The organism is Bradyrhizobium sp. DN3, from assembly GCF_041357655.1.
Classification (GTDB): Bacteria; Pseudomonadota; Alphaproteobacteria; order Rhizobiales; family Xanthobacteraceae; genus Bradyrhizobium.
The window spans coordinates 171111-219896 of sequence record NZ_JAULLN010000014.1; the positions used below are offsets into that span (position 1 = coordinate 171111).

Genomic DNA, 48786 nt, shown 5'->3' on the forward strand with positions numbered 1-48786 from the left:
GCCAGCTCTGCCGCGCCATGGCGGCAAAGCATCCGGGCGTGCTCACCCATGTCGGCCTCAACACCTACATGGACCCGCGCCAGGACGGCGGGCGCATGAACAAGCGCACCACCGCGCCGCTGGTCGATTTGCTCGAGCTGCACGGCCAGTCCTGGCTGCTCTACCGTGTCCCCGCCCCGCCCGATGTCGCCATCATTCGCGGCACGTCGGCCGATGAGGACGGCTATATCAGCATGGAGCACGAGGGCACGACGCGCGAGGATCTCTCGATCGCGCAGGCCGTGCACAATGCGGGCGGCACCGTGATCTGCCAGGTCAAGCGCATCGTGAAGCGCGGCTCGATCCATCCGCAGATGGTGAAGATCCCCGGCTTCCTGATTGACCACGTCGTGCTCGAACCCGAGCAGATGCAAACCTACGGCACCGTCTACGATCCGGCGCGCTGCGGCGAGACGCGCGTGCCGGCGGCGATGATCACGCCCGATCCGCTGACCGAGCGTCGCATAATCGCTCGCCGCGCCGCCTTCGAATTGCGCCCGCGCGACGTCGTCAATCTCGGCGTCGGCATCTCCGCGATGATCCCCAATGTCGCGGCCGAGGAAGGCATCTCCGACCTGATCACGCTGACGGTGGAATCCGGCGTCGTCGGCGGCGTGCCGGGTCATGCGCGCGAATTCGGCACCGCCATCAATCCGCGCGTCATTCTCGACCAGGCCTATCAGTTCGACTTCTACGACGGCGGCGGCCTCTCCTGCGCCTTCCTCTCCTTCGCGGAGGTGGACGAAGCCGGCAACGTCAACGTCACCCGTTTCGGCGAACGCCGCGACGGCTCCGGCGGCTTCATCGACATCACCCAGAACGCCAAGCGGCTGATCTTCAGCGGCACCATGACCGGTGGCAAGTTCGACATCGGCGTCGAGAACGGCCGCCTCGCGATCCGGCGCGACGGAGCCTTCCGCAAATTCGTGCCGCAAGTGGGCCAGATTAGCTTCAGCGCCTCTCTCGCGGCGCAGCGCGGCCAGCATGTCAGCTATATCACCGAGCGCGCCGTGTTCGAGCTGGAGAACGGACACGTGACGTTGACAGAGATCGCGCCGGGCGTTCGCCTCGAGGAGGACATTCTCGCCCATATGGGCTTCAAGCCGCGTATCAGCCCACAGCTGAAAGACATGGATCCGCGCATCTTCCGGTCCGGGCCGATGGGAATTGCACAGAGCTTCAAGGCGCTGCCGGCGCGGCCACGGAAGGTTGCCTGAGGGATCAGCATGGACGCCAACGGCCCGATCAATCTCCGTTACGAGGACATCGCGCTCGGTGCGGAGTTCGAGACCGCCGTGCACACCGTGACGGAGGCCGATATCGCGGCCTTCGCCGACGTCACGCGTGACCACCACCCGCTTCATGTCGATGGCGCCTATGCGCGCTCCCGCGGTTTTCCCGCGGTGATCGGCCACGGCCTGTACGGTCTGTCACTGATGGAAGGGCTGAAGTCTGAGCTGAAGCTATACGAGGAGACCTCTGTCGCCTCGCTCGGCTGGGACGAGGTGAAGTTCAAGGCTCCCATCGTCGCCGGCGATACCTTGCGTGTGCGCTTCCGCTTCGTCGAGAAGCGCCCGACCAAAAATCCCGAGCGCGGCATCGTCATCGAGACGCTCGACCTCATCAACCAGCGCGACGAGGTGGTGACCGCGGCCCGCCACATCTCGCTGATCCTGACCCGGCAAGCCGACGGATCGGCGGCCATGTGACGAGACAATGAAGAAGACGTCGGACCGGAGAACGGCTCCTCTGCCACCCACGATTTGATCGGAGTATTCAGATGCGATTTCCCAAGACCTTCTCCGCCCTCGTCCTTCTGGTCGGCCTGACGCAGGCCGCCGGTGCCCAGACCTGCACGCCGAAAGTACCGGCGTCGAGCCTGATCGAGGCGCCGAAATGGCAGATGTCGATCAACCCGACGCTGCCGCCGCAGCAATTCGTCGACGACAAGGGCGAGTTGCAGGGCCTCAATGTCGAGCTCGCCCGCGAGATCGCCAAGCGCATCTGCGTCGAGGCAGTGTTCCTGCGCATGGATTTCCCGCCGATGATCCCGGCGCTGCGCTCGGGGCGTTTCGATGCCATCAACACCGGCCTGTTCTGGACCGAGGAGCGCTCCAAGATGCTCTACCTCGTGCCTTATGCGCAGCAGGCGATCAGCATCTACACCGATCCCTCCTCCAACTTGAAGCTCGAGAAATTCGAGGATCTCGCCGGCCGCGTGGTGGGCGTGGAATCGGCGACCTACACCGAGCGCAAAGCGCGCGAATTCAGCACTGAGATGGTCGCCAAGGGCCTCAAGCCAGTCGAGCTGCGCACATTTGCGACCGTCACCGCGACGTCGGCGGCGCTGCGCGCCGGCCAGCTCGAAGCAGCGCTCAACATCAACGAGACCGCGAACTCGCTCGAGCAGAAGGGCATCGCCAAGATCTGGGTCCGCGACATCGCTGGCACCGACATCACCTTCGCCTTCCGCGACAAGCTGCTTGCCCAGGCGGCCGCCGATGCCCTGACGGCAATCCGCGCTGACGGCACCTATGACAAGCTGTTCGACAAGTTCGGCATGACCAAGCTGAAGACCAGCACGTTCGCGATCCGCGGCGATGGTCCGACAAATTGACGGCAGGCACCGTTACGACAGGCCACTTGGCGGCGTGTCGAATCAGATCAGGCTCGACCTGCCCCGGCTCAGCACTTCGCCTGCGCCCTTGGCTCCGACGATCCGTCCCTGGTCACAGACCACCCGGCCGCGGGCGATTGTGGTCACCGGCCATCCCGTGACGTCGAACCCTTCCCATGGCGTGTAGTCTGAGCCGTGATGCAGATCGGCCTGCCGGATGGGCTTCTTCAAATTGGGGTCCCAGAGAACGATATCGGCATCAAAGCCGACGCCGATCGAGCCCTTGCGCGGATAGAGGCCGTAGATGCGGGCGTGGTTGGTCGCGGTCAGTTCGACGAACTTCTGCAGCGTGATGCGTCCCTTCGAGACGCCCTCGGAGAACAGTATCGGCAGCCGCGTCTCGACGCCGGGGATGCCGTTCGGCACCCAGCGGAACGAGGTGCGGGCGTTCGGCGTCAGCTTGCCCTTGGGATCGTCGTAGCGGAACGGGCAGTGGTCGGACGAGAAGGTCTGGAACACACCGGTGGTGATGCCCTCCCAGATCGCCTGCTGGCTCTCGACGTCGCGCGGCGGCGGCGAGCAGACGTATTTCGCGCCGGTGATGTCCATGTTGAGGCCCTTCATGTCGTCGGCCGTCAGCGTGATGTATTGCGGGCAGGTCTCCGCATGCACCGGCAGGCCGCGCTGCTGGGCCCAGCGCACCTGCTCCATCGCCTCGCGTCCGGAGACATGGACGATCATGATGGGAACGCCGATCACCTCGGCATGGCTGATGGCGCGATGCGTCGCCTCGCGCTCGACGGCCTGGGGCCGCGAGGTGCCATGGTAATAGGGCGCGATGTGGCCCTCGCGCTCGAGCTTGGTGGTGAGGAAGCGGATCGCGTCATAGCCCTCGCAGTGGACCATCACCAGCGCCTCCTCGCGGCGCGCGACGTCAAAGACCTCGAGCAACTGCTTGTCGCTGAGCACGAGGTCGTCATAGGTCATGAACACCTTGAACGAGGTGTAGCCGTCCTTGACCAGCGCCGGCAGTTCCTGCCCGAGCACGACGGCGGTCGGATCGGAAATGATCAGGTGAAAGGCGGCGTCGATATAGCACTCGCCCTCGGCGAGCTTGCGGTAGTTCTCGACGCAGGTGCGCAGCGACGTGCCCTTCTCCTGCAGCGCGAAAGGCAGCACCATGGTGTTGCCGCCGGCCGCCGCGGCGCGCGTCGCCGAGGCAAAGTCGTCGGCCATGACCACGTCCGGACCGGAGGGTTGAGAAATGTGGACGTGGCTGTCGATGCCGCCGGGCAGCGCAAGGAGGCCCGTCGCGTCGATCTCGCGCGCCGCCCCATTGATGCTGTCCGCGATGCTGACGATGCGGCCGTCGCGAATGCCGATATCGGCGCGAAACTCGTCGCTGGCCGTCACGATGGTGCCGCCGCGAATGGCGAGATCGAGCTGGGTCACAGGCATCTCCGTTACTTGATGACCGCTGATGTCTGGAATATCCGGCCCCACTCCGCAAGAGCCGCGATGTCGCCGCCGGCGAGCGCCAGCGTCCGCCACAGCGACACCGCCACCGAATCCAGCACAGCGATGTTCAATTCCTGTTCGAGTGAGGCCGCAAGCGCGGCTCCGGCGAGATTGGTGCAGAGAATCACGGCGGCATCCGCGCCCTCCGCCGCCACGTCACGGATCATGCCTGCGATCGTCGCAGGCGCGACCTCCCCGAAAGAAAAATTGTCGCGCAAGCCGAGGTGCCGCTCTGCGTGTGAAGCGACGCCCTCCTCGGCCCAGACGTCGCTAATCCGCCGCTGGACGTCGTGCGTATAGGGCGAAACGAGGCCGACGCGCTTGGCTCCGAGCGCACGGGCAGCGTCGATGCAGGCGAGCGTGGACGTCGTCGCCGGGATGCCCGTGCGCGCCGTGATGGCTTCGCACAGGCTCCTGTCGCGGCCAATCCCGAGCCAGCTCGCCGACGTGCCGTTCCAGGCGATCGCGTCGACCTTGGCATCCGCCAGCAGGTCCGCTGCCGGCAGCATTACCGAGGCGTCGAACTGGCTCAGCGCGGCAGCGTCGAGCGCAATCTCGGTGACGCGGAAGCGCGAGAAATGCGCCGTGACGCCGGGGGCTCCGGCTAGCATGGTGCAGGTGACGGGCTCAAGTACCGAATTGGAGGACGGCGTGATCATGCCGAGACGCTTGCGCATGGCCTTAACCTTACGACGCCTGCGCAAGGCGCGTCGACTCCTCCCGGATCAAGGCCAGGATGCGGCGCTTTGCGTCGTTGAATTCGGGGCTGGTGATGTCGCGCGGGCGCGGCAGGTCGAAATTGACGGCCTCGCGGATCCGGCCCGGCCGCTTCGTCATCACCACGATCTTGTTGCCGAGGACCAGGGCCTCGTCGACGCTATGGGTAACGAACACGATGGTACAGCGCCTCTTCTGCCAGATCGCGACCAGCTCCTCCTGCATTTCGAGCTTGGTCTGGGCGTCCAGCGCCGCGAACGGCTCGTCCATCAGGATCACGCTGGGGTTCATCAGCAGCGCGCGGGCGATGCCGACGCGCTGGTTCATGCCGCCGGACATCTCGGAGGGATGGTGGTGCTCGAAGCCGCGCAGGCCCACGAGATCGATGAACTCCATGGCGCGGCCGTGGCGTTCGGCCTTGGGGATACCCTTGAGCTTGAGGTGGAAGGCGATGTTGTCGATCGCCGTCAGCCACGGCATCAGGGTCGGCTGCTGGAACACCACGCCGCGGTCTGAGCCGGGCCGCTCGACTTGCTTGCCATCCACCAGCGTGCGGCCGGAGGTCGCCTGCTCGAAGCCGGCGATGATGTTCAGGAGTGTCGACTTGCCGCAGCCGGAGGGGCCGAGCAGGCAGACGAAGTCGTTGGCCTCGATGTCGAGATTGATGTTGTCCAGCGTCAGCAGGTCGCGGCCGCGCCTCTTGTCGGAGAACACCTTGACGATGTTGCGAAGCTCGATTGCCGCCATCAGCCCGCCCTGCCCTGCACGGTGGTCGTCTGCTGCCAGCGCAGCGTGTGCGCCATGATCGCCTTGAGGCCGAGGTCGGAGAGATAGCCGAGCAGCCCGATCGAGATCATCGCCGCCAGCACGATGTCGTAGCGCAGGAAGTAATAGGAATCCCACAAGACATAGCCGAGGCCGCTCTTCACCGCGACCATCTCGGCCGTGACCGTCAGCATCCAGGCCGAGCCGACCGCGATGCGCAGGCCTGCGAAGATCGATGGCAGCGCCGCCGGCAGGACGATGTCGGTCAGCATCTGCCGTCCGTTCGCCCCCATCATCGCGCCGGCGCGCACGAGATTGTGGTCCACCGTCTTGACGCCATGGATGCTGTTCATCAGCACTGGAAAGAAGGCACCGAGGAAGACGAGGAAGATCGCCGGCTTGTCGGCAATGCCGAACCAGATGATCGCCAGCGGAATCCACGACACCGGCGGAATCGGCCGCAGCATCTGCAGCGTCGGCTCCAGCGTCTTCTCGAACAGGCGCGACCAGCCGATGGCGACGCCGGCGAGGATGCCGAGAAGGCTAGCCAGCGCAAAGCCGCCGAAGACGCGAAGAGCACTCGCAAGCGCATCGCTCAGCCAGTGGCCGGAATAGGTCTGCGTGGTCTCGTCGAAGCCGAATACCCAGTCGCCGAGCGCATGCAGCACCGCGCTCGGCGCCGGCAGCAGCGCGGGCGGAAGCATGCCGCTGCGGGCAAAGGCCTCCCAGCCTGCGATCAGCAGCGCGGGCACGATGAGGCGCTCGAGCCCCTGGAACGCCCGCGTCAGTCGGAACGCCGACTTCGCCGGCGAGACGTCAGTAACCGAGGTCATTCTTGGCCTTTCCCGTGGCCTGCTCCAGGAACGAATAGTCCATGTTCTTCTCCGCCTCCGCGGAGACGTCCTTGGAGATGTAATTGAGGTCGCGCATCATCGCGGCGATCGCCAGCGTCTGCGAGCGATGGATCGCGGGATCGGGCGAGGCATTCTTCAGCGCCTCGGTCGCCACATTCTTGTCGAGGCCGGTCAGCTTGTTGATGACGTCGATCCACGGCGCCTTGTCGGCGATCAGCTTGTTGTCGAGCTCGACCACGGCGCTGATGACGCCCTGGACGCCGGCGCGCTGACTCGCGATCACGTCTGAACGGGTGACGATAATGTTGGTCAGATTGCCGGCGGCCTGGTCGTACGGCAGCACGAAGTGCTTGCCGGTGCCGGCGAGCCGGATCTGCGAGGCGAACGGCTCGACCGAGCAGATCATGTCGACTTCGCCGCGCTGCAGCGCCGCGAGATGGTCGGACGGATTGGGGATATTGATGAACTGGATGTCCTTGTTGGGATCGACGCCCTGCTTCAGGAACGCGCCGCGCATGTGGATGTCCTGCGCGTTGCCGCGCGACGCCGCGACCTTCAGCGGCTGACCGTCGCTCTTCGCCTTCAGAGCGGTCGTCTTGAAAGTGGCCCAGTCCTCGGGCGGCAGGTTCAGCTTCGTGGAGGAGAGACATTCCGAGCCGCCGTTGATCTGGCCGGATACGGCAACGACGTCAAAACCCTTGTCGAGCGCGGTGATGTAGTGGAGGTAGGTGACCTGCGCGACGTCGATGCTCTTCGAGACCAGCGCGGTGAGCACGTCATTGCCTGAGTTGAAGCCGGTGGCCTCGACCTCGACGCCCTTCGCCATGCCTGGAATCAGCGACATCGGCAGGCAGTGCGCGCATTTGGCGTAGCCGAGCTTGATCTTCGCTGTCTGCGCGGACGCGAGATCGCTTCCCCCAAGTATTGCCGCCATCGCCACGAGGCCCAGTCGCAATCTCGTCCGCATCGCTCACTCCGTTTCGAAGGCGCGAGATTTCGCGCGTCTTGCGCGATCATCGGTCGACCTTTGCGGCAGCGCAACGGGGATTCTGCATGCTGCATACAATTTGCGCGCTATGCCATTGTTTTCAGCTACATGCGTCAGTATTTTGGGCAAGCCAAGCAGTCGGAAACGGCTAGGATGAACTGAAGCAACGAGGCGCGCGTGCAGCAGAAGTCGGAAACCCCGAAGGGACGAAAGTCGCCCAAACTCAAGCGGATGGGCCTGCATGAGCGCGCCGCCGCGCGGATGCGGACGATGATCATTCGCGGCGAGTTGCCGCCGGGATCGCAGACCCAGGAGACCAAACTGTCGAAGGAGCTGGGCGTGTCGCGCACGCCGCTGCGCGAGGCAATGAAGGTGCTCGCGGCTGAAGGCTTGATCGAGCTCCGCCCCAACCGCAGCCCGCGCATCGCTGACATCGCGGTTGACGGCATATCGGAGTTGTTCGAGGCGCTCGCCGGCATCGAGCGGATTGCCGCCGAGTTGGCGGCGGAGCGCGCCACCGAGCGCGACCTCGCCCGCCTGCGCACGCTGCAGACCCGCATGGAGGGCCATCATCGCAACGGCAAGCTCGACGATTATTTTGCGATCAACGGCGAGATCCACAACACCATCGTCCGTATGGCCCGCAACACGCCGCTCCGCGAGGCGCACGAGACGTTGATCTCCCGTGCCGAACGCGCGCGCTATCTGGCGCTTGGCGCCGACAAGCGCTGGAGCAATTCGGTGGACGAGCACGCCGGCATCCTCGCCGCCCTTGAGGCGCGTGACAGTGAAGCGGCCGGCCGCCTGCTCGGCGCCCATGTCCGACAGACCGGCACCGCGCTGCTCGAGACTCTTGCTCCCAAGCCCAAGCTGACGGCGGCATGACCATGAAGCTGCTGCTGCTCAACCCCAACACCAGCACCGACGTCACGCACCTGATGATGGGTGTCGGGCAGCGCGCCGCCTCCCCCGGGACCGAGCTGATCCCCTGCACCGCGACCCGCGGCGTGCCCTATATCGCGACGCGCACCGAGGCCCAGATCGGCGGCGCCATCGCACTGGAGATGCTGGCCGAGCAGCATCGGAAGGTCGACGCCGCGATCATCGCGGCGTTCGGCGATCCCGGCCTGTTCGCCGCGCGCGAGACCTTCGACATTCCCGTGGTCGGCATGGCGGAGGCGGCGATGCTGACCGCCTGCATGGCCGGACGCCGTTTTGCCATCGTCACCTTCGCGCAAGCTTTGGGCCCCTGGTACGAGGAATGCGTCCGCGCCCATGGGCTGTGGGAGCGCTGCGCCGGCATCCGCATGCTCGACACGCCGTTCCAAGCGATCTCGGAGGTCGCCACCGAGAAGGAGGATTTGCTCGTCGAACTCGCGCAGCGCGCCATCGTCGAGGACGAGGCCGATGTCCTGATCTTTGCCGGCGCCCCGCTCTCGGGCCTCGCCGAGCGCGTCGCCGACCGGATTCCGGTCCCCGTGGTCGATCAGGTCATCGCCGCGGTAAAGCAAGCCGAGGTGCTTCATGCGCTGCGCCTGCGCAAGGCAACGGCGGGCACGTTCCGCCGCCCCGCCGCGAAGCCGACAATCGGTCTTGCCGAGACGCTCGCCGCCCGGCTCGAGCACCGCGACAGCTGATCAGAGAGGCGGCCGGCGATGCGAAAACCCCAATTCGTTTTCGATGGCACGGCCGAAGGCAAACAGGCGGGATTCGCAGCCCGGTGGCGCGATGATTTGGATGCCGAAGGGCAGCTCGTGCGCCTCCCGGCGCGCCGGCAAGGTCAGGACCGGGAAACCGACCAGCGACACGATGAAGGTGACCGCGAGATAGTCGATCGGCTAGATCGAACGCGGCCTGTCCTGTTCGGGCACCGAAGTCGCCGGCGCGCTTGGCGCAAGCGCCGCAATCGCCACCGCGTTTGCAGCCTTCTTCGGCGAGATCGATCTATTGCTGGCGCCAACCGTCCCATGCGTGGCGTGGCCACTGACGCGGCTCGGACCAGACATGATTGGCGGAAAGCCGGCCAGCCCGCGAGCGCACGCGGTGTTCACGCCCTTCGTCAATCACGCTCGTCTGCCGGCGATTTCGATTCCGTGCGGGACGGATCGGTGCGGGCTTCCATTCGGCCTTCAGATCATCGCCGCGCGCGGACAAGACCGCACGCTGCTTGAAGCAGCGCAAGAGGTTGAGGCCGTGTTGCGAACGTAAATCCTGCCGTTAGATGTCTCTTCCGAAGGCCTGCTCACGTTGGCTGTCATGAGCTTTTTCCTTGATCTCCCGGTGCACACGCCGCCTCTTAAATCATTGAGAAACTTGAAGTCTCGCTCCAAGCCATCATGGACGCCGCGGAAAAGCGCAATCAGTTCGAAGATGCCAGCCATCAAGGGAGAGCAATTCCGACTACAAGGGCCGCGCCATGCTCTCAGGGACAAACAGCGATGAGGCGGCGATGGCCATCACACTGCGCGTCAGCTCCTTGCTCGTCATCATGGCTCGGAACAGCGCGATCTGGTCGGCATTGAAGGCCATGCCGAGCGGTCGATATGGACGACAGCGCGGAGACGTCAGATATTGGGCCGATCAGAGAGGCCTGAACATTTCAAGGGAGGCGCGCCATGCTGAAGTCGATCGACCCTGTTCTGAATGCTGATGTGCTTTATGCGTTGCGGTCCATGGGTCATGGCGACGACCTCGTGCTCTGCGATACGAATTTCCCGGCCGATTCCGTCGCCCGCCAGACCGCCCTCGGAAAGCTACTCCGCATTGACAACGTCAGTGCGGGCCGCGCCGCGCGCGCGATCCTGTCGGTGCTACCGCTCGATTCCTTTGTCGACAAGCCGGCGTTGCGCATGGAGATCGTTGGGCAGCCGAACGAAATCCCGGACGTGCAAGCCGAGGTGCAGAAGGAGATCGACGCCGCCGAAGGCCGCTCGCTTCCGCTGGCGTCGATCGAGCGGTTTGCCTTCTACGAGCTTGCAAAAAAGTCCTACTGCGTGGTCCAGACCGGCGAACGGCGCTTCTATGGCTGCTTCATCTTCAAGAAGGGCGTGATCCCGCCTGATGCGACTTAAGTCGCGCCAAGGCATTGGCGGCGGCACGGGCTGCGCGACGCATTCGGCGCAAATGTGACGGCGACGCGACATCCCTCGCCGGAGCCAGCTCACACATGATGGGCTACTGCAGCGCGAGATCGACAGCATCGTTTGCATCGTATTCGGTCGACCGCGTCCGCTTTGCGCGGATTCGTTGACATTGATCGGTGCCGTTGCATACTCGACGCGGCTTCCCGCACCGCCGCCGCGACATGAACTTCCGCGAGCGTCACTTCTCCACGGTGCTTAGGCAGCCCAATCTGACCTGACCAAGACTTTGACATAAGCAACGTCAAAAAACGGGAGGATTTCGTGGTGAAGCAGCAAGAGCATGATCAGCATCCCGCAATGCACCCCAACAGGCGCACGGTGCTCAAGAGCGCGGCCGGAGCCGCCGCACTTGGCACGAGCGGTGCGCTTGGCACCTTCTCCGAGCTTGCATTCGCGCAAGCCAATCTGCGCGCCGAGATCACGAAAATTCCAGGCGTCGGCAAGGGTGCTCCGACCGACGCCGACTGGCAAAAGGTCGGTGAGCTCTGCCTTGGCCCGACCAAGGCCAGCATCAAGGAGGGCGAGTTCAAAGGTGTCGAACTCTCCTTCATGGGACTGAACAATCAGAATCTGCATAATCTGTTGTTCCGCGGCTTCCTGAAGCCGTGGGAGGCCTATACGGGCGCAAGGATATCCTGGATTGATCTGGCGCAGGCCGACTACAACCCACGCCTGCAACAGGCGATCGCGACCGGCACGGTCGACTTCGACATCCTCGAGATGGGAGCGCCGTTCGAGGGCGACGTCTGTGGCAAGGGACTGGCATCGGAGATGCCGGACTGGGTCAAGAAACAGATAGATGTTGACGATTATGTCGATTACCTGAAGCCGCCGGTTGGAACTTGGAACGGCAAGACTTATCGGGTCACCATCGACGGCGACTGCCACAACTTCAACTACCGCACCGACGTCTTCTCCGACCCAACCCTTGCCAAGGCCTGGAAGGACGCGGGAAATTCGACCGACTGGGGCGTGCCAAAAACCTGGCAGCAGGTGCAGGCGGTGACGAAATTCCTCAAGGGCAAGAAGATAAAGAACCAGAACGCGTTCGGCTATCTCGACGCGCCAAAGCCCTGGGGCGGGTTCGGCTTCTATTTCCTCGGCAGCCGCGCCTCGGCCTATGCCAAGCATCCCGACGACAAGGCCTGGCTGTTCGACATCGATACGATGAAGCCGCGCATCAACAATCCGGCCTGGGTCCGCGCCATCCAGGACGTGATTGACGCGCTGCCGTTCGAACCTGCCGACCAGCTCAATGCCGATCCGAACACGACCGGCTTCCAGCAGTTCCTGGCCGGCATCGGCTCGATGATCCCCTGGTGGGGCGACATCGGCCAGGTGGCGAAGGCGAGCGACACCTCGGTCATCGGCGACGTCGTCGCCTTCGACATCCTGCCGGGCTCGGACGATGTCTACAACTCCAAGACCGGAAAGTGGGACAAGCTCTCGAGCGGCCCGAACCATGCGCCGAACTGCGCCTATCTCGGCTGGGGCGTTTACGTCATGGCGCGGGTCAATGGCGACGAGAAGAAGCATAAGGCTGCGTGGAGCGCGGCCGCGCATCTCGGCGGCAAGGATCTGTCGCTTTGGATGGTGATGTATCCTTCGGGCTTCCAGGCACACCGCACCAGCCACTTCCAGTACGACGAATGGGTGGCGGCGGGCTATGACCGCAAATACATCACCTCCTACCTGAACTCGCAGCTCGCCTCCTACAACCATCCAAACCGCGCCGTGGAGCCGCGCATCCCCGGCATCTTCCAGTACTACAGCATCGCGGAAGACGAGCTCACCAAGATCTTCGCCGGCAAGGTTGATGCGCAAACCGGCGCGAACAACATCGCCGCCGCCTGGGAGAAGCTGACCGACCAGATCGGCCGCGAGCGGCAGATCGGGCTCTACAAGGCCTCGCTCGGCGTATAGCGGCGCTTGCGCGAAGCCATCCACCCTCGGCTGGTGCCTCCGGCGCCAGCCGAGGACTTGCCCGGCGACAGAGCCGGCACAGAATGCGGCTCATCTCGATGCAGAATTCCGTACCCGTGAGCGACGACCTGCACCACCAGCCCGCGGCGAAGCGCGCACGCGGCAGCAGGAAGATCGCCGGCCGCGCGCTCGTCCTGCTGGCGTCTCTCGGCTTCCTGTTTGTCCTCCTCATTCAGATCTTGCATACGACCGGCGCGATGACTGCCGGATTTTCCGATTGGCGGCCGATCCTCATCGCCTATCTCGTCTGGGCCGTTGCGTTTGGCATCGGACAAGTTCTGACCCGCGGCGAACGTGGCCAGCGCGCGCTGTTCCTGCTGCCGGCGGTGTTCTTCACCGTCGCCGTCGTGATCTTCCCGACGATCTTCGGGATCTATATCGCCTCTCTCGACTGGAATCTGAGCTCGATCGAAGGGCCGCGCTTCAGCGGCTTCGACAACGTCAGGGGCATGCTGAACGACACCTATTACTGGAATGCGCTCGGCAACATGGTCTTTTACACCGCCGCAGTGCTTGGCGAATACGCGATCGCGTTCGGACTGGCGCTCTTGCTCAGCGCCGAGATCCGTGCGCGAAAATTCTTCCGCGTGGTCTTCCTGCTGCCGATGATGCTCAGCCCCGTCGCCGTGAGCTGGATGATCGGCAAGTCGCTGATGGAATATCGCTTCGGACCGGCAGCGACGCTGGCGCGCTATCTCGGCTGGGACAACCCGGCCTTCTTCGCCTCGCCGTGGATGGCGCGCTTCAGCATCCAGGCGATGGACGCGTGGGTGTCGATCCCTTTCATCATGATCATCCTTCTCGCAGGTCTGCAGGCGATGCCAAAGGAGGTGCAGGAGGCGGCCAAAGTCGACGGCGCGAATGGCTGGCAGTCGTTCTGGCACGTCACGTTTCCGATCATGCTGCCGGTGAGCATCACCGTCCTCATTATCCGCATCATCTTCAAGCTGAAGCTCGCCGACCTCGTGATCAACGTCACCGCTGGCGGGCCGGGAGGCGCAACCGACACGGTCTCGAGCTTCATCTACCGAGTCTACCGCGACCGCTCGAACGTCGGATACGGCACGGCGCTCGCTATGGTTTACCTGCTTATGATCATCGTGCTCCTGACCGTGCTGTTGCGCCTGTCCAAGCGCTGGACGCAGAAGGTCGTCTAGCGCTTCAAACGGAGTTTCTCGATTGACTAGATCGACCTTGGCATTGAAGCCCGTGCAGAGGCGTCCGGCGGCCCCCCGCGCAAAGCGAACGCTAAGCCGCGCACTGATCTACGCAGCACTCCTGTTCTGGACGATTATCTGCCTGTTCCCGATCTATTGGACCGTCACGACGTCGTTCAAATCGGCGGTCGATGTGACGCAAGCCCACTTGGTTCCCTGGGTCGATTTTCAGCCGGACTGGAAGGGATGGCGCTCGCTCGGCCTGTCGCCAGATACACTGTTCGGAACCTCGACGGCACGCTCCGAATTCGCGAATCGCTTCGTCAACAGCATCATCACCTCGGTCGGCGCATCCTTGCTGGCACTGATCCTGGGATCTCTCGCGGCCTACGGCCTGAGCCGCTTCCGCTACAAGTTCGCCTGGATGCGCAACGATGACATCCTGTTCTTCTTCATGTCCCAGCTGATCCTGCCGCCGGTCGTGCTCGCGCTGCCGTTCCTCGTCCTCTACAAGGCATTGGCCCTGCTCGACACGCGACTTGGCCTTGTCTTGCTCTACACGCTGACCGTGCTTCCGATCGTCATCTGGATCATGCGCGATCAGTTCAATGCGATTCCGATCGAGCTCGACGAAGCCGCCTTCGTGGACGGCCTATCGACCTGGGGTGCCTTTCTGCGGATCATTTTGCCGCTCGCTGTCCCCGGAATGATGGCCGCATTCATTCTCTCGCTGGTGCTGTGCTGGAACGAATATTTCTTCGCGGCGCTGCTCACGAGCACCGATGCGAAGACGCTCCCCGTTATGGTGGCGAGCCAAACTGGCTCGCAAGGCATCAATTGGTGGTCGATGGCGGCGCTGTCGACGGCGGCGATCGCACCGCTCGTCCTGGTCGGCATTTTCCTTGAGCGCTACATCGTCAGCGGCTTGACTACAGGAGCCGGAAAGTAGCCGGAGGCCGAGCCGGGGACTAATCGTGTTGCGAACTCGGTCGGAGAGGCTGATCGAAGCGGGCGACCTCAGGGAACCGCGTACCGTCGATGCGTGTCCGGTCGGGTGAGCGCCAGCCCCATCAACGAAACACCGAGATCGCGAAATCAGGCGGGCAGAAGCGAAGCAGGCGAACCAATGTGTGGAATAGCTTCGATCAGCTCGCGCGTGTAATCAGTCTGCGGATTGGTAAACAGAGCGAGGCTCTCGCCCTGCTCGACGATGCCGCCGGCGCGCAGCACGATGGTACGGCTGCACATCATGCGCACCACGTTGAGGTCGTGACTAACGAACAGGAAGGCGAGATTGTCCTCGCGCCGAAGCCGGTCGAGCAGCTGCAGCACCACGGCCTGCACCGAGACGTCGAGCGCCGCAGTAGGCTCATCGAGCACCAGCAAACGCGGCCGGCACGCAATGGCGCGGGCAATGCCGATACGTGCCTTCTGGCCACCCGACAATTGATGCGGGAAGCGTGACAACAATTCTCGCGGCAGACCGACGCGGTCGGCGCACTCCTCGACCCGGGAACGCAGCGCGTCGCCAGGGCGCAGGCCGGTGAGCCGCAGCAGCGGATGGGCAATGCAGTCGAACGCGGTAAAGCGCGGATTGAGGCTCTCATGCGGATCCTGAAAGACGATCTGGATCTCCTTGCGTAGCGACGAGCGATGAAAATCGCGCGCTGGCAACTTTGCGATCGAATAGCCGTCGAACAGGATATCGCCCTCGCTCGGATCGATCAGCCGGCAGATCATGCGCGCGGTGGTGCTCTTGCCCGAGCCGGACTCACCGACCAGGCCGACGCTCTCGCCCGCCGCCATGGTCATCGAGAAATCCGCCACTGCGGCGGCGCCATCGTCAAAACGCTTGACGATGTGCTGGACGTCGAGCAGCGGCGGTGTGCCCGGCGCGGGCGTCGGCCGCTCCTTCACCTCGACAACCGACAGAGCTTCGTCAGCCGGCACGAGGTCGCCGACACGCGATGTCGCGGTCGGCGATGACGCAACCAGTCGCTTGGTATAGGCGTGCTGCGGCACTCGAAACAATGTCTGGGGCGCGCCCTCTTCCACGAGCCGCCCCTGCTCCATCACCACCACGCGTCGGCAATAGTGTGCCGCGAGACCAAGGTCGTGGGTAATGAGGATTGTCGTCATGCCGCGCTCGGCGACGACGCGCGCCAAGAGGTCCATTACCACCTTCTGTGTCGTAACATCGAGGCCGGTGGTCGGCTCGTCGGCAATCAGAAGCGATGGATTGCAGGAAATCGCGATCGCGATCATCACGCGCTGGCACATGCCGCCGGAGAGCTCGTGCGGATAGGCGTCCAGCCGTCGCTCCGGATCGCGGATCTGCACCGCGTGCAACAGCTTCAGCGCCTCGGCCCGCGCCTCCTGTTTCGAGAGCCGCCGATGCGAAAGGATGGCATCGGAGATCTGGGCACCGACGGGACGGATCGGATTGAGCGCGGCGCGCGGATTCTGGAAGATCATCGCCATGTTAGCGCCATGCAAGTTGCGGAGATCCGCCCCCGACGCGCGCGTGATGTCCTGGCCCTTGAACTTGACACGACCGGCCGTGATGCGGCCCGCCTTGTCGAGCAGGCCAGTGACCGCGAATCCGGTCACGGATTTACCGGACCCGCTCTCGCCGACGAGGCCGAGCATTTCACCCGACTGCAGCGACAGCGAGACGCCCCGCAGCGCCTCGACGAGCCCGCGTCGGGTCGCGAACGTCACGCCGAGATTATCGATTTCGAGCAGTGGCGACATCATGTGCGCATGCGCGGATCGAGGATATCGCGCAACCCATCGCCGAGCAGATTGAAGCAGAGCACGGCCAGCATCAGGGCCAGACCCGGAAACGACACCAGCCACCAGCGGCCGGTCGAGATGAAGCGTGCGCCCTCGGCGACCATGATGCCCCACTCCGGCGTCGGCGGCTTGACGCCCAGGCCGATGAAGGAGAGGCCCGCGGCATTGAGGATCGCCCAGCCGAGATTGAGCGACATCTGCACTGCCATCGCCGGCAGCACGTTGGGTAGCAAGAAGCGCAGCACGACGGAGACATGCCCGTCGCCGCAGGCACGCGCCGCCTCGACCCATCCGAGATTGCGGCGGATGTTCACCTCCGCGCGAGCGAAGCGGATGTAGAACGGCAAATTGATGATCGCGGTCGCGATGACGATATTCTCGACCCGGTTGCCGAGCGCGGCGACCATGGCCATGGCGAGCACGAACAGCGGAAAGGCCATCAGAACGTCGACGAACCGGCCGATCGCACGATCGAGCTTGCCGCCGACATAGCCGCAGAGCGAGCCGATCACCGCGCCGATCACGAAGGATACGCTGACGGCTGTCACGGCAATGGCGAGATCGAGCCGCGTGGCGACGATCAATCGGCTGAAGACATCGCGGCCGAGCTGGTCGGTGCCGGCCCAGTGTAGTGCGCTCGGCGGCTGCAGCGCGCGCGGCACGTCCGAAGCGACGGGATCATAGGGCACCAGCATGGGGCCGAAGATCGCGATCAGCGCCAGCAATATCGCCCCGGCGGCGGCGGTCGCGGTGACCAGATTGCCGCGCAGCACCCACACGGCGTGACGCAGCGCCGACGATGTTTCTGTCAGGCTCATGCGACCGTCGCCCTGGGATCGGCGATGCCGTAGAGCACATCGACCAGGAGATTGACCACGACGAAGATGCTGGCCATCAATAGCACAAAGCCCTGCACCGGCGCATAGTCGGAGACCAACAGCGCATCGAGCGCGTAGGACGCAACGCCCGGCCAGGAGAACACTTTCTCGACCAGCACATTGGCACCGAGCATGGTCGAGAACACGATGCCGGCGATGGTGATCACGGGCAGGATTGCATTCCGCAGCGCATAGGTCACCACGATCTGCCAGCGCGACAGGCCGATCGAGCGCGCGGTACGCACGAAATCGCTGCCGAGCGACACCAGCATCGAGGCGCGAGTGATGCGGGCGAGCGGCGCGATCACGAACAGCGCCATCGTGAAGGCCGGCAACATCAACTGACGTGCCGCGGCCCACCAGCCCTCGAAGTCACCCGCGAGCAGGAAATCCACCATCAGGAAGCCGGTGCGCGCCGGCGGCACCGAGGCGAAGACGTCGAGCCGTCCCGTCGGATCGGGGGCAAGGCCCAGCAGATAGTAGAACACATAGATCAGCAGCAGTCCGGAGACGAAGGTCGGCACGCAGACACCGAGCGAGCAGAACAGCCGTACACCGTGATCGATCAGCGAGTTCGGCCGCAGCGCGGCCAGCACGCCGAGCGGCACCGCCGCGATCAGCGCGATCACGAGCGCGGTCAGCGTGAGCTCGAGCGAGGCCGGCAGCCGCTGCCGCAGGTCCTTGGCGACCGGCTGCCCCGTCATCATGGACCGACCGAGATTGCCGCGGCCGACATCGTAGAGATAGATGCCAAGCTGCTCCGGCAACGACCGGTCCAGCCCGAGCTGCTTGCGGACGATCTCGATCTCCTCCTTGCCGGCACTGGGACCGGAGGCAAAGAACACGGCGGGATCGCCTGGCAACACCCGCATCAGGAGGAAGGTGAAGACCAGCACGCCGAACAGCGCCGGCAGCGACGAGAGAAACCGCCGCCCGGCCCGGATCAAAGTTGCACCGATCGTGCCCATGGTCTCCGCCGCGCTCCCAGCTCCGCTGCTATTTGCGGCTCAGGTTACGGTAATCCACCTGGCGGGTGAATTGGTAGACATAGCCGTCGAGATTGGCGGCCATCACCGCGTCCTGCGCCGGCTGCCAGAGCGGGACCTGGAACATTTGCTCGAAATGGATGGCGTTGAGCTCCTTGCCTTCCGTCTCGTACTTCGCCTTGTCCGGCTCGAAGCGCGCCGCCTGCGCAATCTTCTCCAACTCGGCATTGTCCGTGGAGGAATAGTTCCAGCGCTGATTGCCGGTGTAGAAGTTGCGGTAGAAATAATCGGTCGACGGCAGCCAGGCGACGATGCCTTCGGTGAAGAAGGGCAGCTTCTTCTCATTGATCGCGGTCGACATCTGCGCATCCGGCAGCTTCTGGATATCGACCTTGATACCGATCTTCTCCAGCGATTCCTTAACCAGGGCGGCCATCGGCTCGGCAGTCGAGGCCTGGCCGACGTTGAAGCTGAAGGTCGTGGCAAAACCTTCGGGCACGCCAGCCTCCTTCAGATAAGCCCGCGCCTTCTCCAGATCGAGCTTGACCGGTTGCGGAATCGGATAGCCGCCGCTCGGTGGCTTGCCGTCGGCCCAGCTGGCACCGAACAGCGGCGCACCACGGCCGAACAGCGCCGCCTTGAACATGTCATCGTAGGGTAGCGCCGCGGCGACTGCCCGGCGGACGTTGACGTTGTCGAACGGTGGGATCTTGTTGTTCATCGAGATGAAGGTCACCGCATTGTATTGCGGCGTCGAAATCACCTTCAGCTTGCCTTTGGCTTCCAGCGCCTGCACGTCGCTGGCCTGCAGGTCGATCACGAGGTCGGCGTCGCCGCGCTCGACCAGATTGGCGCGCGTCGCCGGCTCCGGTACCGACTGGATGATCAGCCGCTTGAAAGACGCCGGCTTGTCCGGCGAGCCGCGATTCCAGGCCTCGTTGCGCTTTGCGATCGCCTGCTCGCCCGGCTTGAAGGTTTCGACGATATAGGCGCCGCTGCCCGCCTCGTTCTCCTTCAGCCAGCTCAGCGCCCAGGGATCCTCAGGCGTCGCGTGCGACTTGACGAGCTTGGAATTGATGATGATGGGATAGACGGTCGCAAGGTTCGGCAGCGCCAGCTTGTCGGGCCGCGGCAAGGTCACTTCCAAGGTCAGGGGATCGATCACCTTGAACTGGTCGGCGCTGGTCATCGAGCCCGTCAGCAATTGCGCCTTGCCGAGCACCGGCGCGGTGACGCAGCGGTCGAGCGACCATTTCACGTCTTCTGCAGTGACCGGCGAGCCGTCATGGAACTTGGCCTCAGGACGGAGCTTGAAGGTGAGCTTCAAGCCATCGGGGCTGACGCTGAAGGACTCCGCGAGCTCGCCATTCATGGTATCGAGATCGAACACCCATTTGCCGTTGAGCTGCTTGCGGCCGAACGACACCAGCCGGTCATAGCTGCTCATACTGAGCGCGAAGGCTTCGCGGGTCGAGCCGGGAATGTTGGGATCGAGCGTGTTGACCGTTGCCGCCGTCACGTAGCGCAAGGTCTCAGCGCGGCTCTGCGCATGGGCCGCGGGCGCAATCAATGTCACCGAAAGAAGAACGGCGGACGCCGAAATCAGATGCCTGGAAATCACGGGGTACATCGCTTCTGTCCTTTGTTAGGCCGCGCACGCCCGAAATGGCAGCAAATCATGTGCCAGAAGCGGGCAGTTTGGCATGCTTCTTCGTCGCAGTGGGATGCATCGGCAGGATGCTCGTTTGCTTGCCGTCGTCACGCGTCCCCCGCCGCAGTCGCCGGCGTGCGCGCCGGATCACAGCCTGAGGTACATCATAGGCCTGGAATGCCGCCCAGTGCTTGTCGATATCGGCGCGGAACAGGCCGCGCGTGAGGCCATGGACCAGCTTCGGCACCGCCGTCGTCATCGCATTGATCGAGGAGCCGGACGGACCAAAGCTCATGGTCGAGGCGATGGCGAACAGGTGAATGTCGGAGATCCACGGCGTTCGCCCAGCCGCGCGCTCGCGGAAGGCATAATCGTCCGACAGATAAGGAAAGGCGCCAAGGCGCGGGCTCTGTTCCTGCGGCGGCGGCGTGTAGCAGTCGGCCCAGCGCGCGATGTTATCGGCGCACCGCTTCAGTTCGGGGCGACCGGCGAAATCCATCATGACACCGGTGGCGCAGATAACGAAATCGACCGCGATCTCGCCACGTGGCGTGCGCAGCAGCACGCCGTCAACGGTGTCCCGCGCTCCCTCGACAGGTGCGCCCTCGCGCAGATGGAATGTCGCATGTTGGGCGCAGCGATCATAGGTGGCTTGCGGAAATCCCTCGCGCAGCTCGAGGATCGCACGCATGAAGCGCCAGCGCCAGGAATCGTCGAGCTCGGAGAAGTGCCTGAGGAAGCCGCGGAAGGTCAGCCATCGATAGGGCTGCACCAGCTGGATCGCAGCGCGCCGGCATAGCAAATGCACGGCGCCCGCACCTGCCTCGAGTGCCATCGCCGCGTTATCGAAGGCCGAGGCGCCTGCGCCAATCACCGCGACTCGCCTGCCGCGTAGCGCGGTAAAATCTGTCGGCGCCGCGCAGGTGACGCATCGCGACGACGGCAGATGCTGCAACGGTTCGGGAATGCCCCAATCGCCCATGCCTTCCTGTCCTGTCGCGAGCACGATCTTGCGGGCGTAAAGCATCTCCTCGCCACGAGCAGTCCTCACTGTTGCCTGCAGCAGGCCGTTTACCCCGGGTGCGATATCGGTCACCTCGCAGCCATTGCGCACCGGCAAATCAAGCACCTTGCGGTACCACAACAAATAGGCCGCCCAATATTCGCGCGGGATCAGACCAAGATCGCGCCAGCTCTCCATTCCGAACTTGGCCTCATGCCAGGCCTGATAGGTCAGGCTTGGCAGGTCGAGATCAGGTCCGGTGTAATCCTTTGGACTGCGCAGGGTCGGCATCCGCGCATAGGTCAGCCAGGGGCCTTCGAAGTCCTTATCCGCCTTGTCGAGCACGAGGATGTTGGTGACCTGTGAGCGCTGCAGGCCGAAAGCCGTCGCAAGACCCGATTGACCGGCCCCAACAATGAGCACATCCAGAGCGCGGCCGCCATCGGGAGCAGTCATCGGCGTCAGCCAGGGCATGCTCGGATGCGCCGTCTTGGCAAGATCGGCGCGGACCTGAACCGCGAGTGCTGCAAGACCATCACTCATGCCGCGAGCCACCCGCCATCGACTGGAAGCACGGTACCGGTGACGAAGGAGGAATCGTCACCGGCGAGATAGAGCGCGGCCGCGGCCACTTCGTCGGCGCTGCCGAATCGCTTCATGGCGTGACGCTGCCGCGAGGCTTCGCGCACCGGCTCGGGATCGGCATGACGTGCAAAACTGCGGCGTAGCAGCGGCGTGTCGATCGCGCCGGGCGCCAACGCGTTGACGCGGATGCCATCGGTGGCGAAATCGACCGCCATGGTGCGGGTCAGGCTGACGATGGCCCCCTTGGCAGCAATATAGGCGCTGTTGCCCTTGCCGCCGGCGATCGCCAGCTGCGACGCCAACGTGACGATGGCGCCCTTGCCTTGCCGCTGCATGACCGGCACGGCCGCTCGCGCCCACAACCAGGTGCCGCCGACATTGGCGCGGAATACCGCGTCCCAATCCGTTGGTGAGGTCGTGATCACGGTGCCACCGCAGGAGAAGCCGGCAGAGGTCATCAGCACGTCGAGCCTGCCGCGGCTTGTTGCGACACTTTCGACGGTGGCGCTTGCAAAATCGGCGTCACCGACATCACCGACATGGACGCTGCCGCTGCCACCCTGTTGGCGAAGCATGGCCAGCGTTTCGGCCGCACCGTCGGCATCGCGATCGACCAGCGCAACGAAGGCGCCTTCGCGGGCGAACAGAACGGCGCTGGCCCGGCCGATCCCGGAGCCGCCGCCTGTGATGATGGCCACCCTGCCCGCCAGCTTCATCTCAGGCGCCTCCCCGATCGTGCTCATGCAACCAGCGCCGCATATGCTCGGCGGACTCCTCGCAGCCATATTTGGCGCGCCATCCGAATTCGTCGGCCATGCGCTGTACCGATAGCGGCGCCCGGGTCAGGCCGTGCACCGTCACGGTTGGTGTCTCACCGGAGACAGCCACGCGGCAAACGAAACCGCCGTCCGGGTCAGCAAAAGCCTTGCCCCAGGCTTCGGCGGTGAAGGTTACGCCGCTCGAGATATTGTAAAGCTTGTGGCGAGGCTGGGCGGCATCGAGCAGCACGCCGACGGCATCGGCGACGTCGGCTGCATAGACCCAGTCCCGCGCGCCGGGCTCGCTGAGCAACGCCGGCGCGCCCCGCCGCGCGCAATCCACGATCAGCGCCTGCGGCGACGGCGTGTCGCGGAAACCGCCGGCACGCTCGTGCGGGCCGAACACGCCCGAGAGCCGGACGCTGATCACATCAGCCTGCCACAGGTCGGAGAGCCGCGCCATCACACGCTCGGAGGCGAACTTCGTGATCGCATACAGCGATTGCGGATCGCAGGTCGTCGTCTCTTCGAGCAGCGGATAATGCCGGCCGCTCGCGCCATAGCTTGCAGCGGACGACAAGTTGATCACCCGCCGCACGTTTGCTTTGCTCGCAGCGGTCAGGATCGGCACCTGCGCCAGCAGATTGACGGCCAGGATACGCTCCGGCTCGGCGGCATCGCGCGCTGCGCCTGCCGTGATCGCGGCGCCCAGCACCACGGCATCGCATGCCGCCCCGACTGCAGCTTCAACCGCGCTGCGGTCGGTCACGTCCCCTCGCAGCACACGCAAGCGTTCACCGTAAGGTGCAAAGGCGCAGCGCGCCTCCGCCGGCAATTCGGCCTGATCGAACAGCGTGACCTCATAGCCGCGGGCAAGCAGCAGCTCCGCGATATTGAGCCCGACAAAACCTGCGCCGCCGAAGATCACCACGTTCATCGCGCTGACCACTCACAATAGCTTGGCGCCAAAATTCTGCTCGGGGCTCATGTCCGCGACCAATCGACCGGTCGGCTTCGCCGCCTCGCCACCGCTGCGGGCAAGGAAGCGGCCGGAGCCCGGCGACGCGTTCAGTTTGCCACTCTCGACGATGACGCGGCCGCGGGAGAGCACCGTCACCGGCCAGCCCTGCAGCGAACGGCCGGCGAACGGCGTGTAGCCGGCCAGATCATGCATCATCGCGTCGGTGACGGTAACGCGGCGATCGGGATCCCAGATCGCGATATCGGCGTCAGCGCCAACGGCGATCGAGCCCTTGCGCGGATGCAGATTGTAGATCTTGGCCGGCGCGGTCGCGGTCAGCTCGACGAATTTCTCCAGGCCGAGCCGCCCCTTGGAAACCATCGCGTCGAACAGCAGCGGCAACCGCATCTCGAGGCCCGGCAGGCCGTTGGCCACCTGCTTGAAGTTAGGGTTCGGCCCGGCGCGCAGCTTGCCGGTCTCGTCGAAGCGATACGGCGCATGGTCGGAGGAGATGGTTTGCAAGTCGCCGAGCGCCAACGCCTTCCACAGCGCCTCCTGATCGTCCTTGCGGCGCGGTGGCGGGCTGCACATCCATTTGGCACCCTCCGCGCCCGGCTTGTCGAGATCGTCGGCGGTGAGGAACAGATATTGCGGGCAGGTCTCGGCAAATACTTTCAACCCCTGCCCGCGGGCATCGCGGATCGTCTGCGCGCCCTCGGCGGTCGATACATGGAAGATCATGATCGGCTGGTCGACCAGCGCCGCCATGCCGATCAGGCGGTTGAACGCTTCGGCTTCCGAAAAGCGCGCATGGCTGATCGCGTGATATTTCGGATGAGAGTAGCCGCGCGCCAACAGCCGTTTCACCATCCAGGAGATGATGCCGTGGTTCTCGGCGTGGGCGCAGAGCATCGCGCCGCCCTCGCGCGCGGCAACGAGAATGTCGAGCAGCGGCTCGTCGTCGATCTTCAGTCGGTCATAGGTCATGAAGATTTTGATCGAGCCATGGCCCTGACGGATCAGCAGCGGAAGGTCGCACTCCAGCGTTTCCTTGGTCGGATCGGCGATGATCATGTGAAACGCGTAGTCGATCACCGCGCCTCTGCGCGCCAGCGCGTGATAGTCCTCCAGCACCTGCCCCAATTGCATCCCGACATGCTGCGCGGCAAAGGAGATGACCGAGGTCGTGCCGCCGAAGGCCGCCGACGTCGTGGCACTCTCGAAGGTATCGGCATTCATGATGCCGGCAGCAGACAACTGCTCGATATGACAATGGCTGTCGACGCCGCCGGGCAGCACGAGCTTGCCGCGCGCGTCGATCTCCCGTTTGGCCGGACCGAGCCCCCGTCCGACCGCGACGATGGCCTCGCCTGCGATCGCCACGTCTGCCTCGAACACGTCGGTGGTCGTGGCGACGCGTCCACCGCGGATGATCAGGTCATAGGCGGGTTCGGTCATGACGGTGTCTCCTTGCGTAACTTTCGAAATTCATCGGCGCCTGTTTTCGTCGCGGCGCGCCCTTGCGTCCTACGCATGACCGCTTCATGCTGCCCATGGCATAGTGATTGCCTCTGTTTCGCACCGTCAACACTGCCCAAACAGGAACCTCCCATGCCCCGACCGCGCATCATGGTCATCAATCCGAACTCCAACCGCGTGGTCACCGCCGGGCTTGCCGAGGCGTTGAAGCCGCTGTCCTTTGCCGACGGTCCAGAGATTGTGTGCGAGACTTTGGCCGAAGGACCCTACGGCATCGAAAGCCAGGCCGACGCCGAAAGCGTGGTGATGCCGCTGCGGCGCACCGTCGCCGGCGACAACGAGTCGGCAGCCTTCGTGATCGCCTGCTACAGCGATCCCGGCCTGCATGTTTGCCGCGAGGCGACCACGCGGCCGGTGCTGGGCATTGCCGAATGCGGCGTGCTGACTGCACTGACCCGCGCCGAGACTTTTGGCGTGATTGCGATCGCGCAGCGCTCGATCCGCCGGCACATGCGCTATCTGCGCCAGATGGGCCTGTTGGATCGGCTGGCCGGCGAGCGTCCGCTCGACATGAGCGTTGCGGAAACCGCATCGGGCGAAGGCACGCTCGCGAAGATGATCGCGGTCGGCCGCGCCCTGAAAGAAGAAGATGGTGCCGGCGCCATCGTGATGGGCTGCGCGGGCATGGCGCGCCATCGCAAGCCGCTCGAGGACGCACTCGGCATTCCCGTGATCGATCCGACCCAGGCCGCCGTCACCATGGCGCTGGGCGCCGTGCAATTCGGCGCGTCGTGACGCGGTGATTGGCGGGCTAGCGTGCTTCACGCGCCCGCCTCTCTTGCCAATCGTCGTAGCTCTCGCGGTCCATCGCGAACATGTCGCGCTGGGTCGAATAGAGATTGCCGAACAGCCGTCCGATGGGCTGATAGGTCGCCATGTCGACGTACATCCGCGCCGGATCGAGCAGACCTTCGCGGGCATGCAGATGCAAGACCTCGCCGACCAGCAACTCGCGGCCTGGACCAAATGCGAGCGAGACCTGCCGCCGGCACTCCAGCGCAAAGGGTGCCGCAGCCAGCCGCGGCACCTTGACCTCGGCACTGGCCTGCGTCGTCAGACCCACGGCCGCCACCTCGCTCTCGCCGGAGGGAAAGTCCACCGCGCAGTCGTTCATTGCTTTCGCCAGCGCCTCGTCCACCATATGCAGGACGAATTCGCCGGTGCGGTGAATGTTGCGCGTGGTGTCCTTGAACCGGCCGTCGGGATGATGCTGCAGGCCGAGCACGATCAACGGCGGGTCCTCGGAGAACACGTTGAAGAAGCTGAACGGCGCCGCGTTCAGGGCGCTGTTCTCGTCCATCGTCGTGACGAAGGCGATCGGTCGCGGCACCACCACGCCGCACAGCAGCTTGTAGCGGTCCCGAGGCGCAAGGTCGCGAAAGGAAAGGCTCGTCATCGCTACACGACCTTCAGCTCACGGCGGCGGGATCGCGCCGGTACGGCTGGTGATCAGGCCATAATGCTCGGTGCGACGATGGGCGGCGAAATTGAAGATCGTCTCTTTGCCGAACGCGGTGGCGTCGAGATCGCAGGGATGCACCAGCAGTTCGTCATCCTCCGTCTTGGCCTCGGCGACAATCTCGCCGTCCGGATTGACGATGATGCTGCCGCCGATCAAGCGATGGCCGTCCTCGTCACCGGCCTTGGCGACCGCAATCACCCAGCAGGAATTCTGGTAGGCGCCGGCCTGCGCCGAAAGGCGGTTGTGGAACAGCCGCTTCTCCGGCCCTTCGTCACCCTTCTGCGCGTTGACCGACGGCGTGTTGTAGCCGATCAGCACCATCTCGACGCCCTGCAGGCCCATCACGCGATAAGTTTCCGGCCAACGGCGGTCGTTGCAGACGGCCATGCCCATGATGCCGCCGAGATTGCGCCAGACCGGAAAGCCGAGATCGCCCGGCTCGAAATAGCGTTTCTCCAAATGTTGGTGTGTACGTTCCGGATCAAACTCGGCATGGCCGGGCAAATGGATCTTGCGGTATTTGCCAACGATATTGCCGCTGCGGTCGGTGAGGATCGCGGTGTTGAAATGATGGCCGTCCGGCGTCAGTTCGGCATAGCCAAAGCTCATCGCGATCTCGTGGCGGGCCGCGCGATCGAACAGCGGCCGCACGGCGTCATTGGGCATCTCGCGCTCGAACCAGCCATCGGCGTCGGCGCGGTTCTCCATGTACCAACGCGGGAAGAAAGTGGTCAGCGCGAGCTCGGGATAGACGATCAGGTCCGCGCCTTTCGCCTTGGCCTCATCCATCAGCGCGAGCATGCGCCTGACCACGACATCGCGCCCCTCCGCGCGCTGGATCGGGCCCATCTGGGCCGCGGCGACGTTGATCATGCGCATGGTTGTTGTTCTCCTTGCAAATCGTGCGGCGGGACCTCAGCCATTGAACGCGGCCTGCGCTTCCGGCAGGTCCCAGATCCTGCCGATCGCGGCAGCCCCCGCGGTGGTGATCACAGCCTCGTCGCCGTGAACATAGCGTCCCGCATCGATCAGCAAGCGGCCGTCGACGATGACCTGATCGACATTGGCGCGGTTGCCGAGCGCGATCAGCGCGCGGCGCGGATCGAACAGCGGCTGCAGGTGCGGATGGGTCATGTCAATGACGGTCAGATCGGCCGTTGCGCCGGGCGCAATCGCCCCGAGATCCGGACGCTTCACCAGCGCAGCCGCGGTCGCAGTCACCGCCTCGATCAGGTCGGGCGCGCTCGCGACGTCGGCCCGCTGCAGCGCAAGCTTGGAGATCATCGAGGCCGCATTGAGCTCGCCAAGCAGGTCCATGTTGTAGCCGTCGGTGCCGACCACGGTGCGCACGCCATGTTCGGCAAACCGGCCGAACGCCGCCGTGACGCCGGATCGCGCAAACACCCGCGGGCAATTCAACACCGCAGCGCCCCGCGCCGCCATCAGCTTCAGATCGCTGTCGGAGCTTGCGATGCAATGCGCTGCGAGAAGATCAGGAGCCAGCAGGCCCAGCCAATCGAGATATTCGGCCGGCGTGCGGCCGTCATAACGCTTGCCAATCGTTTCCACCTCGGCGCGGCTTTGCGCCAGGTGGGTAGTGATGGGAACGCCGAGCTCGCGGGCCCGTGCCGCACAAGCACGCAGCAGATCGGGTCCGCAGGTGTCGGTCGCATGCGGGCTCATCGCGAGGCCAATCCGTCCCTCACCACACCCGTTCCAGCGCTGATAGAGCATGTTCCAAGTGGCGAGGTCGACCGCGCCGTCGTCACCGGCGTATCTGACCACACCGTCCGGGCCGGCCTTGGCGTCCGAGGTCGAGAACAGATACGGCGCGCCATAGAATCGGATTCCCATCTCCTCGGCGGCGTCGAACATCTCGGGAATCGTGTTGCGGAACGGCTCCAACACCGTGGTCGCCCCGCCCTTGAGTAACTGCAAGATGCCGAGCCGCGCGACCGCAAGGCGCTCCTCGGCCGAGAGCAGATCGGCGCCGCGTTTGGTCAGCGGCAACAGCACCGTATAGACGATGCTCTGATTGTTGCGCCGACCGTTGCCGTCTTCGGTGTGGCTGCGCGCCACCGCCTCGCTGAAACAGTGATTGTGCAAGTTCATCAGGCCCGGCAGGATGAAGCGGCCGGGACGATCATGTACCTCGGCGGCGGACGGCCTGTCCTTGGTGATAGCCGCGACCTTCTTGCCCTCGATCAGCACCCAATGATCGCGAAGCACATCCTGCGTATCGTCGCGGCGGGATAACACGTAGCTGCCGAAGATCGCGATGCTGCTCATGATGGACGCACATTCCAGAAGACCGCGGTGCCGTCGAGGATGCCGGTGATACTCTTGCGGTAAGCGGTCGGTTGCTTGTACAGGCCGATCGGGAAATACGGAATCTCTTCAAACGCCAGCGCCTGGATCTCGCGGCATATCCGCTGTTGCTCTTCGAGCGAGGAAGCCGCGAGCCACCGGCCGCGCAGGCCGCCCATCTTCTCGCTGCTGTACCATCCGGCGACTTTGCCTTCGCCGCGCAGATTGGTGTTACCGGCCGGGTTGAGCCAGTCGATGCCTTGCCAATTGCCGACGGCAGCGCTCCAACCGCCCTTGTCGATTGGATCCTTCTTGAGCTGGCGCTGCAGCACGACCGCGAAGTCGAGCGCCTGATGGTCGACGTTCATCCCGGCCCTCCGCAGCATGTCGGCGGCGATCTGGCCAAGCGGCTTTTGCGCGGCCGAATTGCTCGGCGACAGCAGCACGACCTTCTCGCCATTGTAGCCAGCCGCTGCCAGATCGGCCTTCACCTTGGCCATATCGCGCGGGCCGCGGAAGACGCTGAGCCCGACGTCATTGGCCATCGGCGTTCCCGGTGCGAAGTAGCCGATCGGCGAGAGCTGATACGCCGGATCTCCGCCCGCGACCGCGGTCATGAAGTCGGCCTGATCGATCGCACCGAGCAGCGTACGGCGGATCGCCGGATTGTCGAACGGCGGCTGCAGGTGATTGACGCGGAGCATGCACGCATAGCCGCGAGGATCGAGCACACGCGTTTCGACCTCATCGGATTGCTTCAGCACGGGTAGCAAATCGTGTGGCGTGGTTTCCTGCCAATCCTGCTCGCCAGTCTGGAGGGCCGCCACGGCGGTCCCCGGGTCCGGCGTCGTCGTCCACACAACGCGGTCATAGTGCACGACCTTGGGACCGGCGGTCCACTCCGGCTTGCCGTCCTGGCGAGGTTGATAGCGCTCGAACCGGGCATAGGCGTTGCGTACGCCCGGCACGCGCTCATCCGCCATGAAGCGGAACGGCCCGCTGCCGATCACTTCGGTGATCGGCTTGAGTGGATCCTGGCTCGCAAACCGCTCGGGCATCATGAAAGCGGCATGCACCGCGGCCTTGCCGAGCGCCTGCGGCAGCAGCGGGAACGGCCGCCGCAAGCGAAAGCGGATGGTACGGTCATCCGGCGCGGACAGCTCTTCGGTGGCCGCCATCAATTCGCCGCCGAACCCGTCGCGCGAGGCCCAGCGGCGGATACTGGCAACACAGTCCCGCGCCAGCACCCGCTCGCCGTCATGCCAGAACAGCCCGTCGCGCAGCGTCAGGTCCCATTGCTTGCCGTCATTGGAGACGACGTGGCCCGAGACCATCTGCGGCGAGACTTCCAGCGCCGAATTGATGCCATAGAGCGTGTCGTAGACCATGAAGCCATGGTTGCGCGACACCTGTGCGGTGGAATAAATCGGGTCGACGAACGCCAGATCGATCACCGGGATGAAGCGCAGCGTGGACTGCGATTGCGCGCGCACGATACCCGGAAATGACAGCGCGGGCGCCACCGCCGCAGCGCGCAATAGGGACCGGCGGGAGAGCTGCATCGACGACTTGCCCCTGCTCATCAGCGCGATTGACCCGCCGTTTCGTGGTGCTGGAAGTTTGCTGCGATCGCCTCCCCGGTCGTGATCCATACGTCCGGGCAGGATTTGGCGTAGGTCAGGAACTCGCGGAGCAGACGGAGTCGCATCGGACGGCCGCTGCATTGCGGATGCAGCACCGTGGTCACCATCGCGCCCCAGTCGCGGACCTCGTCAAGCTCGTCCTTCCAGATCGAGAGCACATGCTCCTTGGGAAAGATCGAGCGCGGGCTGAACCGCGCCGAGAGGCCGTGCATCCAGTCGTCATAGCTTGCGGTGACCGGCAGCTCGATCGCACCGGGCTTGCCGTCCGCGAGGCGATGGCGATAGGGCCGGACGTCGTCGCGGAACGAGGAGGTGTAGACGATGCCGTGCCGGACCAGCGCTCGGCGCAGCTCCTCAGTGAACTCGCCATAGGGTGCGCGATAGCCGATCGGCTTGACGCCGAGCCGGCGCTTCAGCGCCTCAAACCCCCGCTCCAGCTCCTCCTCGATCCAGGGATCGCCGGGGTCGGGCAGTAGATGGTGGTAGCCATGATGGCCGATCTCATGGCCCGCCTTGAGGATGGATTCCGCCATCGCGGGATGCGCGTCGACCGACCATCCCGTAACGAAGAACGTCGCCTTCAGATCGAGCTGGTCGAGCAGCTCCAAAAGTTTCGGCGTGCCGACCCGCGCCTCATAGCCGCCATAGCTCATGGTGATCAGACGCTGCGCGTGGACGGCGTCCTTACTGGTCCAGGCGCTTTCCGCGTCGACGTCGAACGACAGGAACATTGCCGACGTCCACGGCTTCGGCCAGGGATAGTTCGGTGCCGGGTCCGCGGTGTTCGCCGGGACGAGCGGTATGCTCTGGAGTGCCTTACTGTCCAGCATTGATGGTCGCCTTCTCTACGCCGTTGTCGTTCAATTTCCACTTTGCAAGCAGGCTGCGGTAGGTGCCGTCGGCGATCAACGCATCGAGTGCCTCTACCAAGGCCTGCTGCAGTGCCTTCTCCTTGACCGGCAACGCGATCCCGGTGAACTGCGCCGCGATCGCCTGGCCAACCGGCGCATAGGCGCCGGGTTCCTGGTCCATGATGTAGGGCAGCGTCTCATTGCCCTGGACCGCCGCGTCTATCCGCCCCTGCTTCAGTTGCGTGCGCGCGTCGGCGGAGCCCTCCGTGCCGACGAATACGATCGCGTTGCTGCCGCAATGCGCCGTGCTCCACGCCGCGATCTGATCCGGAAACATGGTGCGGCGGCTGGCGCCGACCTTCTTGCCGCACAGCGCCGCCATGTCCTTGAACTCGGCCGCACGAGATTTCTGCACAAAGAACTGCGGGCCGCTGCGCAGATAATCGACGAAGGTTGCCGCCTCATGCCGCGTCGCATAGTCGGTAAAGCCGGACAGGATCGCATCCACCCGCCCGGACGAGATCGACGGCATGAACTGCGCGAAGCTGGTCTCTTCCCACTCCAGCTTGACGCCGAGCTTGCGGCCGAGCGCCTCGCCGAGATCGACGTCGAATCCGGCCAGCGCATTGGTGGCGGGATCACGGAACTCCATCGGCGGATAGTTCGGCACGATTGCGACCTTGATGCTGCCGCGCTTCGCAATCTCCGCTGGCAGCTCGATCGCAAAGGCCGGCCCGACCAGGACCAATCCAAGCACGCCTGCGACAATCAGTCTGATCATCAAACTCCCCCATCAAATCACCGCCGCCAGAAATGCCTGCGTGCGCGCCTCGCGCGGTGCCCCGAGAACATCAGCGGCGCGCCCGGACTCCAGGATCGCGCCATGGTCCATATACACGACGCGATCAGCGACCTCGCGGGCAAAACCAAGCTCATGTGTCACCACCATCATGGTCATGCCGCTCTGCGCGAGCTCCTTCATGACCGACAGCACTTCGCCCACGAGCTCGGGATCCAGCGCGCTGGTCGGCTCGTCGAACAGCATCAGCATCGGCTTCATCGCCAGTGCGCGCGCGATCGCCACGCGCTGCTGCTGACCGCCTGAGAGCTGCGACGGATAGGAGTCTGCTTTCGTCGCAAGCTCGACCCGGCGCAGCAGCTCGATCGCCTCGGCGCGGACCTCGTCCAGCGAGCGGCCCTGCACCTGCACCGGTCCTTCCGTGATGTTCTCCAGCGCCGTCTTGTGCGGAAACAGGTTGAATCGCTGGAACACCATCCCGGTTTTCAGCCGCTGGCGCGCGATCTGCCGTTCGGTCAGGCGGCGCAGCTTGCCACCCTCTTCGCGTACGCCGAGCAGTTCGCCATCCAGCCAGATGCCGCCGCTGTCGATCATGGTGAGCTGGTTGATACAACGAAGCAGCGTCGTCTTGCCCGAGCCCGACGCACCGATCAGGCAAAGCACCTCGCCGGGCCACACGTCGAGCGAGACATTCTTGAGAGCCTGGAACTCTCCAAAGGCCTTGCTGACGGAGCGGATCGCGACGAGGGGCTTCGTCATCGGTTGATCCGTGCCGTTCCACGCGCAAAGCGGCGCTCGAGCAGCATCTGCAGCGGGGTCAGGATCGATACCACCAGCAGATACCAGCAGCCGGCGACGATCAGGAGTTCGATGACGCGCGAATTGGCGTAGTAGATATTCTCGGCGTTATGCAGCACCTCGGGATACTGGATCACGCTGGCGAGCGAGGTCGCCTTCACCATGCCGATGAATTCATTGCCGAGCGGCGGTATCACCACGCGCATCGCCTGCGGCAGGATGATCCGCCGCAGCGCGCGGAGCCGCCCCATCCCGATCGCCTGCGCCGCCTCATACTGCCCGGCATCGACAGACAGCATGCCGGCGCGCATCACCTCCGACGTATAGGCGCCCTGGTTGATGCCGAGTCCGAGCAGCGCTGCGAGGAAGGGCGTCATGACGTCGACGGCGCGTGCCGTCCACAGCCCGGGAATGCCGATGGTCGGAAACACCAGTGCGAGATTGAACCAGAGCAGCAGTTGCAGGATCAGCGGCGTGCCACGGAACAGCCAGGTGTAGCCTGCAGCGACCGACTTCAGCACCGGATTGGGTGACAGCCGCATGATTGCCACGACCACGCCGAGGATGATGCCAAGCGCCATGGCGAGCACCGCCATCACCATGGTGTTGACGATACCCTCAAGGATCACCTTCGCGGTCAGGAAGCGGCTGACATAGGACCATTCGATCTGACCGGCGGCAAAGGCACGGGCGATAGCCGCCAGCACCACGACGATCGCGGCCGCAGCCAGCCACCGCCGCCAGTGGATCTCCCGCGCGATCTGCATCTGCGAGAGATCGGGAAAGCCTTCCGCCAGCGTCGGGGCCGCCCTCATTGCGGCGCCGCATTCATCATCGGCTTGGCGACGGCATTCGCCCCCAAACCAAATTTGTCGAGGATCTTCTTGTAGGAGCCGTCAGCGATCATCGCCGCGAGATGTTCCGTCACCACCTCGCGTAGGGCAGCATCGTCCTTGCGGAACATGATGCCCTGATACCCGATTGCGAAGGGCTCGCCGACAACACGGTACTTGCCTGCCTCCTGCTGCTGGGCATAGGGCAGTGTCTCGCTGCCCTGCACGGCGGCGTCGATGCGGCCCTGCTTGAGCTGGTTGCGGACGTCGATCGAGTTCTCGCCCGGAACATACTGAATGGCCGCCTTGCCTGCAGCCTCGCAGTTCTGCTTGCTCCACTTCTCGATCTCGACCGGGAAGCTCGTGCTGCGCGTGGTGCCAACCTTCTTGCCGCAGAGATCTGCGGCGGCCATTGCCTCATGCCCGTCCAGAACGAAGAACTGCGGTCCGGTGGTCAGGTAGTCGATGAAGTCGGCGGTCTCGCGCCGTGAGTTACGGTCGGAAATGCCGCTGATGATGAAATCGGCGCGCTTGGTCTGCAGCGACGGGATGAGTTCGGCGAACGGCGTTTCGCTCCAGACGATTTTGACGCCGAGCCGCTTGGCAAGTTCATTGGCCAGATCGATGTCGAGGCCAACGAGTTCGTTCGTCTTGGGATCACGGTACTCCATCGGAGCATAGGTCGAATTGACCGTCAGCTTCAATGCACCGGTCTGTTTGATCTCCGCCGGTAGTTCGCCCGCCCGCACGGAGGCGGCAGCAGCGAATGCGGCAAGGCCGAGAAAAAGCGAGGGGCGTGTCATGTCAGCTCCTTTGCCAACGCGCGACTGGCCGCATGTCAGTCCATGCCGAGAACGGCCGGCTCGACCACGCCGGCGCGCTCAGTGATCATCCTGTATTGCTCGGGCCGCCGGTGGGCGGCGAAATTGAACATCTTGTCCTTGCCCTGGCGGCAGAGATCGAGATCGATATCGGCAACAACGACCTCGTCCGCCAGTGTCTTCGCCTGCGCGACGATCCTGCCGTTCGGATCGACAATGCATGAGCCTCCGATCAGGCCAGAGCCATCTTCCTCGCCGGCCTTCGCCACTGCAATCGCCCAGGTCGCGTTCATGTAGGCATTGGCCTGCGCGACGAGCGTCGAATGGAAGGTGCGCAGTGCCGCGTCCTCGGTGGCGCCGCCGTTCGGATCGTAGGCCGCCGAGTTGTAGCCGATGCAGATCAGTTCGACTCCCTGCAGACCCAGCACGCGCCAGGCTTCCGGCCAGCGGCGATCGTTGCAAATCATCATGCCCATGATGGCGTGGCTCCACGCCGATCCTGCGCGGAAGGCGGGAAAGCCGAGATCGCCATATTCGAAGTAGCGTTTTTCCAACTGCTGGTAGCGCGCGCCTGGCCGGGGTTCGACCGACCCGGGCAGATGCACCTTGCGATATCGGCCCATGATCTCGCCGCTGTCGCCAACCAGGATCGCACAATTGTAACGACGGCCATCCGGGGTAAGCTCGGCATAGCCGACATAGAAGCCGACGCGCAGTTCGCGGGCTCGGTCGAATAGCGCCTGGACAGCCGGATTCGGCATGCCGCGCTCGAAATACTGATCGAGCCCATCGCCTTCGAGCAGCCAGCGCGGAAAGAATGTCGTGAAGGCGAGTTCGGGAAACACCACCAGCCGCGCCCCCCGCGCGGCCGCCTCTTCGAGCAACCGGAGCATGCGATCAAGTGTGTGCGCACGGGCATCAGCTCTTTGCGTCGGCCCCATCTGGGCTGCGGCAGCACGAAGAACGCGAGTCAACATTGCCTCCAAATGATGCGGACTGCTGCCTCGATAGGCGGACCGATATTCCCTCGGCAGCGCTCATTCCGCACCGCATTACAAGAAATGAGAGCGGCGTTGGCAATCACTCGTGCTATGATATTTTCGGTCGGACTATAACGGGCACGAATAGATGAACCTGCGCCAACTCGAAATTTTGCGTGCGGTCGTTCGACACCGGACGACAGTCGCAGCAGCCGAGGAGCTGTCGCTGTCACAGCCGGCGATCAGCAACGCGTTGAAGGCGATGGAGACGCAGGCGGGCTTCGCCTTGTTCGAGCGCGTCAACAACCGCCTGTTTCCGACCGCCGAGGCGATGGCGCTCTACAAGGAAAGCGAGACCATTTTTGCGCTGCATGCCAAGCTGGAAAACCGCGTCCGTGATCTCAGGGAATGTCGCACGGGACATCTGTCGATCGTCGCAACGCCGCCGCTGGCCTACAGCATCATCCCGCCCGCATTGTCGGACTTCCTGCGCCGGCGGCCGCAGACGCGGATGTTCTTCGACGTTCGCCGCTATGAGGGCATCATCGACGGGCTCCTGAGCCGGGTCGCCGAGCTCGGCTTCGCGCTCGGCTTCTCGCATCATCCGGGCATCGCGCATGAAGTGGTACACACCGGCGAGATGGTCTGCGTCGTGCCGCCGCGGCATCCGCTGGCGGACCGCGCGGTGATCACCGCGTCCGATCTCGCCGATCTCCCCTTCATCGGGCTCGAGCGGGGAACGCAGTTGGGTGAAGCCGTGCGTGCGAGTTTTGCTTCGGCCGGCGCTCCATTCCAGCCAACCGTCGAGGTGCGATACTGCAACACCGCCTGCGTGCTCGCCGCAGCAGGCGTCGGCGCGGCGGTGGTGGATCCGTTCTCGCCGCACCAGGCTGGCAGTCAGGAGCTGGTCATGCGCCCCTTCCTTCCCGAAACACCTGCGCTAGCATACATGCTGTGGTCCGAAGCGGAGCCGCTCTCGCGTCTTGCAAGAGCGTTCCTCGACGAAGTCCGCCGAGCAAGCCGACAACTGGAATGATCAGGACACCGTACTGCCGACACGAAGAGCTCAGCGGCCGCGCCGCGCCGATCGCGCTTGGCTAGGCCAACAGAACATCGAAAACAACCCCATGCACAGTAGACATGGCATTGTCAGCAAAAGGGTTTTCGCCCGCCATTGTTCGGAGAACTGCTGCGCACTCTTCCGGATCGTGGTCTGGAGATTTGACACATCGGGCAAAACACCGGCACTATTCCATCATGCCCGCTTCATCCCTTGGCACGCCCCCCGCCCAGCCCACGTAGCGCCAGCGACGGCCAGAACTCCGCCCAGGGTTGCGCCGCCTCGAAAGCCGCAGCGATACGGAAGATCGTGGGTTCGTCGAGCCAGGGCGCGATGATCTGGTTTAATCAAGACTGCCGCCTTCTTGGCCAGATATACATGTCAATCCGCGTTGGGGTCATTCCGCATGGAGCGCATGAGCGCTGAACGAGGTATTCGGACTTGCCGAACATCAACCTGAAGCTTCTCCATACTTTCCTGCTCGCGGCCGAGCACGAAAGCTTTCGAAAGGCTGCGGAGGAATCGAACCGGTCGCCGTCTGCCGTCAGCATGCAGGTTCGCGACCTGGAGGAGCAGATCGGCGTCCTGCTCTTTCGCAGGACACCACAGAAGGTGTTGCTTACGCCTGAGGGGCGGATCCTGTTCGAACAGGCAAAGCGAGCCCTCCAGGAAGTTCAGTCCGGGTTGGATCTGCTGACCGAATCAGCGCAGTCCCGCAGCCGTCACATTCGAATGGCTTGCGTTCCGACACTTGCGTCCGGATGGCTGCCCAACATCCTGGCGACATTCAAGGTCCGCTATCCGAGGAGCCAGGTCCAGCTCATGGAGCTCTCCACGACACCGATGCTCGAACTGCTGAAGAGGCAAGATGTCGAGTTCGGCATTGGTCCGGAAGTCCCCGACATGGGGGATTATGAGTTCGAGCCGATCCTTGAAGATCCCCTCTTTGCCTGTGTACCGCCAGTATTCGACGAGGGACAATTAAGCATCGGATTCGCTGATCTCGTCGAAAAGCCGGTTATCCTGCTGTCGAAGACGACGGCGGTCCGAGGGCTGATCGACGAGACACTGGAGACGCTCGCCGTCCGCCTCGATGTGCAATTCGAGGTCCAGGCCGCCACGACGGCGCTGGCCTTGGCAGCGTCCGGCCTCGGCATCGCAATCGTACCGCGGGTCGCTCTGGTGCAGGCCGGCGTGCAGCAGTTTCGTGTCGTCCCGATCTCCGACCACGTCAAGCTCCGCCAGATCGGCTTGATCACCCCGCGCGGCCCTGTCAGGCGCCCGAACACCGAACAATTGATTTCATTGATCCGCTCGAGCCTGGCCCAGCTTCGCTGACGCCGCGCTTAGAGTAACTTCAGAAGCGCATCGACGACCTGACCGGTCGTCGCGCTGCCACCGATGTCACGGGTCCTCAGCGCGGCATCCTCCAACCCGGCACGGACCGCGGCCTCGATCCTGTCGGCACCAAGCCGCAGCCGGCTGTCCCGATAGCGCTGATCCAGCCGCCGCAGCATCAGGATCGCCGCCAGGATCGTCCCATAGGGATTGGCGAGCCCCTTTCCTGCGATGTCGGGCGCCGAGCCATGCGAGGCCTGGAAGAAACCGATCCCGTCCCCAACCTCTTCCGATGGCGACATGCCCATGCCGCCGACCGTCGCCGCACCGAGATCGGAAATGATGTCGCCGAACATGTTCTCGGTGACGATGACGTCGAAATGCGAGGGCTTGTTGACCAGATGAACCGTCATCGCGTCGACAAGGACGTGCTCGGCTTCGATGTCGGGATAGTCTTTGGCGACCTCGTCGAAGACGGCGCGAAAGAACGCGTAAGTGCGCAGCACATTGGCCTTGTCGCAGCAGGTCACCCGGCGCCGACCGTCCTTTGGTGAACCATTCCGTGTTCTCGCAAGCTCGAATGCGAACCGGACGATGCGTTCGATGCCCTTCCGGGTCTGGACGAGCGTGTCGACTGCGACTTCCTCCCTGAGCAGCGCGCCGGCGCCGCGCGCGGCGTAGAGGCCCTCGCTGTTCTCCCTGACGATGACGTAGTCGATCGATCCCGGCCGCCCGAGCGGGGACGGCACGCCCTTGTACAGCTTGATCGGCCGCACATTGGCGAACAGGTCGAGCTTGAAGCGAAGCGAGAGCGTGAAATCGAGTCCGGCTTCGGTTCCATCACGGTGAACCACACCGGGAATGCCGGCCGCACCATGGAGAATGGCATCGGCCGTGCGGCAGCCCTCGAACGAGGTGGCCGGAAACGAATCCCCGGTTTCGAGAAAGTGCGTGGCGCCCGCCGGATATTCCGCAAAATGGAGCGTCCTGGCCTGGACACCGGCTTGCAGCACCGCGACCGCCGCACCAGCGACTTCGGGCCCGATACCGTCTCCATGCACGACGGCGATCTTGTAAGTATCCTTCATGATGCTCGCTCGACAAAATTATCCTGTGGTGGTGATGTCACTTCGCCCGTGGCAGGACATGCGCGACGTGACATGGCCTCTCGCTGCTCCCGTCCGGCGGCGCGGCCACTGCCACGATCGGCCGCGCCGGGACGATCGATCAATCCAGCTTGATCCAGATGCCCTTCGTGTTCAGGTATTCGTCGAGCTGTTCGGTGCCACCTTCGCGGCCATATCCGCTCATCTTGTAGCCGCCGAACGGCAACGCAGGATCGATGGCGTGATAGGTGTTCACCCATACCGATCCGGCGCGGAGGCTCCTCGAGATGACGTGGGCCTTGCTCACATCGCGCGTGAAGACACCCGCTGCAAGTCCGTATGGCGTCGCGTTGGCGCGCGTCACGGCCTCATCGAGCGTGTCGAACGGCAGCGCGGAAATGACCGGGCCAAAGATTTCATCACGGGCGATCTGCATGTTGTCGGAAACGCCGGCGAACACGGTTGGCGCGACGAAATTGCCCTTCGCGAGGGCGCCTTCCCTCAGCCTGCTGCCACCGGTCACGACCTTCGCGCCCTCGTCGCGCCCGCTCCGCAGGAAGCCTTCGACCTTGTCGAGCTGCCGCTCCGAGACCAGCGGTCCAATCTCCGTCGAGGGATCAGCGCCATCACCGATCTTCAGGGCCGCGGCAAATTTCCCGAGCCGTTCCACCAGTTCGTCGTGAATCGCGCGCTCGACGAACAGGCGGGAGCCGGCGATGCAAATCTGGCCCGAATTGGCAAACGCCGCCATCGCGGCAATCGGGACAGCCTTGTCGAGGTCCGCGTCCGCGCAGACGATCACCGGTGACTTGCCGCCGAGTTCGAGCGACACCCGCTTGAGGTTGCCGGCCGAGGCGCGAACGATCGCCTGCCCGGTTGCGGTGGATCCGGTGAAGACGATCTTGTCGACACCGGAGTGCTCGGCCAGCGGCGCCCCGGCCTCCGGCCCGGTCCCGGTCACGACATTGACCACGCCCGGCGGCACCCCGGCCTCGTTCATCAAATCAGCGATCAGCAATGGCGTCAGCGGCGCCTCTTCGGAGGGCTTGAGCACGATGGTGCAGCCGGTCGCCAGCGCGGGCCCGATCTTCCAGACCGACGCAGCCGTCGGCGCGTTCCAGGGAATGATGGCGCCAACGACGCCGACCGGCTCCTTGCGCGTGAACGAGACGATATCGCCCGGCAGCGAATTGTCGATCGTCTGCCCGTGGATCGCGGTTGCCATGCCGGCGTAGTATCTGAGCATGCCGAGCACGCGGAGCTTGTTCGCCCGCGTCCTGACGATCGGCATTCCCATGTCGGCCGTATCGGACTGGCTGATCTCCTCCCAATGCTTCTCAAACAGGTCGGCGATCCGCAACAGCAGCGCCTGCCGTTCGAACGGCTTGAAGCGGCTCCACGGGCCTTCGAAGGCGCGGCGGGCCGCGGTGACGGCAAGACCGATGTCGGCCGCGTCTGCCCGCGGCACGCGTCCGATCACCTCGCCGGTCGCGGGGTTGCGCGTCTCGAAGACTTTACCCGAGCGGGCTTCCACCCACGCGCCGTCCACGAACATCTTTCGAGTTCGGCCGTCGATGGGAAATCGGATCTCAGCTTTTGTCATCGGTCTACTCCTGTCTCGCAGAGGCGATTGTCGGATGTCCGCCTCGTTTGATGTCGTGCTTACCCTGCAGCGATCGTCTCGGGAATGGGTTCTACGCAGCCGGCTGCTGTTTGCGGAGGAAGCGCGCCAGTTCCGGAATATAGGCCTGCCCGTGCCCGCTCTCGACCACCGCTGCCATGGCGCCGGCAACACCGTCGGCGATCGTCCCGCATGCGCCGGATGTGCCCGCCATCGTCCTGTAGTAGTTGATGTCCTTCAACGCATTGCCGATGAAGAACGGGACCGTCTCGACGTCGCCGGCCACGATGGCCGGCGCCAACCGCTGCAGCGCCACGCCGGCGCCACCGCCTTTGGCGAGAACATCGACGAAAATCGCGGGATCGACGCCTGCATCGGCCGCCTGCGCGGCTGCTTCGCTGAGAAGCGCCATGAAGCCGATCGAAACGTAGTTGTGGAGCAGCTTGAGCCGATGGCCGAAGCTCACGGGTCCGACCCGTTCGAGGCTCTCGGTGAAAGCGGCAAGGACGGCACGGACGCTTTGAAAGTCTGCTTCATCGCCGCCAACCAGGAGGTTCAGCGTTCCCTCTTCCGCATGCCTGGCCGTGCGTGTCATCGGCGCATCGAGGAAGCTTCCGCCGGCGGCCCGGACCGCAGCGGCCATCCGCAACGTCGATTCCGGCAGTGCGGTCGAGCAATCGACGATGATTGTCCCCTTTCGCAGCCGGGGCAAGACGCCGGCATCGCCGGTAAGAATTGCTTCGACCTGCGGAGAGCCGGTCACGCAAAGGATGATGACATCGGACACGTCTGCCACGTCGCCCGGAGTCTTGCAGGCTATAGCGCCGAGACCGACGAGGTCGTCGACCGGCTGATTGCCGGGATGGTCGAGAAAGGCAAGGGGATAGCCGCCCCGCACCAGCAGGTTCTTCGCAATTCCGTGCCCCATCAGGCCGACACCAATAATTCCCACCTTCATCGCGATACCTCGCTGATCATTCGCATCTCTGGTTGGACTGGGCGGCGTTGCCTACCCGCGATCATGTTGGAAAATCCATCATCTAGTGGACGGCCGCGTACATGCGTCAGCTTGAACAAGGGCGTTCGTCGCACCAGAGCGCTCATCGTCCGATCCAACGTTCCCGCAAGGCCGCGCTGCCGACGGCTCTGAATGCGAAGGCGCGACCGAGCCGAACCGTTGCGCAAGATTGATCGCTCGCGACCATCGTTTCCTGCCTGCATTTGGTTGTTGTTGTGCGGCAAGATGAGCGACGCTACCCCCGCTTCGTGCAAGGCGCTTTTTCTGACCCCCTGTTTGGTTTTTCTGATGTACCGGTGTTTTGATACGAACCGCCAAGGGAAGCAAGAGACCACTCACTTGGAGCGGCCGCGCGTTTCGGCCCGCGCAAGCCTCGCGTCACCTTCCAGCCTCCAGCGATTGAGAAAAACTGACGCCCCCTTCAGAAATACTGCGCTGCGCCGGCATTGCCTCGGCGCTCTGTCCATCTAAGATCGGACCTCGATCGACGTCTCTGTCAATCAAAACGAACCAAGCTGACTTGGTCGATTAGGGAGGTACCCGCATGAAAATTCGCAGGCTGCTGGCGCTTGCGGGCGTGTTCTTTGGCATGAGCACGGTTGCACTGGCTCAAGGTCAACCCGACGACGAGTGCCAAAATCCGGGAAACGACGAGCTTCTGAAGCAAGGATGCGCTTATCTCGACGAGTTCATGAAAGCGTTCAACTCGCGAGATGCGGAAGCCTGGTCCAAGACGGTTCACTATCCGCATATAAGAATCGCTGGCGGGCAGGTGCAGGTCTGGAACACGCCGGAAGAATATGCGCAATCGAACGATGCGAAGCAGTTGGCGCAGGCTTCGACATGGGCTCGCTCAGCGTGGACGTCTCGCAAACTGGTGCAGAAATCCGACGACAAGCTCCACTTTGTCACCAGATTCACGCGCTATGACGCCAATGACAAGCCGATACTATCGGCCGACTCTTTCTACGTGATCGTCAAGAGGGATGGCCGCTGGGGAGCTCTGGTACGATCGAGCTACGTCGGCATCATCGGCAAGAAGACCGCCTTTTGACGAACGATACTTTCCAGAGTGAACGCAAGGAGCAGACGTCCAATCGAGTGGCGTCTGCGTGTTCACCGGTGCATTGGTCGAGCTTTTCCGACTGTGCTCGACGCACAGCCGAAAGCCAGCCCGGTGCCCTCGCGCTGATGAGCCGCAAGCACACTACACCTGGACCGAGGTCAACTTCTTCAGGCAGCGCAACGCGAAGGACGATCGGCTGTGGCGAATGCCGGGAATGCGATAGAGCTTTTCGCGCAGGAAGCGTTCGTATCCGGCGGTGCTTTCGACGGCCACCTTCACCACGTAGTCGTAGTCGCCGGTCGTGAGATAGGCTTCGATCACCTCCGGCAGGTTCGTGAGCAGCTGGCCGAAACGTTCGAGCACCTCCTCGTCGTGGTGGTCGAGCGTCACTTCTATGATGACCGTTTCGGGCAGGCCGAGCTTCTCCTGATTGAGCAGTGCGACATAGCCATCGATATAGCCCTGGGTTTCGAGCCGCTTCAGTCTGTTCCAGCACGGCGTGGTGGAGAGCCCGATTTCGTCGGCAAGCTGCGCCGTCGTCAGTCGCGCATCCTGCTGCAGTGCGCGGAGGATTTTGCGGTCGATCTCGTCGAGGCGAAGCGAATCCTTGCGCGGAGCCTTAGCTGGCCGCGCCGCACGTCTGACCTTCGCCATATCCAGAACTCCATTCTATTTACTGGCACAATTGCCAGAATGATTCCGCCTCGAATGACCGAATTACCCAGATAATTGGAACAAAAATCCGATTATTGGCCAGTACAAACATACTACGTTTAGGGAGGAGCGGACGGTGTTTTTTCTGGAGCTCAGGAGCAGCGATATGCATGCCGCCCTCGGCCGGCTGCTCGATCAGGCGCGCGTCGCCGGCCTCAAGCTCGCGGCCGTCAGCGCGCAGGCCGAAGCCGAGGTGTATCGGATATCCGCGTCCATCGACATCACGGATCGTGACGCTGTCGACCGTCTCGCGCGCCGCGTTGGTACTGTGGTCTGCATTGGTGCCGTCGAGGTGCGCGGCGAATGCGACGTCGCGCTGCCGAGCCCGGCGCCGCATCTCTCGCTCGAAATGAGGTCGCGCCCATGACCGACAACGCGCCACTTTCCCTTCACGTCCCCGAACCGGCCGTGCGCCCGGGCGACACGCCCGATTTCTCCAACATCCGCATCCCTCGCGCCGGCCAGGTCGCACGCCCCGAGGTCGACGTCGATGCCGAGGCGATCCGCGACCTCGCCTTCTCCGTCATCCGCGTGCTCAATCGCGACGGCGAAGCCGTCGGCCCCTGGGCGGGATCGCTCTCCGATGATGAATTGCTGGAAGGCCTGCGTCACATGATGACGTTGCGCGCCTTCGATGCGCGGATGCAGATGGCGCAGCGGCAGGGCAAGACGTCCTTCTACATGCAGCACATGGGCGAGGAAGCCGTGAGCTGCGCCTTCCGCAAGGCGCTGTCGCCGGGCGACATGAACTTTCCGACCTATCGCCAGGCGGGACTGCTGATCGCGGGCGGCTATCCGCTGGTGGACATGGCCTGCCAGATCTATTCCAACACCCATGATCCCCTGAAGGGACGCCAGCTGCCGGTGATGTATTCCTCGAGGGAGCACGGCTTCTTCTCGATCTCCGGCAATCTCGCCACCCAGTACATCCAGGCGGTCGGCTGGGCGATGGCGTCCGCGATCAAGAACGATACCAAGATCGCCGTCGGCTGGATCGGCGACGGCGCCACCGCCGAGTCCGACTTCCATGCCGCGCTAGTATTCGCCTCGACCTATCGCGCGCCGGTCGTGCTCAACATCGTCAATAATCAATGGGCCATCTCGACCTTCCAGGGCATCGCGCGCGGCGGTTCCGGCACCTTCGCGGCGCGCGGCCTCGGCTTCGGCATTCCGGCGCTGCGGGTGGACGGCAACGACTATCTCGCGGTCCATGCCGTGGCGAAATGGGCCTGCGAGCGCGCCCGCCGCAATCTCGGCCCGACGCTGATCGAGCATGTGACCTATCGGGTCGGCGCGCATTCCACCTCGGATGATCCGGCGGGCTATCGGCCGAAGACGGAATCCGAAGCATGGCCGCTCGGAGATCCCGTGATCCGGCTGAAGAACCATTTGATCGTGCGCGGCGCCTGGTCGGACGAACGGCACAAGCAGACCGAGGCCGAGATCATGGACACCGTGATCGCGGCGCAGAAGGAGGCCGAGAGCTACGGCACGCTGCATTCCCCCAAGCATGCCTCTGCGCGCGACATGTTCGAGGGTGTATTCTCCCAGATGCCGCCGCACCTGCGCCGGCAGCGCCAGGAAGCAGGAGTTTAAGCCATGCCGCGGCGAACGATGATCGAGGCGATCCGCGAGGCCATGGACGTGATGATGTCGCGCGATGACGACGTCGTCGTGTTCGGCGAGGACGTCGGCTATTTTGGCGGCGTATTTCGCGCGAGCCAAGGGCTGCAGGCGAAATACGGCAAGAGCCGCTGCTTTGATACGCCGATCAGCGAGCTCGGCATCGTCGGCGCCGCGGTCGGCATGGCGGCTTACGGCCTAAAACCCTGCGTCGAGATCCAGTTCGCCGACTACATGTATCCGGCCTACGACCAGATCGTCTCCGAAGCCGCGCGGCTGCGCTATCGCTCGAACGGCCAGTTCACCTGTCCGGTTGTGGTGCGCATGCCGACAGGCGGCGGCATCTTCGGTGGACAGACGCACAGCCAAAGCCCGGAAGCGCTGTTCACCCATGTCTGTGGCATCAAGACCGTGGTGCCCTCGAATCCGAGCGACGCCAAGGGCCTCCTGATCGCCGCGATCGAGGATCCCGACCCGGTCATCTTCCTTGAGCCGAAGCGGCTCTACAACGGCCCGTTCGATGGCCATCATGATCGTCCCGTGACGCCGTGGTCGAAGCACGATCTCGGCGAGGTCGCCGAGGGGCACTACACCGTGCCGCTCGGCCGCGCCGCGATCCGCCGGCAGGGCGAAGCCGTCACGATCCTGGCCTATGGCACGATGGTCCATGTCGCCGAAAGCGCGGCAGCCGAGACCGGCATCGATGCCGAGATCATCGATCTCCGCACCCTTCTGCCGCTCGACCTCGACACCGTTGAGGCCTCGGTCAAGAAGACCGGGCGCTGCGTGATCGTGCATGAGGCAACGTTGACGTCCGGCTTCGGCGCCGAGCTCTGCGCGCTGGTGCAGACGCGCTGCTTCTATCATCTGGAAGCGCCGATCGCGCGCGTCGCGGGCTGGGACACGCCCTACCCGCATGCCCAGGAATGGGACTACTTCCCGGGCCCGGCGCGAGTCAGTCGCGCGCTGGCCGAAACGCTGGAGGCCTGAGATGACCGAGCGTGTCGTCAGGTTGCCCGACGTCGGCGAAGGCATCGCCGAAGCCGAGCTGGTGGAGTGGCAGGTACAAGTCGGCGATCTCGTGCGCGAGGATGCTGTGCTCGGCGCCGTCATGACCGACAAGGCCACGGTCGAGATTCCCTCTCCAGCCGAAGGACGTGTGGTCTGGCTTGCCGGCAAGGTTGGCGACATGCTTGCGATCGGCTCCGACTTCGTCCGGCTCGACGTGGACGGCAAGGGCGAAACGTCCACCACGACTGCGGCGCCGGCAGTGCAAACGACGAGCGCGCCAGCGCGAAAAGCGGGTCATGCGGCGCGCGCCACACCAGCGATTGCACCCGCGCATGTCGCACCCTCCCTGCAGCCTCTGGCGCCACCGGCCCGTCGCGAAGGCGAACGGCCATTGGCAGCGCCCGCGGTCCGGCTCCGCGCGCGCGAGGCGGGAATCGACCTGCGTCAGCTGCACGGCTCCGGCCCGGCCGGTCGGATCACCCATGACGATCTCGACAGCTACATCGCACGTGGCTCCGACGACGCGCCGGCGCTGCGGAGCCGACCCAAGACCGCCGTCACGGATACCAAGGTCGTCGGCCTGCGGCGCAAGATCGCCGAGAAAATGTCGATCGCAAATGCACGGATCCCGCACATTACCTATGTCGAGGAGGTCGACGTCACCGCGCTCGAAGATCTTCGCGCAAAACTCAACGAGCAGAAGCGCACCGACAGGCCCAAGCTGACGCTGCTGCCGTTCCTGATGCAGGCTATCGTGCGTGCCGTCGCCATACAGCCCGAGCTCAACGCCCATTTCGATGATGAGGCCGGCATCGTGCACCAGCACGCCGCCGTCCACATGGGGATTGCGACGCAAACCGGGGCTGGCCTCATGGTGCCGGTTGTCCGCCACACGGAGGCGCGCGATCTCTTCGACTGCGCGGCCGAGGTGATCCGTGTCACCGAGGCGGCGCGGAACGGCACGGCGAGCCGCGACGAGCTCATCGGTTCGACCATCACGATCACTTCACTCGGCGCGTTAGGTGGGCTTGTGACGACGCCGATCATCAATCACCCGGAGGTCGCGATCGTCGGTGTCAATCGAATCACAATACGCCCGCACTGGGACGGCGCAGGCTTCGTGCCGCGCAAGATGATGAACCTGTCGTCGAGTTTCGATCACCGCGTGATCGACGGTTTCAACGCCGCGCTGTTCGTGCAGCGGATCAAGACGCAGCTCGAAACGCCCGCCATGATCTTCATTGACGCATAAGACTATGACCGACACCACCTGTAAGCTTCTCGTCATAGGCGCGGGCCCCGGCGGCTATACCTGTGCGATCCGGGCCGGCCAGCTCGGCATCGACACCGTGGTCGTAGAGTCCGAAAAGCCGGGAGGAACCTGCCTCAACATCGGCTGCATCCCCTCGAAGGCCCTGATCCACGCGGCCGACACTTACGAGACGGTCGCACGTGCCGCCGACGGCAAGGCCTCGCTCGGCATCTCCGCCCAAAAGCCGTCACTCGACTTCACCAAAACCATCGCCTGGAAGGACGATATCGTGCGGCGTCTCAATGGCGGCGTGAGCGGATTGTTGAAGCGCGCCGGTGTCAGATACACGGCCGGACACGCGAGCTTTCACGACGGCAAGACCGTCGAGGTTCACACGAGCAACGGCGTTCAGCTGATCCATGCCGAAACCATCGTGATCGCCACGGGCTCGGCGCCAATCGAGCTACCGTCCCTTCCTTTCGGCGGCCGCGTCATCTCATCGACAGATGCCCTGGCGCTTGCTGAGGTGCCGAAGCGGCTGATCGTCGTCGGTGGCGGCTATATCGGCCTCGAACTCGGCACGGCCTTTGCTAAACTCGGCGCCGACGTCACCGTGGTCGAGGCCACGCCGCGCATCCTGCCGCAATATGACGGCGAGCTGAGCGACCCCGTTGCCAGGCGGCTCCGTGCGCTGGGCGTTACGATCCTGACAAGCGCGAAAGCCAAGGGGCTGGTCGCAGAAGGCACGGCGCTTCTGATCGAAACCGCCGACGGCGGACAGACAACGCTCGAAGCCGACAAGATCCTGGTCACGGTCGGCCGTAAGCCCGCGACGTCAGGCTTCGGCCTCGAGCTGCTCGATCTCGACATGGACGGCCCCTACATCCGCATCGACGATCGATGCCGAACCTCGATGCGCGGCGTCTTCGCGATCGGCGACGTCACGGGCGAGCCGATGCTGGCGCACCGCGCCATGGCGCAAGGCGAGATGGTCGCCGAAATCGTCGCCGGCCACCGTCGCGCCTGGGACCGCGTCGCGATTCCCGCGATCTGCTTCACCGATCCCGAGATCGTCACGGTCGGCCTCTCACCAAGCGAGGCGCGGGACAAGGGGTTTGAGGTCAAGACCGATCTGTTTCCGTTCAAGGCCAGCGGCCGTGCGCTCACGCTGGATCGGGACGACGGCTTCATCCGCACCGTGGCGCGTGCCGACAATCATGTCCTGCTCGGGATTCAGGGCGTGGGCCCTGGCCTCGCCGAGCTGTCAGCGGCGTTCAGCCTGGCGCTGGAGATGGGCGCGCGCCTCGAGGACATCGCCCTGACCATCCATGCCCATCCGACTCTAAGTGAGAGCTTTCATGAGGCCGCGCTGAGATCACTAGGCCATGCAATTCATGTCTAAAACATAGGGGGGAACCATGAGCCAGACCACGACCTTTGCCGGCGCTGCAAGCGGTGCGAGAAGCAGCATCGAGACCTCGACCATCCGTGCCATCTCCTGGCGCCTGATTCCGTTCCTGGTGCTGGCCTACTTCTTCTCCTATC

General features: G+C 64.1%; 47 protein-coding genes and 1 pseudogene (1 of these 48 cut by a window edge). 19 read left to right on the top strand and 29 right to left on the bottom strand.

The annotated features are described in order from the left end of the window. The 3 genes from AAE027_RS21650 to AAE027_RS21660 form a co-directional block, all read left to right on the top strand. Nucleotides 1-1256, top strand: the 3' portion of a protein-coding gene (locus tag AAE027_RS21650; protein ID WP_370986572.1) for an acyl CoA:acetate/3-ketoacid CoA transferase. 328 nt of this gene lie to the left of the window's left edge; the window shows 1256 of its 1584 coding nt (coding positions 329-1584); the start codon falls outside the window, past its left edge; the stop codon is at nt 1254-1256. Between the two features lie 9 nt (nt 1257-1265). Further along, on the top strand, nt 1266-1748 hold the full coding sequence (locus tag AAE027_RS21655; RefSeq protein WP_370986570.1) for a MaoC family dehydratase: 483 nt from the start codon (nt 1266-1268) through the stop codon (nt 1746-1748). 71 nt (nt 1749-1819) lie between these two features. Next, complete coding sequence (locus tag AAE027_RS21660; protein WP_370986568.1) at nt 1820-2656, top strand: transporter substrate-binding domain-containing protein; 837 nt, start codon at nt 1820-1822, stop codon at nt 2654-2656. A 42-nt stretch (nt 2657-2698) separates the two neighbouring features. Here the strand turns inward: AAE027_RS21660 and hydA (AAE027_RS21665) are convergent, their stop codons facing one another. The 5 genes from hydA (AAE027_RS21665) to AAE027_RS21685 are packed head-to-tail and all read right to left on the bottom strand — an operon-like array spanning nt 2699 to nt 7477. Then, entirely contained in the window at nt 2699-4108 is a 1410-nt protein-coding gene (hydA, locus tag AAE027_RS21665) for a dihydropyrimidinase (RefSeq protein ID WP_370986566.1), read from the bottom strand. Nucleotides 4109-4119: 11 nt separating this feature from the next. Further along, nucleotides 4120-4851, bottom strand: coding sequence for a maleate cis-trans isomerase family protein (locus tag AAE027_RS21670; RefSeq protein WP_370986565.1), 732 nt, complete (start codon nt 4849-4851; stop codon nt 4120-4122). Nucleotides 4852-4861: 10 nt separating this feature from the next. Beyond that, the gene (locus AAE027_RS21675) at nt 4862-5638 is read right to left on the bottom strand and encodes an ABC transporter ATP-binding protein (protein WP_370986563.1); all 777 of its coding nucleotides are present in this window, start codon (nt 5636-5638) and stop codon (nt 4862-4864) included. After that, on the bottom strand, nt 5638-6489 hold the full coding sequence (locus AAE027_RS21680; protein WP_370986561.1) for an ABC transporter permease: 852 nt from the start codon (nt 6487-6489) through the stop codon (nt 5638-5640). The genes AAE027_RS21675 and AAE027_RS21680 overlap by 1 nt, the downstream gene beginning before the upstream one ends. Next, nucleotides 6473-7477, bottom strand: a complete 1005-nt coding sequence (locus AAE027_RS21685) for an ABC transporter substrate-binding protein (RefSeq protein WP_370986560.1) — start codon at nt 7475-7477, stop codon at nt 6473-6475. The genes AAE027_RS21680 and AAE027_RS21685 overlap by 17 nt, the downstream gene beginning before the upstream one ends. Nucleotides 7478-7675: 198 nt before the next feature. On the opposite strand from AAE027_RS21685, the gene AAE027_RS21690 reads away from it, so the two are divergent. Continuing rightward, nucleotides 7676-8383 carry a GntR family transcriptional regulator gene (locus tag AAE027_RS21690; RefSeq protein ID WP_370986559.1) on the top strand — a complete coding sequence of 236 codons (708 nt, stop codon included), beginning with the start codon at nt 7676-7678 and terminating at the stop codon, nt 8381-8383. A gap of 2 nt (nt 8384-8385) precedes the next feature. Further along, nucleotides 8386-9135, top strand: a complete 750-nt coding sequence (locus tag AAE027_RS21695; RefSeq protein ID WP_370986888.1) for an aspartate/glutamate racemase family protein — start codon at nt 8386-8388, stop codon at nt 9133-9135. Here AAE027_RS21695 and AAE027_RS21700 read toward each other — a convergent pair whose 3' ends face one another. After that, the gene (locus tag AAE027_RS21700) at nt 9136-9306 is read right to left on the bottom strand and encodes a hypothetical protein (RefSeq protein ID WP_370986558.1); all 171 of its coding nucleotides are present in this window, start codon (nt 9304-9306) and stop codon (nt 9136-9138) included. 34 nt (nt 9307-9340) lie between these two features. Between AAE027_RS21700 and AAE027_RS21705 the strand changes: the two are divergent. Next, nucleotides 9341-9706: pseudogene (locus tag AAE027_RS21705) on the top strand (amidase family protein); the annotation flags it as partial. Between the two features lie 192 nt (nt 9707-9898). On the opposite strand, the gene AAE027_RS21710 reads toward AAE027_RS21705, so the two are convergent. After that, a complete protein-coding gene (locus tag AAE027_RS21710; protein ID WP_370986557.1) occupies nt 9899-10027 on the bottom strand; it encodes a hypothetical protein in 129 nt (42 codons plus the stop codon). An 86-nt stretch (nt 10028-10113) separates the two neighbouring features. Between AAE027_RS21710 and AAE027_RS21715 the strand changes: the two genes are divergently transcribed. From AAE027_RS21715 to AAE027_RS21730, 4 genes are all read left to right on the top strand, one after another. Next, the gene (locus tag AAE027_RS21715; protein ID WP_128938430.1) at nt 10114-10569 is read left to right on the top strand and encodes an RbsD/FucU family protein; all 456 of its coding nucleotides are present in this window, start codon (nt 10114-10116) and stop codon (nt 10567-10569) included. 369 nt (nt 10570-10938) lie between these two features. Beyond that, a complete protein-coding gene (locus tag AAE027_RS21720) occupies nt 10939-12564 on the top strand; it encodes a type 2 periplasmic-binding domain-containing protein (RefSeq protein WP_091883684.1) in 1626 nt (541 codons plus the stop codon). Nucleotides 12565-12680: 116 nt separating this feature from the next. Next, nucleotides 12681-13781, top strand: a complete 1101-nt coding sequence (locus tag AAE027_RS21725) for a carbohydrate ABC transporter permease (RefSeq protein WP_370986556.1) — start codon at nt 12681-12683, stop codon at nt 13779-13781. Between the two features lie 52 nt (nt 13782-13833). Then, the gene (locus AAE027_RS21730; RefSeq protein ID WP_370986887.1) at nt 13834-14730 is read left to right on the top strand and encodes a carbohydrate ABC transporter permease; all 897 of its coding nucleotides are present in this window, start codon (nt 13834-13836) and stop codon (nt 14728-14730) included. Nucleotides 14731-14876: 146 nt separating this feature from the next. Here AAE027_RS21730 and nikE read toward each other — a convergent pair whose 3' ends face one another. From nikE to hydA (AAE027_RS21770), 8 genes are read right to left on the bottom strand one after another with little or no spacing between them, the layout of a single operon-like run. Then, a complete protein-coding gene (nikE, locus tag AAE027_RS21735) occupies nt 14877-16538 on the bottom strand; it encodes a nickel ABC transporter ATP-binding protein NikE (RefSeq protein WP_370986555.1) in 1662 nt (553 codons plus the stop codon). Further along, nucleotides 16535-17395 carry an ABC transporter permease gene (locus tag AAE027_RS21740; protein ID WP_370986554.1) on the bottom strand — a complete coding sequence of 287 codons (861 nt, stop codon included), beginning with the start codon at nt 17393-17395 and terminating at the stop codon, nt 16535-16537. Before AAE027_RS21740 ends, nikE begins: the two co-directional genes overlap by 4 nt. Beyond that, nucleotides 17392-18423, bottom strand: a complete 1032-nt coding sequence (locus AAE027_RS21745) for an ABC transporter permease (RefSeq protein ID WP_370986553.1) — start codon at nt 18421-18423, stop codon at nt 17392-17394. The genes AAE027_RS21740 and AAE027_RS21745 overlap by 4 nt, the downstream gene beginning before the upstream one ends. Before the next feature lie 28 nt (nt 18424-18451). Further along, nucleotides 18452-20071 (bottom strand): ABC transporter substrate-binding protein, encoded by a 1620-nt coding sequence (locus AAE027_RS21750; protein ID WP_370986552.1) that lies wholly within the window; start codon nt 20069-20071, stop codon nt 18452-18454. Nucleotides 20072-20117: 46 nt separating this feature from the next. Beyond that, on the bottom strand, nt 20118-21638 hold the full coding sequence (locus AAE027_RS21755; protein WP_370986551.1) for an NAD(P)-binding domain-containing protein: 1521 nt from the start codon (nt 21636-21638) through the stop codon (nt 20118-20120). Further along, on the bottom strand, nt 21635-22396 hold the full coding sequence (locus tag AAE027_RS21760; protein WP_370986886.1) for an SDR family oxidoreductase: 762 nt from the start codon (nt 22394-22396) through the stop codon (nt 21635-21637). Before AAE027_RS21760 ends, AAE027_RS21755 begins: the two co-directional genes overlap by 4 nt. A gap of 1 nt (nt 22397) precedes the next feature. Then, the gene (locus AAE027_RS21765) at nt 22398-23375 is read right to left on the bottom strand and encodes an NAD-dependent epimerase/dehydratase family protein (RefSeq protein ID WP_370986550.1); all 978 of its coding nucleotides are present in this window, start codon (nt 23373-23375) and stop codon (nt 22398-22400) included. Between the two features lie 12 nt (nt 23376-23387). Continuing rightward, complete coding sequence (gene hydA / locus AAE027_RS21770) at nt 23388-24857, bottom strand: dihydropyrimidinase (RefSeq protein WP_370986549.1); 1470 nt, start codon at nt 24855-24857, stop codon at nt 23388-23390. Between the two features lie 153 nt (nt 24858-25010). Between hydA (AAE027_RS21770) and AAE027_RS21775 the strand changes: the two genes are divergently transcribed. Next, entirely contained in the window at nt 25011-25673 is a 663-nt protein-coding gene (locus tag AAE027_RS21775) for an aspartate/glutamate racemase family protein (protein WP_370986548.1), read from the top strand. A 16-nt stretch (nt 25674-25689) separates the two neighbouring features. On the opposite strand, the gene AAE027_RS21780 is transcribed toward AAE027_RS21775, so the two are convergent. Genes AAE027_RS21780 through AAE027_RS21825 form a run of 10 tightly spaced genes read right to left on the bottom strand, consistent with a single transcriptional unit; the run spans nt 25690 to nt 35429 of the window. Beyond that, nucleotides 25690-26334: a flavin reductase family protein gene (locus AAE027_RS21780; RefSeq protein WP_370986547.1), complete on the bottom strand. Its 645-nt coding sequence runs from the start codon at nt 26332-26334 to the stop codon at nt 25690-25692. A gap of 18 nt (nt 26335-26352) precedes the next feature. Further along, complete coding sequence (locus AAE027_RS21785) at nt 26353-27279, bottom strand: N-carbamoyl-D-amino-acid hydrolase (protein WP_370986546.1); 927 nt, start codon at nt 27277-27279, stop codon at nt 26353-26355. A 36-nt stretch (nt 27280-27315) separates the two neighbouring features. After that, entirely contained in the window at nt 27316-28689 is a 1374-nt protein-coding gene (locus tag AAE027_RS21790) for an amidohydrolase family protein (RefSeq protein ID WP_370986545.1), read from the bottom strand. Further along, nucleotides 28686-30269, bottom strand: coding sequence for an ABC transporter substrate-binding protein (locus AAE027_RS21795; protein ID WP_370986544.1), 1584 nt, complete (start codon nt 30267-30269; stop codon nt 28686-28688). Before AAE027_RS21795 ends, AAE027_RS21790 begins: the two co-directional genes overlap by 4 nt. Before the next feature lie 20 nt (nt 30270-30289). Continuing rightward, the gene (locus AAE027_RS21800) at nt 30290-31180 is read right to left on the bottom strand and encodes a polysaccharide deacetylase family protein (protein ID WP_370986543.1); all 891 of its coding nucleotides are present in this window, start codon (nt 31178-31180) and stop codon (nt 30290-30292) included. Further along, on the bottom strand, nt 31167-31982 hold the full coding sequence (locus AAE027_RS21805; RefSeq protein WP_370986542.1) for an ABC transporter substrate-binding protein: 816 nt from the start codon (nt 31980-31982) through the stop codon (nt 31167-31169). The genes AAE027_RS21800 and AAE027_RS21805 overlap by 14 nt, the downstream gene beginning before the upstream one ends. Before the next feature lie 12 nt (nt 31983-31994). Beyond that, entirely contained in the window at nt 31995-32759 is a 765-nt protein-coding gene (locus tag AAE027_RS21810) for an amino acid ABC transporter ATP-binding protein (protein ID WP_370986541.1), read from the bottom strand. Beyond that, on the bottom strand, nt 32756-33613 hold the full coding sequence (locus AAE027_RS21815; RefSeq protein WP_370986540.1) for an amino acid ABC transporter permease: 858 nt from the start codon (nt 33611-33613) through the stop codon (nt 32756-32758). Before AAE027_RS21815 ends, AAE027_RS21810 begins: the two co-directional genes overlap by 4 nt. Continuing rightward, a complete protein-coding gene (locus tag AAE027_RS21820; protein ID WP_370986539.1) occupies nt 33610-34434 on the bottom strand; it encodes an ABC transporter substrate-binding protein in 825 nt (274 codons plus the stop codon). Before AAE027_RS21820 ends, AAE027_RS21815 begins: the two co-directional genes overlap by 4 nt. Nucleotides 34435-34469: 35 nt before the next feature. Beyond that, the gene (locus AAE027_RS21825; RefSeq protein ID WP_370986538.1) at nt 34470-35429 is read right to left on the bottom strand and encodes an N-carbamoyl-D-amino-acid hydrolase; all 960 of its coding nucleotides are present in this window, start codon (nt 35427-35429) and stop codon (nt 34470-34472) included. Nucleotides 35430-35580: 151 nt separating this feature from the next. Between AAE027_RS21825 and AAE027_RS21830 the strand changes: the two genes are divergently transcribed. Together AAE027_RS21830 and AAE027_RS21835 are read left to right on the top strand one after the other, a co-directional pair. Next, nucleotides 35581-36468, top strand: a complete 888-nt coding sequence (locus tag AAE027_RS21830; protein ID WP_370986537.1) for a LysR family transcriptional regulator — start codon at nt 35581-35583, stop codon at nt 36466-36468. A 465-nt stretch (nt 36469-36933) separates the two neighbouring features. Further along, entirely contained in the window at nt 36934-37830 is an 897-nt protein-coding gene (locus AAE027_RS21835; RefSeq protein WP_370986536.1) for a LysR family transcriptional regulator, read from the top strand. Nucleotides 37831-37838: 8 nt separating this feature from the next. Here AAE027_RS21835 and AAE027_RS21840 read toward each other — a convergent pair whose 3' ends face one another. The 3 genes from AAE027_RS21840 to AAE027_RS21850 all read right to left on the bottom strand — a co-directional run bounded on the left by AAE027_RS21840 (nt 37839) and on the right by AAE027_RS21850 (nt 41515). After that, on the bottom strand, nt 37839-38918 hold the full coding sequence (locus tag AAE027_RS21840) for an isocitrate/isopropylmalate dehydrogenase family protein (RefSeq protein ID WP_370986535.1): 1080 nt from the start codon (nt 38916-38918) through the stop codon (nt 37839-37841). A 139-nt stretch (nt 38919-39057) separates the two neighbouring features. Next, nucleotides 39058-40539 carry an aldehyde dehydrogenase family protein gene (locus tag AAE027_RS21845; protein WP_370986534.1) on the bottom strand — a complete coding sequence of 494 codons (1482 nt, stop codon included), beginning with the start codon at nt 40537-40539 and terminating at the stop codon, nt 39058-39060. 91 nt (nt 40540-40630) lie between these two features. Continuing rightward, nucleotides 40631-41515 carry an NAD(P)-dependent oxidoreductase gene (locus AAE027_RS21850; RefSeq protein ID WP_370986533.1) on the bottom strand — a complete coding sequence of 295 codons (885 nt, stop codon included), beginning with the start codon at nt 41513-41515 and terminating at the stop codon, nt 40631-40633. A gap of 604 nt (nt 41516-42119) precedes the next feature. Here AAE027_RS21850 and AAE027_RS21855 point away from each other — a divergent pair. Beyond that, nucleotides 42120-42629, top strand: a complete 510-nt coding sequence (locus AAE027_RS21855; RefSeq protein WP_370986532.1) for a hypothetical protein — start codon at nt 42120-42122, stop codon at nt 42627-42629. Between the two features lie 153 nt (nt 42630-42782). Here AAE027_RS21855 and AAE027_RS21860 read toward each other — a convergent pair whose 3' ends face one another. Beyond that, nucleotides 42783-43295, bottom strand: a complete 513-nt coding sequence (locus AAE027_RS21860) for an Lrp/AsnC family transcriptional regulator (protein WP_091883780.1) — start codon at nt 43293-43295, stop codon at nt 42783-42785. Nucleotides 43296-43461: 166 nt separating this feature from the next. On the opposite strand from AAE027_RS21860, the gene AAE027_RS21865 reads away from it, so the two are divergent. Genes AAE027_RS21865 through lpdA form a run of 5 tightly spaced genes read left to right on the top strand, consistent with a single transcriptional unit; the run spans nt 43462 to nt 48643 of the window. Then, nucleotides 43462-43722, top strand: a complete 261-nt coding sequence (locus tag AAE027_RS21865) for a hypothetical protein (protein ID WP_370986531.1) — start codon at nt 43462-43464, stop codon at nt 43720-43722. Then, a complete protein-coding gene (locus tag AAE027_RS21870) occupies nt 43719-44951 on the top strand; it encodes a 3-methyl-2-oxobutanoate dehydrogenase (2-methylpropanoyl-transferring) subunit alpha (RefSeq protein ID WP_370986530.1) in 1233 nt (410 codons plus the stop codon). The genes AAE027_RS21865 and AAE027_RS21870 overlap by 4 nt, the downstream gene beginning before the upstream one ends. Nucleotides 44952-44954: 3 nt before the next feature. Further along, nucleotides 44955-45968 (top strand): alpha-ketoacid dehydrogenase subunit beta, encoded by a 1014-nt coding sequence (locus tag AAE027_RS21875; RefSeq protein WP_370986529.1) that lies wholly within the window; start codon nt 44955-44957, stop codon nt 45966-45968. A 1-nt stretch (nt 45969) separates the two neighbouring features. Further along, nucleotides 45970-47241 (top strand): dihydrolipoamide acetyltransferase family protein, encoded by a 1272-nt coding sequence (locus AAE027_RS21880; protein WP_370986528.1) that lies wholly within the window; start codon nt 45970-45972, stop codon nt 47239-47241. Between the two features lie 4 nt (nt 47242-47245). Continuing rightward, nucleotides 47246-48643, top strand: coding sequence for a dihydrolipoyl dehydrogenase (gene lpdA, locus AAE027_RS21885; protein WP_370986527.1), 1398 nt, complete (start codon nt 47246-47248; stop codon nt 48641-48643). The last annotated feature ends 143 nt before the right edge of the window (nt 48644-48786 follow it).

Coding starts and splice junctions, on each gene's coding strand:
- AAE027_RS21810 (WP_370986541.1), bottom strand. CDS start 32,759: ATGACGAAGCCCCTCGTCGCGATCCGCTCCGTCAGCAAGGCCTTTGGA.
- AAE027_RS21685 (WP_370986560.1), bottom strand. CDS start 7,477: ATGCGGACGAGATTGCGACTGGGCCTCGTGGCGATGGCGGCAATACTT.
- AAE027_RS21830 (WP_370986537.1), top strand. CDS start 35,581: ATGAACCTGCGCCAACTCGAAATTTTGCGTGCGGTCGTTCGACACCGG.
- AAE027_RS21825 (WP_370986538.1), bottom strand. CDS start 35,429: ATGTTGACTCGCGTTCTTCGTGCTGCCGCAGCCCAGATGGGGCCGACG.
- AAE027_RS21715 (WP_128938430.1), top strand. CDS start 10,114: ATGCTGAAGTCGATCGACCCTGTTCTGAATGCTGATGTGCTTTATGCG.
- AAE027_RS21795 (WP_370986544.1), bottom strand. CDS start 30,269: ATGCAGCTCTCCCGCCGGTCCCTATTGCGCGCTGCGGCGGTGGCGCCC.
- AAE027_RS21850 (WP_370986533.1), bottom strand. CDS start 41,515: ATGAAGGTGGGAATTATTGGTGTCGGCCTGATGGGGCACGGAATTGCG.
- AAE027_RS21660 (WP_370986568.1), top strand. CDS start 1,820: ATGCGATTTCCCAAGACCTTCTCCGCCCTCGTCCTTCTGGTCGGCCTG.
- AAE027_RS21870 (WP_370986530.1), top strand. CDS start 43,719: ATGACCGACAACGCGCCACTTTCCCTTCACGTCCCCGAACCGGCCGTG.
- AAE027_RS21785 (WP_370986546.1), bottom strand. CDS start 27,279: ATGCGCATGATCAACGTCGCCGCGGCCCAGATGGGCCCGATCCAGCGC.
- AAE027_RS21745 (WP_370986553.1), bottom strand. CDS start 18,423: ATGGGCACGATCGGTGCAACTTTGATCCGGGCCGGGCGGCGGTTTCTC.
- AAE027_RS21800 (WP_370986543.1), bottom strand. CDS start 31,180: ATGCTGGACAGTAAGGCACTCCAGAGCATACCGCTCGTCCCGGCGAAC.
- AAE027_RS21740 (WP_370986554.1), bottom strand. CDS start 17,395: ATGAGCCTGACAGAAACATCGTCGGCGCTGCGTCACGCCGTGTGGGTG.
- AAE027_RS21680 (WP_370986561.1), bottom strand. CDS start 6,489: ATGACCTCGGTTACTGACGTCTCGCCGGCGAAGTCGGCGTTCCGACTG.
- AAE027_RS21875 (WP_370986529.1), top strand. CDS start 44,955: ATGCCGCGGCGAACGATGATCGAGGCGATCCGCGAGGCCATGGACGTG.
- AAE027_RS21750 (WP_370986552.1), bottom strand. CDS start 20,071: ATGTACCCCGTGATTTCCAGGCATCTGATTTCGGCGTCCGCCGTTCTT.
- AAE027_RS21675 (WP_370986563.1), bottom strand. CDS start 5,638: ATGGCGGCAATCGAGCTTCGCAACATCGTCAAGGTGTTCTCCGACAAG.
- AAE027_RS21695 (WP_370986888.1), top strand. CDS start 8,386: ATGAAGCTGCTGCTGCTCAACCCCAACACCAGCACCGACGTCACGCAC.
- AAE027_RS21755 (WP_370986551.1), bottom strand. CDS start 21,638: ATGAGTGATGGTCTTGCAGCACTCGCGGTTCAGGTCCGCGCCGATCTT.
- AAE027_RS21720 (WP_091883684.1), top strand. CDS start 10,939: ATGCACCCCAACAGGCGCACGGTGCTCAAGAGCGCGGCCGGAGCCGCC.
- AAE027_RS21815 (WP_370986540.1), bottom strand. CDS start 33,613: ATGAGGGCGGCCCCGACGCTGGCGGAAGGCTTTCCCGATCTCTCGCAG.
- AAE027_RS21860 (WP_091883780.1), bottom strand. CDS start 43,295: ATGGCGAAGGTCAGACGTGCGGCGCGGCCAGCTAAGGCTCCGCGCAAG.
- AAE027_RS21805 (WP_370986542.1), bottom strand. CDS start 31,982: ATGATCAGACTGATTGTCGCAGGCGTGCTTGGATTGGTCCTGGTCGGG.
- AAE027_RS21880 (WP_370986528.1), top strand. CDS start 45,970: ATGACCGAGCGTGTCGTCAGGTTGCCCGACGTCGGCGAAGGCATCGCC.
- nikE (WP_370986555.1), bottom strand. CDS start 16,538: ATGATGTCGCCACTGCTCGAAATCGATAATCTCGGCGTGACGTTCGCG.
- AAE027_RS21865 (WP_370986531.1), top strand. CDS start 43,462: ATGCATGCCGCCCTCGGCCGGCTGCTCGATCAGGCGCGCGTCGCCGGC.
- lpdA (WP_370986527.1), top strand. CDS start 47,246: ATGACCGACACCACCTGTAAGCTTCTCGTCATAGGCGCGGGCCCCGGC.
- hydA (WP_370986549.1), bottom strand. CDS start 24,857: ATGACCGAACCCGCCTATGACCTGATCATCCGCGGTGGACGCGTCGCC.
- AAE027_RS21845 (WP_370986534.1), bottom strand. CDS start 40,539: ATGACAAAAGCTGAGATCCGATTTCCCATCGACGGCCGAACTCGAAAG.
- AAE027_RS21670 (WP_370986565.1), bottom strand. CDS start 4,851: ATGCGCAAGCGTCTCGGCATGATCACGCCGTCCTCCAATTCGGTACTT.
- AAE027_RS21780 (WP_370986547.1), bottom strand. CDS start 26,334: ATGACGAGCCTTTCCTTTCGCGACCTTGCGCCTCGGGACCGCTACAAG.
- AAE027_RS21775 (WP_370986548.1), top strand. CDS start 25,011: ATGCCCCGACCGCGCATCATGGTCATCAATCCGAACTCCAACCGCGTG.
- AAE027_RS21790 (WP_370986545.1), bottom strand. CDS start 28,689: ATGAGCAGCATCGCGATCTTCGGCAGCTACGTGTTATCCCGCCGCGAC.
- AAE027_RS21840 (WP_370986535.1), bottom strand. CDS start 38,918: ATGAAGGATACTTACAAGATCGCCGTCGTGCATGGAGACGGTATCGGG.
- AAE027_RS21820 (WP_370986539.1), bottom strand. CDS start 34,434: ATGACACGCCCCTCGCTTTTTCTCGGCCTTGCCGCATTCGCTGCTGCC.
- AAE027_RS21855 (WP_370986532.1), top strand. CDS start 42,120: ATGAAAATTCGCAGGCTGCTGGCGCTTGCGGGCGTGTTCTTTGGCATG.
- AAE027_RS21765 (WP_370986550.1), bottom strand. CDS start 23,375: ATGAACGTGGTGATCTTCGGCGGCGCAGGTTTTGTCGGGCTCAATATC.
- AAE027_RS21760 (WP_370986886.1), bottom strand. CDS start 22,396: ATGAAGCTGGCGGGCAGGGTGGCCATCATCACAGGCGGCGGCTCCGGG.
- AAE027_RS21655 (WP_370986570.1), top strand. CDS start 1,266: ATGGACGCCAACGGCCCGATCAATCTCCGTTACGAGGACATCGCGCTC.
- AAE027_RS21710 (WP_370986557.1), bottom strand. CDS start 10,027: ATGGCCTTCAATGCCGACCAGATCGCGCTGTTCCGAGCCATGATGACG.